Origin of the sequence: Winogradskyella sp. 4-2091 (genome assembly GCF_045765065.1) — a bacterium.
In the GTDB taxonomy this organism is placed as follows: Bacteria; Bacteroidota; Bacteroidia; order Flavobacteriales; family Flavobacteriaceae; genus Winogradskyella.
On record NZ_JBJKOD010000003.1, the window covers coordinates 145,676 to 203,346 of the forward strand.

A 57,671-nucleotide genomic window follows, 5' to 3' on the forward strand; every position below is an offset into this window, starting at 1 on the left:
ATTCAATCTCAAAAAAACGATTTTATAGTACTTATTGCTAAACTGATTACGAATAATTTAGAAACCGTTAAAAGCGCGCAAGTCAATTCTCTAGCTAGGCAAATTTATTTACTGTACGAAAGTGCAGTAGGAGAGAGCCACCTACATCAAGAAGACTGGCCTATTGTGGAGTCTAAAAATTTATGTGAAAAAATAATAACCTAAAAAAATTTACACAAACAAAGACAGACTTGTCTGTCTAATTTTAACACTTAAATAAAAAAATAAAATGAAAGAATTTGAAAACAAAGTTGCCTTAGTTATAGGCGGAACAAGTGGAATAGGTGCAGCAACGACAAATGCACTTTTAGAAGGAGGAGCAACTGTACATATTGTAGGTAGAAATACAGCAAAAGTGGCTGATGCACCAAACCTGGTAAAACATACGGCCAATATTTCTAATACCACAGACGTCGATGCTTTAGTGGCTGAAATAGATGGCTTAGATAATTTAGACTACTTAGTAAACGCATCGGGAATTTTTGGCCCTAAGCCATTCTTAGATCATACGATGGAAGATTACAATTCGTATTTAGATTTAAACAGAGGTTTTTTCTTCTTAACCCAAAGTGCGGCTAAAAAAATGAAAGCCACCAAAGGTGGATCTATCGTTAATGTAGGATCCATGTGGGCAAAACAAGCGGTAAAAGCGACGCCGTCATCTGCATATTCTATGCAAAAAGCAGGTTTACATTCTCTAACACAGCATTTAGCGATGGAGTTGGCCGAGGATAACATTCGTGTTAATGCGGTGTCTCCAGCTTTAGTAAACACACCAGTTTATCATGGCGTTTTTGGTGGTGAAGCAGCAGCTAAAGAAGCTTTAGTTGGCTTTAACGGTTTTCATCCTATAGGTCGTTTTGGAGAGTCTGAGGATATTGCGCATAGCATTGTCTTTTTATTATCAGATAAAGCCGCTTGGGTAACAGGTGCTATTTGGGATACCGATGGTGGTGTTATGGCTGGAAGAAACTAAAAACTAAAAATTATAAGTAAAGAGCCATAACTACAGTTGCTTTGGTTATGGCTTTTCTGTATTACAAGTGTCACAAAATCTTGATGCATTAAATAAAATTTAACTATGAAAAAGTTCTTATTAATAGGGAGTCTATTGTTACTGTTTGTCTCGTGTAATGACCAAGACGTTGTAAAAGAGAATTCTTTGTCTCAAGGTTCAACAACAATAGAAACTAGCAAAACAGCACCTGTAAAATACAAATCATTAGAGGTTAATGGTGTCACTATCGCTTATAGAGAAGCTGGTAATCCTAAAAACCCAACCATTGTGTTATTACATGGTTTTCCGGCATCCTCTTATCAATACCGTAAAGTATTGGCACAACTTTCTGATGCGTATCACTTAATAGCACCGGACTATCCTGGTTTTGGTAATAGTGATTTTCCCGATGCTAATACTTTTAAGTATACTTTTGATCATATAGCTGAAACAATCGATGCCTTTTTGGAGCAGTTACATGTGAATTCTTATGCGATAATGATTCAAGATTATGGCGCGCCAATTGGATTTCGTTTAGCGACTGACCATCCCGAGCGTATTACGGCTATAATTAATCAAAATGGTAATGCTTATGAGGAAGGTTTAGGAGAAGCTTGGGCTGGTATTAGAGCACTTTGGAAAGACAGAACTAAAGCTAATGAAGACGCCCTGTTATCTGCTTTTTCTTTAGAAGGTTTAAAATGGCAATACACACATGGTGTAAGAGATATTGAGACTGTAGATCCTGATGCTTATAACTTAGATTACTTGAGATTGTCTAGACCCAATGCACATGCTGTAAATTTAGATTTGTTTTACGATTATCAGAATAACGTAAAATTGTATCCCAAGTGGCAACAATATTTAAGAGATCACCAACCGCCATTACTAATTGTTTGGGGCAAAAATGATGCGTTTTTTCCTGAAAGTGGTGCTAAAGCCTTTAAGAAAGACGTAGAAGATATTGATTATAATATATATGATACAGGCCATTTTGCATTAGAAGAAGAAGGGGATGCAATTATTGAAAAGATTAGATCTTTTATGAACGCTCAAATGAAATAGAATTTAAGAATGAAACATTTATTAATACTTATTACGGTTTGTTTAAATTTTTATGGTTGTGAGACGACTACTAAAACAACTGAAAAACACTATTTTTTACCACCTGCAACCACCTATAATAATGTAGACATCGATGGCGTAAAATTATTTTATAGAGCGGCAGGCGATAAGAGCAATCCAACCATCGTATTATTACATGGTTATCCGTCCTCGTCGCATTCATATAGAAACCTTATTCCAATGTTAGCAACACATTATTATGTGATTGCACCCGATAATTTGGGTTCGGGTTATAGTACGCATTTAGATCCGACCACAACGACCTATACGTTTGATTTATTAGCCGATTATACCCAAAAATTAATCGACACCTTACAAATTGACACGTACGTAATGTATATGCAAGATTTTGGTGCTCCTGTAGGTTATAGAATGATGATGAAAAATCCCAAACGCATAGAAGCCTTAATTGTACAGAATGCCAATGCCTATTTAGATGGTTTAACACCACAGCGACAGGTTTTTTTTAGAACCGCACAAACCGATAGCTCACAAGTGAAGCACGATTTCTTATACAGTTTAACAGGAAAGGAGGCTATAATTAACAAGCAATACTTATTTGATTTAGACAGTACGAATATCAATATACAAAGTCCGGATGCATGGACACACGATTTGGCATTTCTGAGTTCTGAGAAAGATAGAGAAATTCAGGTGCAGCTGTTTCAGGATTATAATACCAACTTAATCCGTTACCCAAAATGGCAAAAGATGTTGAAAACCCATCAGCCTAAAATCTTAATTGCTTGGGGGAAAAAGGATTTGAAATTCAATTATAAAGGAGCGGAAGCTTATTTAAGAGATGTGCCAGATGCCGAAATACACTTGCTAGATGCCGGTCATTTTGCTGCAGAGGAAAAGACTCGAGATATCGCCAAACTTATTTTAGAATTTTTATCTAAACATGGTATATAATAGTCAATTAATATAGTAGTGTTGTTTTATTTAAAGTCTGTTGGCAACATTTTTTTACATCTGTACATGAATAAAAAAGATACATTGCATTACCCGACTCCTGAAATGAGCCCAAAAGTAAAATAGCTGAATTAGTTTTAATTAAAGTTGAAAAGTATCTATAGATGCTTAGCCTAGATTACTTTGTCGTAATAAAATAATAATTGAACTATTTGGTAAAAGCTAATTCTTGGCAGAATTTGATTAAGTCTTCGGCATTGTTTTTAAAAACTTTGTTATTTACTTTTTTAATCAATTCGGCGTTTCCTTTAGCCAATCTCTCAAGGTTCTTGGTAAAGCTAAAAATATAAGATTTTGATAACGTAGATGTTCCGGTTTCACTATCTGGTAATACAATTACAGGTTCTTCATTATAAAAAAGATATAGATTTATTTTATCAGACTCAACTAATACTTTACAAAGTTTTTCTTGTGTAGTATTGAGAGGATCTTGGTTTCCTGTTGTCTCTTCAAAATTTATATTTTTATAATGTGTACCATCGATAAACAAGACCTCATTTAATTCTTTGGCGCTTCTTATTTCAGTTCCAATTGGTGTGCCATTATCAGCATATCTTACCGTATTAATTTTATAGGCAATATTCTTAATGTCTTTAGTGTCCATTTCTACTAGAGTGGTATCGCTAGTTTTAGTGACGATGTAGGCTTTAATTAATTCTAAGCTTAATGTAGAGCTGTTTTCAGGTTGTTCTACAATTGGTTCTGCCACTATATTACTTAAGTCTTCAGTAAGTACATCAAAGTGTCTTGTATTAGTTTGGTTGGCATTAAATCGTTCTATTAATTCATTTGCTATACGAATTAAATATTTACCATCAGATTTATCGTAGTCATTATCAATTAATTTTTGAGCATACAGTTTGGTATCTTCTGGCATGTCTAAATAGTAATACATTTTAGCAATGTTATAATAACTGGCATATCTCATTTTTACCTCTTTCTTTTTGGTGCCAGTATATTTAGGTACTAAACTATTAAAGTAGTCTATAATAGGTGCTAATTCGTTTTTTAAGTTGTCTACAGATTCGTCAGATCTCATTTTAGAGAAAGCTGCTTTCATCGATTCAAAAGCTTCCATGTGCTTACCATATTCTGGATGTTTCTTTTTGCCTAAAATCCAGAAATGTTCACTTTTTTTATTTATAATTTGATAACCATAAATATTATTTAAATTACTATTAATTGTATTGAGTATAAGTTTTTGGTGTTGAGAATTATGGGTGTTTCTCAAATTACTACGATTGTTATTGTAATAGTTTTGCGCGGCTTTATAGGTTGAAAACTTTTTACTTTGATAATTATCTTTTTCGGAAAAATCATTTTGATAATCATTTTCAATATTTTCTGAATTACTAACAGAAATGCTGGCAGATGAAGTGTAAGTAACGTGTACTTTGTAAGAATAGGTAGTAGAAATAACGTTACCATCATCGTCTTTTTTTTCGTGTTTGGTCTTTTTTATTTCAACTTCTCCAACGTTTGTGCCATTAAAACGGTAGTTGATATCTAATGTTCCGTTTTCATTTACTCTAGAAAAGCCAGATAACGCAATTGCTCTTTTATTCGTTGAGAAAGTTCTTTTGAGATCATCTAAAATAGGATGTGTAGGGAGTTTTACATAAGATACATTGAAGTATTCTCTGTCTAGATTTGCACTTTGAGAAAATGCAAAAGTATAAGTGAAAATAATAAAAATTAGAGTAATTGTGTTTTTCATAAGTAGGTGGTCAATTTGTTTCTTATGCAACAAATATATATAAATATTTGAGTGCTTAAATGAACATTTTCAGGTAGTAATGTGATGGTTACGTTTAAATTGTGAAAATTAATCATCTATCGAGTAGATTTAAAGAATTATACTTGTTGATTACATAAGATGCTTCCTAATTGTTTAATTGACATCTATGATTAAATTTAGAAAGTATGTTTAAATTTGATAAGCCTAGAAAATACATGTATAGTCAAATCCTATACAGCCATTGTAAGGTTTGACAAATATTTTGACTAATTTTGTAGTTCCATTGGTAGAGCAATGGTAAAAAAACGAAGTAGAATATTATAAAAAATAAATATTATGGCATTAGAAATAACAGATGCAAATTTTGAAGAAACAGTTTTAAAAAGTGAGAAGCCAGTAATGGTTGATTTCTGGGCTGCTTGGTGTGGACCATGTCGTATGGTAGGACCAATCATTGATGAGATCAGTACAGAATACGATGGTAAAGCTGTAGTTGGTAAAGTAGATGTAGATGCTAACCAAGAATTTGCAGCAAAATATGGTGTAAGAAACATACCAACGGTTTTAATTTTTCAAAACGGAGAAGTTGTTGGTCGCCAAGTTGGTGTTGCACCTAAAAATGCATATTCAGACGCAATTGACGCATTATTATAGTCTGAAATTAAAATAAGTTTCTAAAAGAAATGATAAAAGGTTTGCCTATATGGTGAACCTTTTTTAGTTTCGGTAACGAATGGATTTACAACAAGAACTCAACAAAACAGGAGGTTTTAAAAACCTAGAATTATTGGCAAAGCAAGTTGTAGAAGGCTTCATTGCTGGTATGCATAAAAGTCCGTTTCATGGATTCTCTGCGGAGTTTGCTGAGCATAAGGTTTACAATCCAGGAGAAAGCACAAAACATATTGATTGGAAATTATACGCAAGAACCGATCGATTATACACCAAACGCTACGATGAGGAAACAAATTTGCGTTGCCACATTATTTTAGATAATAGTAGTTCAATGCACTATCCGGAATCTGCTGGTGCCACAATTGAAAACCTTAATAAAATTGCATTTTCAGCCTTAGCGAGTGCATCGCTAATGCATATTTTAAAAAAACAACGCGATGCAGTTGGCTTAAGTATATATAGTGATAAGTATGATTTTTATTCTCCAGAAAAAGGGAGTGAACGTCATCACCAGATGTTAATGCATAAATTAGACGATGCTGTAAAGTCTAAGCCTGATACAAAAACGACCGAAACATATAGATACTTGCATCAGATTGCTGAAAAAATGCACCGAAGATCGTTGATATTTATATTTACGGATATGTTTCAAACATCCGAGGATGATGAGAAACTGTTTGAAGCCTTAAGGCATTTAAAACATAATAAGCATGAAGTCGTATTATTTCATGTGTATGATAATGAAAAAGAAGTAGCCTTTGATTTTGATAATAGGCCAAAGCGTTTTATTGACGTAGAAACAGGTGATTATATAAATTTATACGCAGATAACGTAAAAATAAATTATGAAAAAGCTGTAAAAGAATACTTTACAGACTTAAAGATTAAGTGTGGACAATACCGCATAAAGTATGTAGAAGCCGATATAAATGCAGGTTTTGATAACATACTTACTACATATATGATAGAACGTCAAAAATTCGTTTAGCTAACCAATTTAGTATTATGATTTATCTCAATTTGCTCACTTATTGTGATATAATACAGAATATGAAAGGAAAATGACTTTTATTAAAGTGCTAATTATTAGTGTTTTAGTTTAAAAGGGGATTATAATGTAGAATCAATTTTTATTTTTTCAGTTTTTTATTTGTCAAATTAAAAATGCAGTGTATATTTGCACTCGCAATTAAGCAACGGTCTGGTAGTTCAGTTGGTTAGAATGTCGCCCTGTCACGGCGAAGGTCGCGGGTTCGAGTCCCGTCCAGACCGCTAAAATTGCAAAATAAAGCTTCAAGAAATTGAGGCTTTTTTTAAGCAATATAACGATGTTGTGTTGTTCTCAGAGGAATCTGAGAAGTAGTTTACCAAAGTAATTTGGTATTCCAATGAGAAGCTTTCCTTTCTTTCTGAATAAGAAGATTGGGATGCTTTTTTGTTTTTTAGCAAGTCTATTTCTGTTAATATGTCTAAAAATCAACAAGTTAGTTCTAAAAATACGTAGTTCTACGTATATCTTTTATGATATTTTGGTTGTAATTTTATCTGGTGTAACCAATTAATTCAAGAATATCATGGCAAGAATAATCGCAGTAGGTAATGTTAAGTCTGATGGAACTATTTATAGTTCAACTCCTGGAATTACAATAAACACTAGAGATGTTTATGATGGTAATATGTATAAGGTGGAATTACCACGAGGTTTGGTTCTACACAATGACTATACCATTCAACTTACACAAGAGTTGGTAGATGATGGCGATCAAGACCATTATTTTACAGCCATTGGTTATCTTTTTAGAACCAAGAGAGATTTTCAAGTAGGAATTATAAGAGGAAATAATGGGCAGTATATTAAAGGAAATTGGAGTTTCACGCTGCTAGATCTTTAACAAACTCTTATCTCTATTCATTTTTTACAATTATTTGGTAGAATTAAGGGGTCTAGTTACTTGTTATGAATTAATTCTAAAAATAATTGTAAAAAATTAAATTTTTAAAACACTGATTTTCAAAATGTTTAATAGAAATTGTATGAATGATTACTTTTTATAACTTATAACATGTGACGCCTTTTATATCTGAGTGTCTTATAAGTGCTATTAATCGTTAGGGAAAATTGGATTACAAGAAATTGTAGTCCTTTTTTATTTTCTATAGTTTTTAGCTTATTTATCTCAATTCGTCTTAATTTTTAAGCATGACTTAATCATCTATTAATCAGCGCTTTGCAGGTTTGTTGTTTGTTTTTTGTCGTTATAAAAACGTTGTTTATCGATGATTTATTAGGATATTATAAAAATACTTCTATCTTTGTCGTCCTTCTTAAGACCTCAAATCGCTTATAAAGGAAAAGTTTAGTCCATTTTACTAGTTAGGCATTAACTTGTCTAGAAAACTTCCCTCGTTTTTAATTTAGTATAGTTTTAGGTATTGCCTAGAGCAGTTAATAATCCATTCCCTTCCCTCTATGTATCGCTTTGCGTTACAAATTTTGAAATTGAATAAACGTTAACCCTAAATTAAATACTTATGAAAACCCTTAAAATTACTTTTGCTTTAGCTGCTGTTTTATTATTAACTGTATCTGGAGTGCAATCTGATGGTGTTGTTGCTACAACTGCTGAGAACGATGAAATTAAGCAACCAACTAAGATTGAATTATTAGCTCACGTAAAAACAAAGCTAAAGAAGCCAAACAATGGTTAATTAGTAAATATAATATGGAATAAAAAGTCCTCATCATTATGATGAGGACTTTTTTTGTTTGTTATTTTTAGTTTAGTAGAAAAAGAAAATATTTTATTTTAACTTTGAGAGACATATTAAAATCCGGATATTGAGATTAAGTGTTTTAATGATTCTACTATTATTGTTTTTCGTTACGTATAGTAGCGCTCAAACAACAGCTAATAAAACCTTATCAGATAGTGTTTTTGAATTAATAAGAAATTCTAAAAACAAAAATATTTCAGAAGAGGGTAGGTTCACTTTTGCGAAAAAGGCTAATTCTCTTGCAAAGAAAATTAGTGATGATTCTCTTTCTTTAATAACAAATAGAAATATTCTTAGTTTCTATTTTGACAATGATCCAAACGCGTACATTCAAACTAACCATAGGATTCTTAAACTATCTAAATCTTTAAACGATTCTCTTTCTCTTGGTAATGCAAATTATGCACTTGGTTATTCATACCATGTACAGCAGTTAAATGATAGTGCCTACTATTATTATTCAACAGCAGTTAAAGTTTTTGATGGGTTAAATGATAATGAACAACTTTCTTATAGTTTAGGTAGCTTATCAGCATTACAATTTGAAAGTAAAGATTACTATGGAGCTGAGGAAAATACGGTTAGAGCGATTAAAGCTTTAGATAATGTAGAGGAAACTAACGATATTCTAGATCAAAAATGGATCTTAAATACTAATTTAGGAAGCATAGCAGGTTCATTAAAAAATTATGATAAATCATTAGAGTATCATGAAGAAGCCTTAGTTACGGCAAATCGTATGGATGAGGATTTTAACAATGGCATATATAGTTTAAATAACATTGCATTCGTCAAAAGAGAACAAGGGTATTTTGAAGAAGCGAAAAATATTTTTGCCGATGTTTTGCAGAGTAAAGACTTACAACAAGAGGATCCTTCTTTTTATGCTCTAATACTAGAGAATTTGGCTTATACAACTTACTTAACAGGTTCTTATACTGAAGAAAATGTAATTGCACTTTTTGAGCAATCCAATAAAATAACCGATAGTATTAATGATAGAATTACAAGAACAGGTGCAGCTGTTAGCATGTCTAAATTTTATAAAGGTATTGGCGACACTAAAAAGGCCAAAATTTATGCAAAAGTGGCGTACGATTTAGCTAAAGAAACAGAGTCTAATGAAATTTATTTAGAGTCAATGAAAATTCTTTCTAAATTAGATAAAGGTGAGGAAGGGAAAAATTACCTATATGAGTATATAAGGGTAAGCGATAGCTTATTGCAAGTAGAACGAAACGTTAGAAACAAATTCGCAAGGATTGAGCTAGAAACAGACCAGTTAGAAGCAGAAAACGAGCAAATTTCACAAGAAAATGTATATCTCATCTTTATATCCTTAGGTTTATTTGTTACCGCTGTTTTAACTTATCTATTTATTTCTCAGCGTGCCAAAAACAGAAAATTAAAACTGATTCAAGTTCAGCAAAAGGCAAATGAAGATATTTATAATTTAATGCTTGGTCAACAAGATAAAGTTGATGAAGCACGTGCTAAAGAAAAAATTAGAGTGTCTAAAGAATTACACGATGGTGTTTTAGGAGGACTTTTTGGCGTAAGACTAAGTTTAGATAGTATAAATTTTAACGAAGGAAAAGAAGCGATGATGACTAGGGCAAAATATATAAGTCAGCTTCAAACTATAGAACAAGATATTAGAAAGATATCTCACGATCTTAGTGTAGATTTTGAATCTGGATCTAGTTTTATGGATATAGTTTCAGAACTTATTGACACCCAGGCACAAGCCTATAATATAGAAAAAGAATTCATTTATACTGACACTATAAGTTGGGAGTTGGTGCCAAATAAAACTAAAATAAATATTTATAGAATTATTCAAGAGTGCATGCAGAACATCTATAAACATGCCAATGCAAATATCATAAAAATTAGTATTTCACTAGAAAAAGAGTTAATTTGCTTAGATATCATTGATGATGGCGAGGGCTTTGATACTACTAAAAGTAAAAAAGGTATCGGATTAAAAAACATGAAGTCTCGAGTTGAGGATTTTAGTGGTGAAATCAATTGGTCTTCCCAATCTGGTAATGGTACAACAGTTAACGTTAAGATTCCCTATTTAAATCAATCAGAATAACTTATGAATCACATCAGCATTTTAATGGTAGACGATCACCCAATCATTATTGAGGGATACCAAAATGTATTAATGGCTACAAAGCATGACGATCAAGAACTACACGTAGAAACTGCAAATAATTGTGATGAAGCTGTTGCAATGATAGAAAGAGCTTCAAAGAAATATCCATATAATGTCTGTTTTTTTGATATAAGTCTTCCTGGATCTAAAGACGGAAAATATGCCTCCGGAGAAGATTTAGCTTTATTGGCAAAAGAATTAATGCCAAGAGCAAAAATTGTAATTCTAACGATGTTTAATGAAACTTTTAGAATACATAATATAATTAAAGAAATAGATCCTGATGGCTTTTTAATTAAAAGCGATCTTACCTCAATGGAATTAGCTGATGGTTTTCAGCAAATCATAAAATCACCTCCTTATTACAGTTCTACAGTTAGTAATTACCTCAAGCAAACTATTTCTAGTGATATATATGTAGACGATATTAACAGAAAAATTTTACATTTATTATCTCAAGGTATAAAAACTAAAAACCTATCTGAGTACATAAGTATTTCAAAAAGTGCTATCGAAAAGCGAAAAAAACACCTCAAATTATTATTTGGAATAGAGGATGGAAAAGACGAATCTTTGTTAAAAGAAGCTCGAGAAAAAGGTTATTTATAGTAATTGTGGTGTTTTTTAGTGAAAAATATAAGCTTGAAACTACTGTAAAATAAAGAAAGTACGGTTTTACCACAACAAGTTTGCGGTTTTACCACAGCAAAAAAAGAATTCACTTACATATATTTACCGCATCAACAAGAATTAATTGATCCCTCATTAAGTATTTGTTGAATTAATAGCAAGAAGATTAAACCTAGTTACAATTATGTAGCTAGGTTTTTTTATTTATTTAATACCAAGCTGTATTATGTTGTGATAACTTCACGATAAAAAAACCTAGGTAAATAATTGCAACAACAAATTTCATAAATGTTGAAGCAATGAATCCTAAAAATGATCCAAAAGCTGCTTTTAATGCTTTATCAATATCGTTCCTATGAATCATTTCACCTATAAGTGCGCCAATAAAAGGACCAATTATAATTCCGAAAGGTATAGGTGATAAGATACCTATAATTAAACCTAGAGTTGTACCAATCATTCCTGCTTTGCTTCCTCCAAAACGTTTAGTGCCAATGGCAGGTATAATATAATCTAGTATATATATAAAGATGGCAAACACTAATGTAGCGATTAAAAAGGTCTGACTCATTTCTACACCATCTGTAAAGTGAAGTACTAATAGGCCAGCCCAACTAGTAAGAGGTCCTGGTAAAATGGGTAAAAAGCTACCAATGATTCCCAAAATGATTAAAAGTAGTGCAACAAGTACCAAAAAAATTTCCATAAAAATGTATTAATAATATTCATTAGTAAGACGCAAAAAGTAGACCAAAGTTACAGTTTTGTAACTAAAAAATTAGTTTGAACTAAATATTTAGTTATATTTGAAAAAAATAAACATCAAAATATGAAGCAGTTAACAAAGGCAGAAGAGGAAATAATGCAAGCCTTATGGCAGTTGCAAATGGCAAATGTTAAAACAATTATTGATACGCTTCCAGAACCAAAACCAGCTTACAATACAGTCTCTACAATTGTAAGAATATTAGAAAGTAAAGGTTTTGTAGATTATGAAAAACGAGGTAAAGGTCATGTGTACTTTCCTTTGGTGGCTAAGGAATCGTATAGTAATCAATCTATAAATAAGTTAGTAGATAATTATTTCCAAGGCTCTTTTCAAAGTATGGTTTCGTTTTTTGTGAAAAAGAATGATGTAGACATAAAAGACATTGAAACTTTATTAAATGAAATTAATAAAAACAATTAATTATGCTACATACTATTCTACAAATTGTCGCTTTTCAGGCGTTGTTTTTATTAGTTTATGATGCTTTTCTTAAGCGAGAAACCTTTTTTAATTACAATAGAGCTTACTTAATTGTAACCTCAATTTTGTCATTGGTTTTACCATTTTTGAAGTTTCCAGAATTAAAAACAATGACCACTAAAGATGTAGTAATACATCTTCCAGAAGTATTTATTGGTGTAAAAACACCAACATCTTATGATATTCAAATTGCAGAACAAGTAGGCATAGTTATAGAGCAACCTCAGACACCAATTTGGCAGATCGTTGTAGTTTCTGGTATCGTAGTTAGCGCTTTTATTTTTCTGATAAAACTCACGAAAATATATTGGTTAAAGCATAAAAACCCAAAACGTTGGAATGGCAACATCCTCATCGTAAACTTAATAAAAAGCAGTGCGGCCTTTTCTTTTTTCAATACCATATTTTTAGGTGATCACATTTCTGAAACCGAAAAACCTACCATTTATCAACACGAGTTGGTACATATTAAAGAATATCATACCATAGATTTATTATTTTTTGAGTTGCTAAGAATCGTTTTTTGGTTTAACCCTTTATTGTATATCTACCAAAATAGAATAAAAGAATTACACGAATATATTGCAGATGCCAAAGCTGTAAAGCAAACGGGAAAATCAGAATATTATACCAGTTTGCTCAATCAAGTATTAGACGTTCATCATGTCTCATTTACCAATACTTTTTTCAACAAATCATTAATCAAAAAACGAATTACCATGTTACAAAAATCAAAATCTAAACAACTTCATTTAATTAAATATGCCGTATTAATTCCTATGGTATTTGCAATGTTGATTTATACCTCTACAGAAGTTAGAGCACAGAAAACTAACTCAATAAATCAAGAGCAGGTTCAAGAATTAACTGATGCAGAATTAATTAAAAAGTATTATGATGAATATGTAGCCATGGAGAAAAAAGGCTCAACATTTTTTGAAATTTCAGATTATGCAGGATTTGGTAGTTATGACAAAATGAAATATTTAAGTTCAAGAACTGAATTCTTAAAGTTGAAGGCTTATTTGGAATATATAGCTGATGGAATATTAAAAAGTAAATCAAATAAAGGCACCTTAACGCAAAAGGACATTGAGACCACTGACCTTATGAGAATGTCAAAATTTGAAACCTATAATGACTATAAGGCTTTCAAAAACACAAAAGAAGCGAAAGAACGTTGGGTAGCTAATGCCGATGATGGTATTTTAAGACTATTTGTAGAAGAAATAGGTAATCACACATCAAAGGAAAAAAAGCTTTTAGATGACTTATTAAAACAATTAGAAAAAGGAGATTATGAAAAAATAGTAATGACTGATGGTCAGTCAACATTTATAATTGAAGATTACCAAAGTCCTATAGCACATAAGGAAGAAATAGAAGAAATGGAAGTGCCTTTTTCAGTCGTAGATGAAACACCAACGACAGTAGATTGTAAAGATTTAGAAAGCAATTCAGATAGAAAAAACTGTATGAATATGTTTGTAAATAAGCACATAGCTAAAAAATTTAATACAAGTATTGGAGATAGTTTAACGGCTGGTAAAAAGCGCATTTTTGTACAGTTTAAAATAGGTAAAGATGGTATTGTAAAGGATATAAAAGCAAGAGGGCCAAGTAAAGCATTAGAAGTAGAGGCAAAACGTGTTATTGCAACGTTGCCACAGTTTATTCCTGGCAAACAAAAAGGGAAAGCGGTTATAGTACCTTTTTCAATACCTATTGTTTTTCAAGTGGAAGGCAATGATAAAATCACTCAAGAAACCAAAACCTATAAAGAGCTTGTTGCCAAGAGAGACCGAATTTTACAAAGCTCAGATGAAAACAATCCGGTTGTAACGCAACTAAATAAACAGATCTCAGAATTAGAGCAAAATTTAGATCGTAACATGGATAGTTTATATCTAGAAATTTTAAGAAAGCGTGAAGAAAAATTGATTGAAAGAAGCTTAAAAGATGGCTCTGTAGATATTCCTTTTAGTGAGGTAGAAATCGCTCCAATGCATCCAGATTGTGATGCTATAGCTTTAGAAGAAGACAAGAAAAGCTGTTTTGCAGCAGCCATCAATAAACATGTTGGACAGAATTTTAATATGCAAATAGCAGATTCTTTGGGTTTATCTGGTGGTAAAAAGCGTATATACACCTACTTTACTATCGGTAGAAATGGAGAGGTTGATCACATAGTAGCTAAAGGTCCACATCCAAAATTAGAAGAAGAAACCGTAAGAGTTTTGAAGTTACTGCCTCAATTTAAGCCAGGAAAACAAGATGGCAATTCGGTTGATGTGCGCTATTCTTTACCAATTGTTTTTCAAATCCATGATACTAAAAAAGATTAATTAAGTTACGTATGAGATTACTTGGGTTTCTATTCAGTCTGGTTATTACGTTTAGTGTTCATGCACAAAACCAAAAAGTCAAAGCCGATCATTTATATGCAAGCGGAAATTTTTCTAAGGCTATTGAGATTTACAAATCGTTAGATAATTTAGATGATGTTTATGATGAAATCGCTAAAGCATACATGGCTATTGGAAACTATGGTGAGGCCTTAAAATATTACGAGAAAGCAAACATAGCTAATAATGATAATTTACTAATTCAGTATGAATACGCTAAACTTTTAACTAAAACTAAAAAGTATGATCTTGCTAATGTGATGTTTTTAAGTTTAATAGAATCAGATAGTGTTAATCCCAATTATTACTATGAATTAGGAGTTGTTTTAGAAAAGCAAAAAGATACAACAGCGCTGCGGCAATTTATAAAAACGTACGACTTAGATGGTACACACCAAAAAGCAATCTTTAAAATTGCTAAGCATCATTTGCGAAAGCGAAATTTCACAGACGTTCATAGTTATGTGGACAGAGGCCTTGATAGTTATGAAAATAATGTAGAACTTATTAGTTTAAAAGCTCAAACGTACTATCATCAAGAGTTTTATACACATGCAATAGTTTGGTTTAAAAAACTGTTAGCATTAGGAGAGAAATCAGAATTTATTCACGAAAAATTAAGTCTTTCTTATAGCCATAATTCCGATTACGAGGATGCTATTTATCATAGAAAACAAGCTTTGAAATATAATCCTTACGATGCCAATGCTATGTATGTCATTGGCACATATTATGAAAGTTTAAAGCAATTTGAAGACGCTGAAGATTACGTTAAAAAATCATTGTTTATCCAAGATCAGCCACTTGATAAAGAATATCAGAAGCTCGGAACACTGCTAAATAGACAGAAGAAATACGAAGACGCTATAAAAGCTTTTCAGAAGTCCTTAAAAGAAGATCCTACTAATCCTATGGTTGAGTTTTATATCTTGAGAACAAAAGATGAGTATTATGCAGATTTAGATAGTAAAATTAAACTCTACGAGCAATTTATAGCTAAGCATAAAAAAAGTTATTTTATAGAATATGCTCAAAATCGATTGCAAGAGTTGAAACGCGAAAAACTCTTAGAGGAAAATTAATTTAGATCTTATTAATTAGGCAAAGATAGTTGTCTAAGTTATTGATTCTAAAAGCGAAGCGATCAAGCACGTTTTAAATAAAATATTCGTACTTTTCGGCTTCAGAATTCTATAAATGAACCGAATAGTTTGTCTTTTAATCTTACTTTTTGCAACCTCTTGCAATTACTTTGAAAAGAAGAAAGTTTATCCTGAAGATTTACTTGAGGAGGAACTACAAACGTTTAATTGGAATGAAGTAGACACTTATCCAACCTTTGAAGGCTGTGACTCTTTAACCGAAAAGGAAGAAAGTAAAGTTTGTTTTCAGCATACTTTAATATCAAGTGTAAATAAGTTTTTGGCAGAACAGAATATTATCGTTGCAAATGATGTTTTTGATACTATAAAGCTTAATATTATTATAGATAAACAAGGCGATTTAGTAATTGAATCGATGAAGATTCATCCAGAAACCGTTATTGAAATTCCAGAAATTGACAGCCTTTTACGTCAAAGCTTAGAAAGTATTCCAAAAATATATCCTGCGATAAAAAGAGGTCAACAAGTTACAACGGCCTTTGAGTTACCTGTAATTGTTCAGATTAATTAATGTAGAGAGCTGTTCTTAAAATCGGATAGCGAATTTTTGCATTAGTCGTAACACTTCAATATACAACCATATTAAAGTTGCTAAAAGTCCCCAAGTTGCAATCCATTCCTTATATTTTGGTGCTTTGTTTTTATAACGTTCTATGTAATCAAAGTCTAATAGTAATGCAAACGAGGCAACGATGGCGGCCAATATATTAAAAGCAATTGCAAACCAAGATGTTCCCCAAATATAATTCTTGATGCTAAAAAAACTGAGGATCCAAGACACTAAATACACCACCATGATGCTTACAGTTGCAGTAATTACTACACTTTTTAGTTTTTTAGTAACAACTATAATTCTAAGCTGATATAAGAGTAACATTACAAAGAAGGTAACTATAGTAACACCAATGGCTTGGTAAGGCAATTCAGGGTAATGACGATGTGCGTATGCAGAAAAACCGCCAAGAAAACAACCTTTAGCTACAACATAAAGCGGCACCAAAAAAGGCGACCAATGTTGTCTTACGGAAATGAGTACACTGATAATTGCAGCTGCTAGCATACCTCCTAAAGTATACCATTGCATAGAAACACCAGTTTCATTTAGTTTCCATAAATAAGTTGTGATACCAGCAATAATTAAAATTCCGAAAATAGATTTAAAAAAAATACCAAAAACGGTCATTTTTTTGGTCGTAGATTTTCTGTCATCCCAGAAATAACGATTAAAAATTGGATTAGAAGTTTTAAAATTGCGTAAAGACATTCATTATAAATTAAACTTATATCCTAATGAAAAATCGGTAGAAAAGTTACCTTGATTTTTTATGAATATACCAAATAATTCACCGTAAGCTAGAGTAATATAGCCATTTTTTCCAACTTTAATATCAGAACCAATTCCAAAAATAAAAGGCGCATCAAATGAGGTTGCACTATTGTCAACGTCATTATTATCAGCATCTTTAAGAGTAGAATCAAAAATATTTACTGTGACTAGTTTTACCTGACCATAAATAGAATAGTTTGACTTATTAATTATTCTATAGCGATAACCTAAAGAAAATTCAGTGGTGCTGTAATCAAATTCATCGGTTTCAAATACTTGGCGTGCTTGTAAAAAGCCAGAATGCCTTGGTAATGAATCAGCTTCAAAAAATTCTAATTCTCCACCTAAGAGAAAACCCATCGCGTTTTCAGAATTTTCAACAAAAGGACTATTTGTTAAGCCACCAAATACACCTAATCTAAAAGCCATTTTAGCTTTTTTCACAGTTGCATTATAAGATTTGTCTTCAGAGACATTATAAGAATCTACATAAGACTTAATGTCGTAAAGTCTAAAATTTAGAGATTCTGTAGTTTTACCATTGGTAAGCTTACTTAAAGTTGTTTTGTATTCTGCACGATAATTTTTGTCATCACCTTTGGTGTTTTTTAGTTCTGTAATAGAATTATTCTTCTTTACAAAGTACCTAAAATTACCATTTTTGCTCGTCCAGAGTAATCCTATTTTACCTTCAATTTCGGTGTTTAACTCCAATGATTCGCCTTTAATTGTGTAGTTGTCTTGGCTGTAGTTAAATTGAAAAGTAAAACACAATAGTATAAATAAGTATAAAGTCTTCATGCGTAATAAGATTTGGTTACGGTAAAACTATATGAAATATTTTATGTGACGTTATTTTTTCGATGTTCTACCTTTCCAACGGTATGATTTAAAGAATGATAGGATGAAAACACCAATATTAAAGACAGGATAAAGTAGGCTAGAAATAATATAAGAAAGTAAAAGAGTTTCTTGTTTAAAGAATCGAGCTGTTTTAAATACTAACAAAAAGTCAATACTAAACTTAATTACAAATAAGGCAAGGGCTACATTTATTGGTATAAGCCCAAACAAAGCAGTAGGTAAAAAAGCTAAACATATTAAATTGCTGAGAATAACAATTGAACCAATGAGTTTGGGTGTCCATTGCTTTAAATGACTCGTTTTAGCAGCCCATCGAATACGTTGGTTTATTAATATTTTGAAGTTTTCTGCAGGACGAGTAGTAACTATAGCTTTCTTACATTTTAAATATTGGACTTTCTTTTTATTGCTTTTTACTAATTTTTCGAGGAGAAAAACATCATCTCCACTGGCTATACTGTCATTACCCTCAAAACCATTAAGATTTTTAAATTCTGCTTTCAGATACGCAAAGTTTGCGCCATTACATAACATTGGTTTACGGATCCCAAAACTACCAATAGTTACGCCTTGTAAGCTTAAAAAATCTAAGGTCTGAAAGCGATTAAAAAATGAGGTTTCTCCCTTATAGATTACTGGCGCAACAATACATTTTGGTTGGTTAAGTTGAATGTATTCATCAAAACTATCTAACCAATATTTTGGTAGAATACAGTCGGCATCTGTAGTTAAAATCCATTCGTTTTTAGCTATGGCAATGCCTGAGGTAATTGCATCTTTTTTTGGTGCATTAGAACTTCTTTGATTATCTATAATTTGAAGATTTAAATCCAAAAATGGTTTTTTAGACATCATTTTCTCAATAATTTCTACTGAATTGTCTTCAGATTGATCGTTAACTAAAATAACCTCAAAATAGGAGCGTGAGTAATTTAATTGATTTAAAGATTTTAATAATACTTCTAGGTTTTTGGCTTCATTTCTAAAGGGAATAATAACAGAAAATCTTGTTTTAGCTGGTAAATCTTGAAGCTTAAATTCATCCACCTTGTCAAATCCTAAAATAAGAACACCAATAACTAGTAAGTAACAAATAGTAATTACAATAAAAAGTAAAGTTAGCATTGTGTAACAGGTTTTGGAAGTTTAAAATTAAGCACAAAATAACTCCCAATAAGACTTGGGAATACAAAATTGAGAAACCACATTAAGGTGGTTATTGATAAAATGGTCAATTCATCAATGCCAAGGTAACTAAACAAATAAACGGCAATACTACCTTTAACAATAACATCAAAAAGGGCTATTGTTGGGATGATTGAAGATAATAAATAGAAACAAGAGATAACAATCATAGCGTCTGTATAGATGATATCTACTCCGAAAATTCGTAATAAAACGAAAAACTGAAATGAGAAAATCGCATAACGAAATAGAGACAATAATAAAGTTATGCTCTTCGTTTTTATAGCAATTGATTTGGTAAATGCTACTATGGTAGCCATTGAAAATCCTTTTATTTTAAAACGTTTTTGCTTTATACCTAAAAAGGTAAACAAAATCACGATTATAAAGACTAGAGCGATTTTAGCGATTTTAAAATAATTAAGGTCAATATTATAGCGATTAGTGAAAAGCAAAAAGCCAATAGAGCCAGCTATCATCGTGATAAACATTTGGGACAAATTACCAATGAGATTTAGTAGTATAATTTTAGTTTTTAAGGGTTTTAGGTAGTACATAGCTTTAGCGCCATAATCGCCAATTCGGTTAGGTGTTATTAATGATGTTGTAAGCGCTGAAAAACTTTGAACAAAAGCAGAATTAAAGGAAATAGAATTTATTGTTTTAACTAAATGTTGCCATTTTAAAATTTCGAAAAACCAATTAAAAGTGCTTAAAATGATTAAAAAAAGTATGTTTTTTATCGAAAAAACACTGCTTTTGTTTAAAAATGAGAGAAAATCAACAAATTTTAAATTCTCATTATCAGTAATTTTAGAATAAATAAAATAAAATGCACCAACTACAATGCTCAATTTAATAAGTACAAAGAAGAATTGTTTAGTTTTGTAATGCATTGTAACATTCATACTGCAAATAAAATCAAAAACTTAGAGATGCAATACAATTTTAAACAATACCTTTTCTTTTTTACGCTTGTAATTATAACCTTTAGTAGTGAGGCACAGTTAAGAGATACGGCAAAGTGGAAAGCACTTTTTGCTGTAGGTATTAATTACCCAACAACAGATGGTTTTGTAACTGGATCTTATGCGCAGTCTGTAAATTTTCCGACAGTAAATTTAGGTGTTCAGCATATGTTTAAATCGGCATATGGTGTAAAGTTAGACTATGGTTTTAATCGTTTTAAAAATCATAAAGACACTCCGGAATTTAAATTAAATTATTCAAGAATTAATGCACAATTTGTATATGATCCTTCAAACTTTATTGGGTTTTTACCATCAAGATTACGAACCGTTTTGCATGCAGGACCAGGAATTACATTTGCAAAGCCTTTAGGGACTTTAAAAGAAAATAAACAGACATTTTTAAATCTACTTGGCGGTCTAGAAATTCATTATGCGATAAACGAAAAGGTTTCACTTTTTACAGATATTGCTTATATCTATGGTGTAACGTCATTAGATGTTTATGATCCTGCTTTAAATGGTCTTGGTGCTTTTAATGGTAGTGTTTTTAACCTTACCTTTGGGTTGGCAGTGTCACTTAGTGGTTGTCAATTTTGCGACTAAGCAATAGAATACATGAGCGAAGAAAAAATAATTTTAGGCATTGATCCTGGTACAACAATTATGGGTTTTGGACTCATAAAAGTGGTGGGCAAAAAAATGGAATTTTTGCAGCTCAATGAGCTTATGCTTAAAAAATATGACGATCATTATCTAAAGCTGAAACTCATTTTTGAACGTACAGTAGAATTAATTGATACGTATCATCCAGATGAAATAGCAATTGAAGCACCATTCTTTGGGAAAAACGTACAAAGTATGCTTAAGTTGGGACGAGCACAAGGTGTTGCTATGGCAGCAGGTTTATCTCGCGAAGTACCAATTACGGAATATGCTCCTAAAAAAATTAAAATGGCAATTACCGGAAACGGAAATGCCAGTAAAGAGCAAGTGGCTAAAATGTTACAAAGCATGTTAGGACTAAAAACCATACCAAAAAATCTAGATTCTATGGATGGTTTGGCTGCTGCGGTTTGTCATTTTTATAATCAAGGTAGAGTAGAAGTTGGTAAAAGTTATTCAGGTTGGGCATCTTTTGTTAAGCAGAATGAAGGACGCGTAAAAAAGTAAACTGATTTGTCATTTCTGCGAACGCAAAAATCTATACTACTAAATGAAATACATAATTATATTATTAGTTTTTAGCTTATCACTCTTGTCCTACAGTCAAGGGCAAGTGGAATTAAATGATATAGCACATGAAGACTGGTATCAATCTCAAAAAATTAAAGATTCCTTAGTAATAGCGTTGTTGCAAGTTAATGAATCAGATTCTACATTTATTTCAGCATTTAAAAACACAGAGAAACTTTGGGATAATTTTGTAGAAGAACAATTTAATCTAAAGTTCCCTGAATACGAATCTTGGGAAACCAGACGAGCAATTTATGGAAGCCAATTTGATATGCTTTATTATCAATTTTTAAAACAGTATTGCGATTTAAGAATTGCTACCTTGTATAATTTGTTTGAAGAATAAAACTAAATGGCAGGCATCTACATTCACATACCATTTTGCAAACAAGCATGTCATTATTGCGATTTTCATTTTTCAACATCATTGAAGAAAAAAGATGAACTCATAAATGCTTTATCTAAAGAAATAGAACTTAGAAAAACCGAGTTTAAAAACACAACCGTTGAAACCATTTATTTTGGAGGCGGAACCCCTTCATTATTAACCAATGAGGAGTTGCAATTTTTAATTGATTCGGTTTATAACAACTATCAAGTTTCAGAAAATCCAGAAATTACACTAGAAGCAAATCCGGATGATTTAACTGTAGATAGAATCATTAAATTATCTAAAAGTAAAATCAATCGTTTATCCATTGGTATTCAATCTTTTTTTGAAGCCGATTTAAAACTGATGAATCGCGCACACAATGCAACCGAAGCAAAAGCCTGTTTAGAAGAAGCTACAAAGTATTTTAACAATATTTCTTTAGACTTAATTTATGGCATTCCTGGTGCGTCAAATGCACAATGGTTACAAAATATAGAAATGGCATTGAGTTTTGGTGTGCCTCATATTTCGAGTTATGCGCTAACCGTTGAGCCTAAAACGGCTTTAGCCTCTTTTATAGAAAAAGGTGTTATAGAAGATGTAAATGATGAGCAAGCACACGAACAATTTCATATTTTAAAAGATAAGTTAGAGGCTTCAGGTTTTGTACATTATGAGTTGTCTAACTTTGGTAAAGATGGATTTTTTAGTAAAAACAATACAGCATATTGGCAAGGGAAATCTTATTTAGGTATTGGTCCTTCGGCACATTCTTTTAATGGCACGCAACGTGGTTGGAATGTGAGAAACAATTCAAAATATATAAGAGCATTAGAATTAAATGTACTTCCAATAGAAATTGAAACCTTAACCCAAACCGACCAATATAACGAGTATATAATGACAGGTTTAAGGACTATTTGGGGCGTTTCAATACAAAAAGTAGAAAATGACTTTGGTTTAGACTACAAAGATTATTTAATTGAGCAGTCTGAAATTTTTATAAATCAACAATTATTGTATATTGATGATGCACATATTCGAGTCACAAAAAAAGGACAATTTTTAAGTGATGGTATTGCATCAGAATTATTTAAAATCAACTAAACGTGTTAACAACCATACAATACAATTCAAGAAAATTAAAAATAGATTTATCGCAACCTTTAGATATATCCATACCACTAAAAGGAGATGTTTCTAATGTAAACGCATGGTATATTGGACCACCTAAGATTGAGCCCGAAGTTATAGATGGCGATACTATTAGTGTAGAAAAAGGTGCTGTGGTCAATTTTAATACCATTAACTTTAATCCACATTCTCATGGCACGCATACAGAAACAGTTGGCCACATAACAGAAAAAGTCTATTCTATAAATAAACATTTAACTCAGTTTTTCTTTCTAGCAGAAGTGATAACGGTTGCGCCAGAAAAATTAGGAGATGACTATGTGATTTCTAAAAAGCAATTGCAATTTGCATTAGGTAATAAAAAACGAGAAGCGGTTGTAATAAGAACGATGCCAAATACACGCGATAAATTATCGCGTCAGTACTCTAACACCAATCCAACCTATTTAAAAGTCGAAGCTGCGGAATATCTTAAATCTAAAGGTGTAAAACATTTACTTATAGATTTACCAAGTGTAGATAAAGAGCAAGATGGAGGCGAGCTATTAGCCCATAATGCGTTTTGGAACACCAGCGGAAAACTGCGTTTAGATGCTACAATAACCGAGTTTATATATGTGTCTAACAAAATAGATGATGGTAACTATATACTAAATCTACAGATCGCACCTTTTGAGAATGATGCAAGCCCAAGTAAACCTATACTGTATAAAGTATTAGATTGATTGAAACTGATATGTGACTATAAAACGCACTGAGGGTCACATTATATAAGTAGAATAAAATAATTTAAATGGAAACTTTTTTTATCATCATCATTAGTATTCTTGTTACTTTAGGTATCGTTACTGTATATAAACAATGGAAAACTAAGAAGGTAGCTAGCGAGCAGTCAATTCTTATTTTAGATAAAATAAAACGCGTTTGTAAATTTATAACTGTAGAAGGCGATTTTGCAGAAATTTACCATTATGAAGACGTAAAAGAAAAATTTCTAAAATTAATTTCTAGTCGCAAAAAGGCACTGGTTGTTATAAATGCTAAAGCGCATGTTGGTTTTGATTTAGGTAAAGTACAAATGGTTTCAAACCCAAAAAATAAAACTGTTAGTTTAACACATTTTCCACAACCAGAAGTACTGTCAATAGAAAGTAATATTAATTATTACGATAAGCAAGATGGTATGTTCAATAGGTTTGAAGCGTCAGACTTAACTGATCTTCATACCAAAGCAAAAACCCATATTATGGATAAAATTCCAGAAAGTGGTTTGTATAACATAGCCAAACAAGAAGCTTTAGAAGCGATTCATCTTATAGAGAATTTGGTAGAAACCATAGGATGGAAGTTAGATTATTCTGCGCTAAAAATTGAAGCTAAAGAAATAAAGAAAATTGAGAAATGATAGAAATATCAACTCTTAAAGATCGATTACAGTTAGATGTTATTCATGGCTTTTTAACACATAGTTATTGGGCAAAAGGGAGAACCATAGAAGACGTAAAAACAACTATTGAGCACTGTCTGTGTTTTGGCGTTTATATAGATAATAAACAAATTGGCTTTGCAAGAGTAGCAACAGACTATGCTGTGTTTGCTTATATCATGGATGTGTTTATTTTACCTGAACATCGAGGAAAGGGATACGCGAAGCAGTTAATGAAGACGATAAATGAAGAATCAAAGTTAAGTCTATGCAAAGTATGGATGCTAAAGACCGCAGATGCACACAATTTGTATAAGCAGTTTGGCTATACTGAATTACAACATCCAGAGAAGGTAATGGAAAGGCTCTTATAATGAATATAGAAGACTACAGAAATTATTGTTTAAATAAAAAAGGGGTTACCGAACATTTTCCATTTGATAATGATACCCTTGTTTTCAAAGTATGTAATAAAATGTTTGCCCTCGCATCTCTAAAGCGATGGGAAAACGGTGAAGCATTTATAAACTTAAAATGCGATCCAGATTACGCGCAAGAACTAAGAGCAGAATTCGATAGTGTTAAGCCAGGTTATCATATGCATAAGAAGCTTTGGAATAGTGTTTACGTGCTTACCGGTGAGCTATCTCCAACACTAATTACAGAACTGATAGATCATTCTTATGAATTGGTAGTTAAAGGTTTACCTAAGAGATTGAGAGAACATATTTAAGCATTAATTTTAAAGACTATTGATTTTGTTCAAAGAAGCTTAGCCTCCATTCGTCTATTCAAAAAGTTGACTTACCGAAAAATGATTTTTTCGCTTAATATAACATTTAGTTTTGTCGTATAATTAATTAATATACCTCAAGACTATGACAACTTTACTAATTTATGGAACATTATTATTAGGACATTTATGCGTTTATTTCTATTTCAGAAATAACTTTAAAAGCTTCTTGAATTCTTCAAGTAAAGAGACTTTAAAAATTGAAAAACCAAAATCTTCTGAGTATTTAAGATCTGAAAATCAGTCAACAAACGCTGTAGACAATACGTTCGTTTTATTAAATAAAAGTCTTAGACAGTTAGAATTTATTTCAGAGTTTGAAATGTACTTAGAAGAAAATACTCTAAAAAATTATTCTTTAGAATTTCTTCAAGAATTTAGTAAGATAAAAATGGAAGCTCAGCTATCTACGCTAAAAACAACTAACCTTATTAACAGTCAAGTGAAAATAGCAGCATAAATTTGCTTTAGGACTAATTACCGTTCGTCGACACTTATTTGCCATCTGCCGACACTTATTTACGACTAAGCGAATGTTAAATATAGATGATGTTTAATGCAGTAATTTAGCCGAATATAAAACACAGTAATTAATGAAAACCCTTAATATTTTATTGATAGAAGATGATATGATTGAAGTAATGAAGCTAAATAGAGCTGTAACATCACTTCAATTAAATCACAAAATTACGGAAGCGAATAACGGAGAAGATGCACTTAAAATATTAGAGCAAAAAGATAATCTTCCAGATATTATTTTATTAGATTTAAACATGCCAAAAATTAATGGAATAGAATTTTTGAAAATTTTAAAATCTGATGATAGGCTAATGTATATACCAACAATTATTCTCACAACATCTAATAATCAGCGTGATTTATTAGAATGTTATAAGGTTGGTGTAGCAGGATATGTGTTAAAGCCCTTAAAATATGAAGAATATGTTTCCAAAATTGAAAAATTATTATCATATTGGAGCATAAATCAATTAATAACCACTTAGAAATGAAAGGAATCGTTTTTACAGAGTTTTTAGAACTCGTTGAAGATAAGTTTGGATTAGAAATGGTAGATAGAATCATTTCAAGCTCAGATTTAGATTCTGATGGTGTTTATACTTCGGTAGGTACTTATAGTTTTTCTGAAATGCTACAATTATTACAGCGTTTAAGTGAAAACACAGGTATTTCAATTGATAATTTATTATTAGTCTATGCAGAACATTTTTTCAGCGTTATTGAAAAGAGTTATCCAGGACTTTTAGCAACATATAAAGATCCAATTGAAATGATATCTTCTATAGAAAATCATATACATGTTGAGGTTAGAAAAATTTATCCAGATGCTGAATTGCCAACTTTTGAAGTTATAGAAAAAGCAGAGAATCATTTAGTTTTAGATTATACTTCTAGCAGAGCAATGCATCATTTTGGACTTGGATTAATGAATAAAACATTTGAACATTTTAATTCTACGGCCACAATAGAATTAGAAAAAATAAAAGAAGACGGAACAAAAGTGAGGTTTGTGATTAATAAAAATTAATGGACCAAAGCGTTGAGATATTAAACCGTGCTCTCAAAAGAGAAAAAGAAGCTCGAAAAGCAGCTGAAAGAATCCTTGAAGAAAAATCTAGGGAGCTCTACTTCACATCTCAAAAACTCGAAAACTTATTAGATGAAAAATCATCAGAATTACAAGGTGTCTTTGAAAATATCATTGATGCTTACGTAGTTATGGATTTTAATGGCAATATTTTAAAATTTAATGAAGCCGCAACAAAATTATTTGGATATGATATTGATAATGAGGAAATAAAAGTCGCGAGCCTCATCTATAAAGAAGATTTTCAATATGCAATAGATTGTTTTGCCCAACTAACTGAAAAAGGCTTTTTTAAAGATTACGAAACTAGAGTTTATACCAAGTCAAAAGAAGTAAAATGGGTGCATGTAAATGGAAGTATTATTTTTGATAGGCACCAAAAACCCATTGCAGCGCAAGGAATAGTAAGAGATATTACAGCCGAAAAAGCTTCAGAAGAAAAGTTAAAAGCATCAGAAAATAGGTTATCTACGCTTATATTAAACCTTGATAGTGGTGTTGTCTTAGAAGACGAAAACAGAAAAATAGTACTTACCAATAATAAATTTTGCGAACTTTTTAATATTAAATCAAATCCGTCTGATTTGTATGGCTTAGATTGTACATATTCCTCAGAGAAGAACAAAGTTTTATTTAAAAATCCCGAGGACTTCATTGAGAGAATGCGATCTATTGATGCAGCTAAAGAAACTGTACTAGGTGACGAATTAGAAATGTTAGACGGTAAAATTTTAGAGCGAAATTATATACCCATACAAGAAGGTGGTTTTAATAAGGGCTATTTATGGACCTTTAAAGATGTAACCTTAAATAGAACTTATAGAAAATCACTAGAAATCCAAAAAGAAAAATATTACAGCATAATTGCCAACATGCATTTAGGGTTAATTGAAGTGAACCTTGAAGACGAAATATTAATGGTTAACCAGAGTTTTATAGAGATGTCTGGTTACTCCGAAGAAGAATTATTAGGTAAAAGTGATCAGATGTTATTTCCTGTTGAAGGCGGTTTAGATATAATTAAAGCGGAAAATGAAAAAAGGATAAAAGGGATATCAAATTCTTACGAAGTTAAAGTAAAAACAAAAGAAAATGATATTAGATACTGTTTAATTAGTGGTGCACCTAACTATGATTTAAATGGTAATATAGTTGGATCAATAGGTGTTTATTTAGATATAACAGATTTAAAAAGCCTGCAAATACAGAAAGAAAGTCTATTATCTAAATTAGAGCGAAGTAATAATGAATTACAAGAATATGCACATATTGTTTCACACGATTTAAAATCGCCTCTACGAAGTATAGATGCCTTAGTTAGTTGGCTAAAAGAAGATAATAAAGGTAAGTTAGATGAGATGAGTTTAAAGAATTTTGAACTTATTGAATCGACTTTAGAGAAGATGGAGCAATTAATTTCAGATGTTTTAGATTATTCTAGTGTTGGTACGGATAGTAATGATAAAGCAGATGTTAATTTAGATCAAATGTTAACTGACCTTACAACTATTCTTTACATTCCAGAACATATAGCAATAAATTCATTAAATCCATTACCTACAATACAGGGAGATCCTACTAAATTACAGCAATTGTTTCAAAATTTAATAAGCAATGCAGTTAAGTTTATTGATAAAGAAAAAGGATTAATAACTATAGACGTAGAAGATTTAAAAAGCCACTACAAATTCTCAATAGAAGATAATGGAATTGGTATAGATAAGCAATTTCATGATAAGATTTTTAAAATTTTCCATGCTCTAAATAAAAGTAAAGATTCTACAGGAATAGGATTGTCAATAGTTAAAAAAATTGTTGATTTACACGAAGGTCAAATCTGGTTAGAAAGCCAAGTAAATGTAGGAACTACATTTTATTTCACACTTAAAAAATAAACATGAAAATAGTACAGCTTGTAAAACAGAACAATAAAGATTGGACTTATATTGGCGAAAATCAAGAACTAAAAGAGCCTTTAGTTGTCGTTTTTGGAAATCGATTACTTTTAGAAGATACTTCTGTTTATGATGAAATTAGAACGATATTTCCAGATGGTCATATTGTATTTGGTTCAGCATGTGCGGAAATTTCATCGAGAACTGTAAATGAAAATAGCATAACTATAACTGCTATGGAGTTTGAAAGGAGTCAGTTTGTTATAAAAACTAGTAATGTTTTAAATCGAGATTTAGATAGTTACAAAACAGGAAATGATCTTATAAAACAGTTTCCAGAAGAGGGTTTAAAATATGTTTTTGTAGTATCAGAAGGTAGTTTTATAAATGGTAGTCAACTTACACAAGGCATGAGTACTATAAATAGTGGAAACCTTCTAATTACAGGTGGTCTATGTGGTGATGATACGCGATTTGAAAAAACACTAGCATCATATAATGAAAATCCAAAGGAAGGAGAAATTGTTGCAATTGGTTTTTACGGTGACTCATTAGAAATTACCTTTTCAATTCATGGTGGTTGGACACCTTTTGGACCTGAGCGAATCGTAACGAAGTCTAAAGGCAATACACTTTATGAGTTAGACGGTTTACCAGCATTAGACTTATACAAAACTTACTTAGGAGATAAAGCTAAAGATTTGCCAGGAGCGGCATTATTATACCCGTTAAATGTAAAATCTGAAGATGAAGAGCAATCTATAGTAAGGTCTATTCTCAACATTAATGAAGAAGAAAATGCCGTTATATTGGCTGGTGATATTAAGCAAAATTCAAAAGTTCAATTGATGATGACAAACGTTGACAATATTGCTAATGCATCAGAACGTGCCGCAACGCAGGCATTAGAGTTTAGGAAAAATAAACCAGAATTAGCCATGTTAGTAAGTTGTATTGGTCGAAAATTGGTTTTAGACCAACGTGTAGAAGAAGAAATTGACGAGGTTATAGAAATTTTAGGAGAAGGAACTGCTGTGAGTGGTTTTTATTCCTATGGAGAGATTGCGCCATTCCACGGAGAAATGGCATGTCAATTACACAACCAAACAATGACCATAACGTTAATCAGTGAATAATGAATTCATTACTTAGTCGCCAGTTGCGTAAATACTTAAGTGAAGAATTAAAGTCAAATGGAGAATTATCAACATTTCTTGACGCTGTAGACAGTTCCTATAATAATTTTGATGAGCAATCTGCAATGATTCAAAGAGCTATGGCAATCAGCTCAGATGAATTATATACTGCTAATAGAAAATTGCAACAAGAAGCAAAGGAGCAGCAAGAGTTAATAGATAAGTTAAAAGATGTTATAAATACTCTAAAATTTTATAATCTCAATGAAGAAGATAAGGCAGATGCTGTAGAATTAAAAAGTACAGATTTAGTTGATTTTATTGATAATCAAACCAAGGAGATTATTGAAATGAATAAACAGCGAGAGTCTTTATTAAATGAACTTGCCTATCAAAATCAAGAATTGAGTGATTACGCGCACATGGTGTCTCACGACTTAAAGTCGCCTCTTAGAAGTATAGATACATTAACAGCGTGGCTAAAAGAAGATTATAAAGAAGCTTTTGATGCTAATGGAGAAAAAACTTTAGACCTTATTAGGACTAATGTAGAAAAAATGGATGCCTTAATTAATGGTATTTTAGAGTATTCTACTATCGGTAAAAATCAAATTGAAATATATGACGTAGATTTAAATAACCTTGTTAATAATATTGTAAGTATCTTAAGGATACCTCAAAATATCAGTATCAATAAAGCAAAATTACCAACAATAAGAGGTGATAAGTATAGATTACAACAGTTGTTTCAGAACCTTATTGGTAACGCTATTGCTTATAATGATAAAGAAGAAGGTAAAATTAATATTTCCTTTAAAGAGAAAAATAATTTCTGGGAATTTTCAATTGAAGATAATGGAATGGGTATTGACGAGGCCTATTTTGATAAGATCTTTAAAACTTTTGAGAAGTTAGAAAACAATGGAGAATCCACAGGCATAGGCTTAGCTATAGTTAAAAAAATAGTAGATTTGTACGGAGGAGAAATTTGGTTAACATCAAAACTTAATCAAGGTACAACCTTTTATTTCACATTAAAAAAACAGCCTAATGGAACAGCCTAATGGAACAGCCTAATCTTTCTTATATTACCAGCATGTCCGGAGGAGATAAAGCCTTTGAGCAAAAGTTAATTAACATAATAAAACTTGAGTTTCCAGAGGAGAAAAATGTATATTTTAAAAACTTCGAAGCTGAAAACTACAAACTTACTGCTGAGAACGTTCATAAACTTAAACATAAAATTAGTATTTTAGGCCTTGAGAAAAGTTATGATGTTGCTGTAGATTACGAGAATAGTCTCATAGACGGCAAAACTGAAGGAAGAATAGAGTTTGAATCTATTCTGCAAACCATGACAGATTTTTTAGAGACCTTATAAAGTTATTTTATGAATTGCATTATTATAGATGATGAAGCCACAGCAAGAGCTATTATTGGCCAATTATGTACAAATATACCTAGCTTGAAAGTGTTAGAGGATTTTCCCAACGCAATGCAAGCCATAAAATATTTAAACTCTAATGAAATTGATTTAATATTTCTAGATATACACATGCCAGATTTTACTGGTTTCGATTTCATAGATACTATTAAAAATCCACCTAAAATTATTCTTACGACATCAGATCCAAATTTTGCTATCCAGGCTTTTGGTTATGATTGTATTGTAGATTATTTAGTGAAACCGATTTCTCCAGAACGGTTTAAAAAAGCTATTGATAAGGCAGAAGCGATCAAGCCTAAACCAGTTGAGTCTAAAAGTAAGCAGTCAGGGCAAGTAGAAACGAGCTCTGGTAATGATCTATATGTAAATATTGATAGACGATTAATTAAAATAGATATTCCAAGTATTTATTTAGTTGAAGCAAAAGGTGATTATATTCAGGTGAAAACAGAGGATAAAAACTATACTGTTCACTCTACATTAAAAAAAATCGAAGAGAAGCTTCCAAATGATTTATTCTTAAAAATCCACCGTTCTTATATTATTAATGTAGATAAGATAATTGATATTGAGGACAATAGTGTGTTAATTAAGAAAGATGTAATTCCTGTAAGTCGTTCCAATAGACCAGAGTTAATGAAGCGTCTTAACTTGCTCTAATCTTTAGGTTAAAACATAAGCAAACATTCCGCAACGCTATTTGACTTCATTTTGTAATTGTTTAAATTCATTAGTCGATACGTAATATCTTTTCGTCGAGCCAAAAGTGGCATCGAACGAAATAAAAAAATACAACTAATTAGTACTATTATCTTTGTACTATAATTACATAATAATGATATAGGTTTATTGGTTAGGCTTATGGGCAAAAGAGAAATCTTTTGCCCTTTTTTTTGTTATAAAAACACAGCTAATCTGCTTAACCTTATATGGTTACCGTTCGTCTATACTTTGGTTTGATTTAATCGAAATATCCAAAAACGGAGTGTTATTCCCAATATTTTTGTCATGTAATAAACAACAAAATCATGAAAAATTTATTCCTCACATTTACTGTATTAGTATTTAATCTACTACTTTTTTCTTGTTCAGTAGAAGAAGATTATTCCATTTCTGAAGCCTATAATTCAGACAATTTTAACGTAGTATACGAACCTATAGATTATGAAATTTTAGAATTTATAAATATTCATAGAGCTATGTTAAACCTACAGCCATTAGAGCTTTTAAATGAGGCATCAAAAGAAGCTATTTCTCATAATTACTATATGATAGATGAAGGCACTGTTAGTCATGACTTTTTCTTTTTAAGATCTCAGAACCTGATTGATGCTGTTGACGCAAAAAAGGTGTTAGAAAATGTAGGGTTCGGCTTTTACAATGCACAATCTGTTGTAGATGCTTGGTTAGATAGCGATGGTCACAGACAAAATATAGAAAATCCAAATGTTACAAATATTGGAATTTCATCAACTCATGATGAAAATGGCAAATATTATTTTACAAACATTTTTGTTAAACTGTAGAGAACTATTAATAATCGTAGTAATCATTAAATTTTATCCCTAAAATTGATTACTTCCTAACCCTTAATTATCATCTATAGTGTGAGGCAAAAGAGAAATCTTTTGCCTTTTTTTTTACGTTAAAATAAAAATCTTACATATTAATACCATTCGTCGATACTTAGCCGTTAATCAAGGGTGTTTTTTGCATATTTAACCGAAAATATCAGCTTACAGTCTGATATTCAGATATATTTGTTTCGAAATTAAATTTAAAATAAACATGAATTACTTTACCCAAATCAAAAATCAATTCATAATTATTGTTTTTACAATAATGAGTATTGGAGCTCAAGCTCAGAATAATCCTTTTAATTGCGATTATAATGCCTACTTATTTCAGTACAACGATGTGTATGCTATTGATTTAGCCTCAGGAAATTCTTACCAAGTAGCGGCTGATGTAACGCCAGGTAGTATTAATGCCACAGCATATAATCCTGCAGATGGTTTTATTTGGGGCTCTTTAAGTACACCAGCAAAATCTATTGTAAAAATAGGAACAGATTTTACAACCACCACTTACTATATAGATGAGTTACCAGATAGTGGTCGTTATGTGGGTGATGTCAGTGCAGATGGTATTTATTATTTAAAAGGTGGAGGAACAACTTTTTATAAAATAAACCTAAATCCAGAGTCTGAAAATTATACACAATTCGAGGCGACTGGGACTTTGTCTCAAAATATAAGTATTCATGATTGGGCATTTAATGCAGTAGATGGTCAGATATATGCAGTAGCTAAGAGTTCAAATATTTTATACCGTATTAATCCTACAAACGGACAAGTATCTGCCCTAGGAGAAGTGCCAATTTTATCGGGTTTAAGCTACACCTATGGAGCCGTTTATTTTGATAATGAAGGTCGTTTTTACATTTCTGCAAACCAAACAGGTACTATATATGTGATTCAAGCAGTACAAACTATACAAACAGTAGCAGATATTGAATCTAACTTATTTGCTTTTGGACCATCGAGCGCAAGTAATGACGGTGCACGTTGCCCAACAGCACCAGTATTACAAGAAATTTGTGATAATGGAATTGATGATGATGGTGATGGACTTATAGATTGTGAAGATCCTTCTTGTTCTGGTTTTGGGTCTTGTGAAGTAATTGCAGCACCAACATCAAGTTCTAATAATGGAGGTTTAGAAAGTAATAACAGGTTAGCAGAGCAAATTAACGCACGTAATTTTAAGAGAGCAAAAACTGGTTATAAGTTTGATCCTACAACAGCACCAAGAGCGGTAAAAAGACCTAGCTATGCAACTAAAAATGCGAATTCAAACTTTACATTAGAAGATTTTATACCATTAACTACTATTAATGAAGATGAAGCGGTTGAGGCTTCACCTTCAGACTTAATAGGCATTACCAATGCAACAGAAATTTATGCAATAGATTACATAAAAGACAATAGTCCTATTGCTTCTGTATTAGCATTAAAAACGGAAAATGGTGTTTACGAGCATACTAAATATATCTGTGATCGTCTATTGGGTGGAGAGTTAGTTAATGTTTCTACAATGGATATTAACGAACAACAATTTATAAAATCTATTATAAAGAACGAAGATGGAACTTTTGAGTTTGTCTTAAGTTTATCTGCGAAAGTGGTAAACAGTGATGCTAATTTTGCGATAGAAAGCCACTGGAATTTAGATCAGTATGAAGCTAACGTAACGTTTTATAACTTTCAAATATGGTCTAATTCTATTGATGATTTGTATTTGTTAGGACAAGAACTGTTAAACTTATTAGAAGTAGAAAAGCCAATTTCATCTTATGAACTTTCTACACCACCAACAGTATTTGTAAAAAGTGGAGGTTACTCAGATGGTGGATTAGATTTACAGATTGTAAATACTAATGGTACACAAAGTATTACGCTAGATGCAGGTTATAGAACAACAGAAACGGAAGCATTTCAAAATCTTAATTCTACAATTAACTTAAACGGAAATTACATTACAAATCTTAGAGTAGAAACAGGTAATTTATTTGATATAGGATTTAGAATTGGTGATGGTGTTGCAACACCAGATGACTTATTTATGTCTGATGGTCCTTGGGGAGTTGATGATTCTCAATCTGGTACTAATGTAAGTCTTTACGAAGTGTCTACAAACACAAATACGTTTGCAGAAGAAGATTTTCCGATAGAAAGAAATGTAACTTTAAATGCAACTACAGATTCTTACGTTGCAGCTTATAGAGCTTTAACGCCTAGATTTCAAGCTGTAGATGTATCAGATTTCGCAAGTTTTCAATTTAGCGCACAAGGAACAGGTAATTTAGAAATTACTTTTGTAAAAGAAAGTATAGAAAACTGGGCAGAACAGTTTAAAACTAATGTGGCTTTAACAAACGAAATACAAGATTTTACTATACAAATAGAAGACTTAGAAAATAATTCTTTTGATACTGCTGAATTAAATGATGTAGTGACTATAGTATTTACTATGGTAGCAGAAAATGGAACAATGACTTCAAAATCGTTAAATATTAACGATCTAAGATTTACAGCGCCATCGTCATTATCTATTAATGATTATACTAAGGATTTAGAAACCTTAACTGTTTTTCCTAATCCTATGAGTTCAAAAGCTACAATTAACTTCTCAGTAAATCAAAGTGAAACTGTACGATTTGAAATGTACAACCAACTAGGCAAGCAAGTATATAGCACAATATATACAACAATACCAGGAAGTAATAGCATAGAAATTAACAGAGAAAACTTGAGCTCTGGTCTTTACTTCTGTAAAATTGTTAGTAATCAATACAATTTTACACCAATAAAACTTATCATAAAATAACCCTTAATTAATAGCTATAAGAAAAGGCAAAAGCGAAAGCTTTTGCCTTTTCTTTTTTATGTTAGTTTGGGTTTTAATGCTATCTTTATGAGATGTTTAGCTTCTTTTTAAGAAGATAAATACTTAATTTTATATTTCAATAATATGTTATCGATGACGATGTGCGTAAGTTTTAATTAGAAATGTTTTAAACCCTTTAAATGGCGAGAATATATGGAACCATAGAATCATTAAATTCTCTAAAAACTGAATTAGAGGATAAAGGAATAACAAGATTTAATTCTATAGGGCAGATAAAGGACTTTATAAAAAATTACAATTATGAAAGAGAAAATATTTATAATGATATTAAGATTAAACTGGATAAAGAATATTCTGAAAAGTGTTTTGATAATGAACAAAGAATTCAGAATAGAGCTGAAATAATCAATTTAGAAACAGAAAATAAGGATAATAAGATTTCTGATTTACTGAAGAAAATTGCTCTAATTCAAAATGATAAAAGCAAAAATGTTCTAAAAAAACTATTTTTAAATGTAAGGCTCTACCCTCTTAAATATAGATCTAAACGCTTAATAAAAAGTAAAGCAGAGCATATCAGAGCAATTGTAAAAGACATCTCAAGAAAGATTGAAATTGATGGAGTTTTTATAAATAGATATGAAAATAAAAGGCAGCAACTCATTGAACAAAGAGCAAAGGCTAAAATTGAAAAGTTAGAGTATACACGTGAGGTTGTTGAGAATTCAAAGAATCTAATTTCAGGGGCAATAGGAGAAAATTTAGTGGTTAAAGAAATAAAGAAGTTATCAGATGATTATGTTTTAATTAATGATTTTAATTTAAACTTTTCTGATCCAATTTATTTTAAAAAATATAATCAAAGAATTAAATCTATTCAGATTGATCATCTCTTAATTACAAAGGCTGGTATTTTTATTATAGAAACTAAAAACTGGAGTAAATCCTCAGTTAATTCCCGTAATTTAAGATCACCAATAGAGCAAATTGAAAGGTCAAATTTTGCGCTTTATATACATGTTTCAGAAAGCATAATTTTAAATGAACATCATTGGGGAGAACAAAAAATTCCTATACGAAATCTAATAGTGATGATTAACCATAGACCAGCAGAGAATTTTAAATATGTCAGTGTAAAATTATTGAAAGAATTGAATAATTACATCAAATATTTTGATCCTATTTTAACGGAAGACCAAGTGAATAGAATAACAACTCAGTTGATTTAATATATAGTTGTGGCATTAAATGAATGTCTGTAATTAAGAAGTTAGATAATCTAATGGGTTTTTATGCAGATTAGTTACCTATATACCTAAGCTAGGTTACAATTTTTTGTTTATCTATTAAAAACCGCTTTCTTCAAGAATTGCCACTTAAAACGCAACCCAATTTCAGTAAATGTAAAACCAACAGCTGTTGCTGATGCTATATTACTGCGTGTTCCATAAACATTTAATAAACTGCGCTCAGAGAATCTATACCCAAACGCACCTTGTATTCTATAAGCTGTTATTTTAGGATCGTCTTCAATGTATTGGTAACCAAACGCACCTGTTAAATTATAAAACCATTCTTTTGGTTTTGCTGCAGCTTCATCTTTTATAAGGTTTACAAATATTTCGTAGGCATTGAACTTTTCTGGGCTAAAATAAACCGTTGGTACTTGGTCTTTAAACGTAATATATTGGTAGTTAAAACCAACCTTTACAGATGGTTTTGGTAATAGGTTATAATATAATGAAGTAAATAATAGATTTCTACTATTACCATCATTTTGGGAGGTATGCATTAATTGTGTAAACCAACCTAAATTGAAGTTTGTACCTAAATTATAATTTGCGTAATAATTGTTTTGAACTAATTCTCTATCTAATAAATCGGCATTAAAACTTTCGATTTGCCTTTTATAACCAATATCTAATGTTTGAAGTTTAAAGGATTTAATATTAAATGAAAGATCTGTTAAGAGTTGTGTATAATCAATAGTTTCTGCTTGTGCTGATGTCATACCTGCAGTACCTTTAAAAGTAATACTAGGTATAAATTTGTAAGATAACCCTAAAGATAGGTTATTTGAGGTTGCACTATTATTAGTTATTGTATTGTTTGTTGTTCGGTAGTTATAGTTTCCTAATATTGCAAATTTTGTAGATAATGGAAATATAACATTGTTATTAAAGGCAAAGGCTTTGTTGTCTCCGTTATCAAAGGTATGCGATGCTTTAGACTCTAAAGTGGGTGCAAAGCTATTGTTTAATTGATTAATAAAATTGGTAGCATCTTTTTGTTGATCGTAAAATTTTAAAGTGTTTTCAGCAGAAGTATAAGCTTCGTCTGTATAACCTAAAGCCTTTAATACGTTTGCTTTTCCGAGGTTTCCATCAAAGGAGGTGCTATCGTTTACTAATATTTGATTGTAATCGGTTAAACTCTTTTTAAAATTACTCTTGTATATATTTAAAGTAGCGCGTAATGCCAAAACCCAATTTTCATTTGGGTTGTCAGTAATTAAAGTGTTAATTAAGTTTGTGGCAGTTTTAAATTTTTTGTTCCAGATTAGTGCTTGTGCATAGCGTTCTGTTGTTTGCTTAGCAATGTTTTTATCTGTTGTTTTATTTATACTATTAAAGGCTTCTGTACTTATACTTAAAGCTTTTTTTTCTTTTCCGTTTAAGTGTTCTACTAAAGCCAATCCGTTGAGAGCAATAATTTTATGTTCTGGTTGCTCTGCTAACCTATTATACATAGTTTTTGCACTGTCTAGTTTGTTCCAAATTAAATAGAGATTAGCTAAGTTTAATAGCGTATCCTTATCATCACCGTAAAGCTCTAAGTTTTTGGTTAATAATGCTTCAGCTTTGTCATAATTTTGTGCTTGTTGGTTTTGGTATGCGTAGCCTAAATAAATATATTTTTTAGAAACCATAGCGTTAGGATTTCCTGGTGATACCTCTAAAGCTTTATTAACCATAGCTAATGCATCTTCGTATTCCTTTAAATTAGAAAGCGTATTGGCAAAACCAAGAAGCGCTGCGAAACTTTGAGGGTCTTCAGTTACCAAGCTATTATAGTAGACTTTAGCGTCTGTAAAATTACTATTCCATAATAGAGACTCACCATAATTTAATTTTACTTCAAAATCATCAGGATAATCAGCGAGTAAATCTGTAAACAATGTATTTGCTTCGGCAGCTTTTCCGTTAAGCCCTATAGCACGTCCGTAACATAAGCGTGCCGTTTTGTTATCTGGAAAATCATTAAGAATATCATTAAAGAAAGTTTCTGCTTGTGCATATTTTCCAGTCTCTAAATACGTGAATCCTTCTTTCATATCTTGAGCAAAAATCCACTGTATGATAAATAAGGATATTAAGAATAATAATTTTTTACGTGACATAATATATTTAATTAATTACAAGTGCAAGTTAGCTTTAAGTGTTATTTTATTAATCTGTAGTAACTAACCATTCATCTACACAAAAAGCCCATTGGTACTTTATATAGAGTTTAGGGCTCTTAATTATTAAATATTTCTATCTATAGTGTATTGCAATTTGACCAAGTTGCCCTACAATTTTTACAGAATCTTTCATAGACAATTTAGAACCATCTGCATGTATCCATCGTTTTAGTGGTTGTTCGCAGATGTATGAAATTGCTTTATTCTTGCCATAATGTTTTCGCATTCTTATAAAGATTTCGACATCAAAAATCCATCGTGTAATAAACTTATCTTTAAACATAAGATTAACTATGTCTTTATCCATAATTTTTGCGCCACATTGGGTATCGTTAAAAGGCATACCTAATATAGTACGGATAATAAGGTTTATAGTTTTACTTATAATTTTACGTGCAGATTCTTTAGTGATATCTGCACCCATTCTGCTCATTCTAGAACCACTTACAATTTTAAAGTCTGAATCTTCAATAGTTTTTACTAAATCATCAAAATCTCTAAAATCGGTTGATAAGTCCGCATCTAAATATCCAATATAATCTAATTGAGGATCTTCAGCTAAGTGCAATACACCTTGTCTTACAGCTTCAGCTTTACCACCATTTTTTTCACAATCGTATACAAGAATATTGTTTTCTCTTCCTTTTTTCAATGAATTTAAAACCTCTAATGTTTTATCGGTACTACCGTCATTTACAAAACATAATTGGTAACCTAAATTACTATCAATAAAATTGAGAAATTCTTTACTAGAAAGTCTGTCTTCTTCATTGTAGCAAGGTATAACAACACCAACACAACGCTCTTGTAGTATTTGATCTTTAGTAGTTTTATTTTGTGCTTTATTGGTTTTAATACCAAAAAGTCTATTAATTCTCACAGTTACCTCATTCAGTGATACGGGTTTTTTCATGTAGTCATCTATACCTAAGTCAAAACCATCAATAACAGTATCTTCATTAGTGTTTCCAGAAAGTACTAAGATTTTAGTATCAGATTGCTTTTCGTTTCTAATATTCTTTACGACCTCTAACCCAGACATGCCGTCCATATTAATATCTACAATTACAATATCTGGATTAAAACTGTCAAACAAGGCGAGTCCTTCTTCGCCAGATTGAGCACATTGTATTTCAAATCCTAAATCGCCTAAGTGTTTTTCTAATGATAACAATATTAATTGTTGATCATCAATGGCAAGTATTTTAATCATAATAGTAGGTTTTTGGGGTTGTTTTTTAGTTAAACAAACTCTTTTTCAGTCGTTTAAAGGCGTAAATGTAAACTATTTTTGAAAGAAAACTATGATAAACCTTAATTTTTTACCGATTAAATGCTATATTTGCCTGCTTAAGTGCGTTAAAATTACTTTGTTACACTGAGAAAATGGTGTTAAATGCTAGTAAAATGGACTATTAATTTATAACAATTAATAAAACGACACTAATAGTACATTCGTCTTATGCAAAGCGTATCTGAACGAAATTTAATCTCCCTCCACTGTTTCAAATTAGATATTTGTATTATAAATTATACAAATACATTATTATAGAATCATGCAAATATTAGCAATTTTAAAATCTAGAAAAATTACACCAGAGCAACTTTTTATGCTGAGTGTGTTAGCCGTAAATGGTGGGAACTATTTATACAATTTAATTCTAGGTCGTGTTTTAGGGCCAGCTCAATTTGCAGATGCCGCCGTATTAATTACATTTTTATTGGTACTAAGTTTTGCTGCAATGACATTTCAACTTGTAACTGCTAAATTCTCTGTGCTTTTTGAAAATGAGGTTTTCGAGAGCTTTGTTTCTAAAATTTATAAAAATTCGCTTGCGGTTAGTGTAATAATGGGATTATTGATAATCGTTTTTGCAGACCAACTGCAAAGCGTGTTTAACACATCATCATCTAATATGTTTGTTGTTTTTGGTTTTGGTGTTCCTCTATATTTCTTAATGAGTGTAAATCGAGGAGTTTTTCAAGGAAAAAAGTCTTTTAAGTCTTTATCTATTACTTATCAAAGTGAAATGTTAAGCCGTTTAATAATTACTTTAGGACTAATTTTAATTTTTAATATACAATCATCTGTTGTTATTGCTGTTGGTATACTAGCTTCATTTGTATTTGGATTATTTCCGTTTAAGTTTCCAAAGCTAATTTCAAAGAAAGCTTTAGTATTAAGTAAAACGCATTCAAAAGAAATTAAAAGCTTTTTTGTGATAACTGCTTTTTATGAGTTAACTCAAATTATTATAAATAATAGTGATATACTTTTAGTTAAACATTACTTTGAGTCATACGAAGCTGGTTTATATGCCTCTTTGGCCTTAATAGGTAGAATAGTATACTTCATAGCTTGGATGTTTGTAATGTTGCTATTGCCTACAGTGGTTCAACTTAAAAAAGAGGGCAAAGAAACTGCATCAACTCTTTTTAAGTACATTGGGTATATAGCCGCTATATCAATTACAATTATAATAGGTTGTTTAATTTTCCCAGAAACCATAATCACATTACTATTTGGAGAGAGTTATATAGCTATGGCACCATTACTATGGAAATATGCAATAGCAACCTCAATGTTTGCCATTTCTAATATTTTCGCTTACTACTACCTGTCTTTAGACAAATATATTCCAGTTGTTATTTCTGGAGTATTTGGCATGCTTCAAATGGGTTTGGTAATTTTCTATCACGAGAGTTTAGAACAAGTAGTACATATGCAAATAATAGCTATGCTATTGTTGTTAACAATTCAATTAGCCTTTTTTAAATACGATCAAATAAAAATTAAAAACTTGTCCCAATACTAAAACCACAGAAATTATGAAATTAGTAATCGTAACGGCATATCCGCCTAGTAAAGTTACTTTAAATGAATATGCATATCATTTAGTCAAGCAATTTAGAAAAAATGAAAAAGTAACAGAACTTATATTGTTAACCGATAAAACAGAAGGCGCAAAGGATATTGAGTTTAACGAATCTGGTTGTAAGATAACAGTAAAGGAGTGCTGGTCTTTTAATAGTTATAAGAATATTTTTTCAGTAACTAAAGCGATTAACCAAACTAAGCCAGATTCAGTTTTGTTTAACCTACAATTTATGAAATTTGGCGATAAAAAAATTGCCGCTGCTTTAGGATTAATGTTACCTTTAGTATGCAAGTTGAAAAAAATTCCTAATATAGTATTACTACACAATATACTTGAAGAAGTTGATTTAGGCAGTGCTGGTTTTACATCCAATAAATTAATGCAAAAAATTTATGGATTTATAGGTACATCGTTAACTAAACTAATTCTTCAAGCTGATACAGTAGCGGTTACTATGCAGAAATATGTGAATATATTACAAGATAAATATGGTGCCAATAATGTAAAATTGATTCCACATGGTACTTTCGAAATTCCTGCTGAACCAGATTATAAATTACCAGAAGGTCCATTGCAAGTAATGACTTTTGGAAAATTTGGAACCTACAAAAAAGTAGAAGGAATGATTGAAGCTGTTGAGTTAGTGCGTGCATCAACAGGATTAAATTTAGAAGTTGTTGTTGCTGGTACAGACAACCCAAATGTTCCAGGTTATTTGTCAAAAGTTAAAGAAGATTATAAACATGTACCACAAGTACGTTTTACAGGTTATGTTGAAGAATACGAAGTGCCAATTTTATTTAATGAGAGTGCAGTTGTCGTTTTTCCTTATAAATCTACAACAGGTAGCTCAGGAGTTTTACACCAAGCTGGAAGTTACGGAAAAGCAGTGGTAATGCCAGATTTAGGAGACTTAGCTTTATTGGTACAAGATGAAGGTTATAGAGGCGAATTTTTTGAACCCACAAGCGTTGAGAGTTTAGCAAAGGCTATCGAAGCAATTGTTACTAATGATGCTTATAGATTAGAACTTGCAAAAACAAATTATAAAGCCGCTACAGCTCATCCTATGTCTCAGATTGCAGAATTATATTTGCATACTTTTAGTACTATTATCGAAAAAAAATCTACAGGAATAGCAACGGCTTCTGTATAATAGAAAAATATAATGATTCAAAATAGTTTACCTATTGTAGGTCTCTGTTTTATTAGTAACACCCAAAAACTCAATTGCAATTTATTATGTGCAATTGAGTTTTTGAGTTTTTTGTTCGCACCCTATTAATACATATGTTACATAGATTGTATTTTGAAGATGTTCTAGCTTATTCTTCAATTCAGTAGATCAGTATTCTTACTATCCAGATCAAAATAATTAGGTGTTGGTAGATCCGGATTTTAATTGATTTTTAGCAATAATACTAAAACTGAAAAACCTTTGTCTTAAGATTTATTCCATTCGTCTACAGTAAAAGTTAACCTATCGAAACTTTCAAAAAACAGTGATTTTAAATGCCAAATTTGTAGTGTAATTAATTAAAACATTTATAAAATCCATTATCATGAAACTAGCAATAGTAACTGCATTCCCTCCAAGTAAAGTAACATTGAACGAGTATGCATACCATTTAGTTAAACAATTTAGACAAAATGAAAATATAACTGAACTAGTTCTGCTAACAGACAAAACAGAAGGTAAAAAGGACATTACATTCACAGAAGCTGGTTGTAAAATTACCATAAAAGAGTGCTGGTCTTTTAATAGCTACAAAAATTTGTTTTCAGTAACAAAGGCTATTAATAATACTAAACCAGATGCTGTATTATTCAATTTACAATTTATGAAATTCGGAGATAAGAAAATTGCGGCAGCATTAGGTTTAATGTTACCATTGGTTTGCAAATTAAAGAATATTCCTAACATCGTCTTGTTGCACAATATTTTAGAGGAAGTTGATTTAGAAAGCGCAGGATTTACCTCGAATAAGCTAATGCAAAAAATCTACGGTGTAATAGGAACTATTTTAACTAAGCTTATTTTACAAGCGGATATAGTTGCTGTTACAATTCAAAAATACGTTCATTCTTTAGAGTATAAATATTATGCGCCAAATGTTGAGTTAATTCCTCACGGTACGTTTGAGATTCCGGCAGAACCAGATTATACGTTGCCAAAAGGTCCATTACAAATAATGACTTTTGGGAAGTTTGGCACCTATAAAAAGGTAGAGGGTATGATTGAAGCTGTAGAATTAGTTAGAGAAAGAACAGGGCTAGACTTAGAAATTGTAATCGCAGGAACAGATAACCCAAATGTACCTGGTTATTTGGCTAGAGTAAAGGAAGATTATAAACATGTTTCACAGATACGTTTTACGGGTTATGTAGAAGAGGAGGTAGTTCCAAAAATCTTCAAAGAAAGTGCAGTTGTTATATTTCCTTACACATCTACAACGGGAAGCTCAGGTGTATTACATCAAGCAGGAAGTTACGGTAAAGCAGTAGTTATGCCAGACCTAGGGGATTTAGCGTTACTCGTAAAAGACGAAGGCTATAAAGGAGAGTTCTTTGAGCCTACTAATACAGAAAGTTTAGCAAATGCAATAGAGGCTATTGTTACAAATGAAGAGTATAGATTAGATTTAGCAGAAACTAACTTTAAAGCAGCGACGGCTTATCCAATGTCAGAAATTGCAAATATGTACATAGAACATTTTTATAAAATTATGGATAAAAAATCTATTAAACCCGCTGTTTGGTCAGTATAAATAAAAGCTAAACAGTAGTAATCTGCCTACTCAGATTGAACCTACACTACTGTTTAGTTAAATAATTGAATCACCTTTTTTGCCCCAAAAAGTAGAAGCCTACAACTAATTAGAAACCCCTAAGTTCTAATTTATAAGAATGCAGACCCGAAGAATCTTAAAGATTGAGTTAGGACATGAACTTAGATTCTTCGCTGTGTTCTATATAATTTTAAAGCATTAATTAGAAATATATTTAAAAGCAGCCTTTTTTGCCCCATTTTTATCTATAAACCCAAAACGTTTTTGAGTATTACGACGCCAAGGACGACTACCTACTACATCTGTTGGTACATCTGTAAAATCATATAAAGTCCAAGACATAAATTGTAAGTTATTAGCTGCAATTTGTTCTTGGATTTTTTTGTGATAGTTGGCTTGGTCTTCATCAGAGGAACCAAAAGGTTTCCAGAAGCCAGAATAAGAAGATAATCCAAATTCTTGTAACACGAGAGGTTTGTCTGGTATTTCGGTTTTCAGAGCTGCTACTGCAGCATCTAAATTTTCTAAATCTTCATAATAATGAAACGACACAAAATCAACCTTGTCTTTTAATATGGAAGCACTTTGTGTATTAGACCAACCAATGGTTACGGGATGAATGCTGTCTGTTGACTTTACCAAATCAATCATATTATCTAACCAGGCAATAACATTGTCTTTTCCTCGAGACTCAAAATCTAAATTAGGCTCATTTTTAATATCCCAAGCCAATAAAGCATTGTGGTCTTTTACAGCATTAACAACCGCTTCTGCGTGACGTTGATTTAGCGTCCAATTCATTATAGAATAATCACCAAAGAAATCAAATAATGTTAAAACAACCTTCAAGTTATTAGACTCTGCTAAATCTAAGGTTTGTTTTAATTTTTCAATTTTTTTGGCATCAATATGTTCTTTTCCAAAGTCTTCATATTGCACAAAAAGACGTACCGAATTTAAACCAGCATCTTTAATAATTTTAAAGTCTTTTGCAATAGTATCAGTAGAGAATTCATCACCAAACATATTCCAAGGATTGGCTTGTGGATAGTAGTTAATTCCTTTAATATTTAGGCTGTCAACATTTATTTGTTGAGGTTCACTGTTATAAATATCTGCACTATCTTTAACTAAATGTCTAATGCGCCAAAAGCCATCTTCTAATAAAAATACCATTTGGTAAGTAGACGTTTCTGTCGTTTCTAAGATGAGTTCTTTAGCTTTAAAAACACGTTTGTATTCTATAACATTACGGTCTGTAACTACGGCCAATTGTCCGTCTTGACTAAAATATTCTAGTGTAGGATTGTGGCTTAAGGTTGTGGCTTCAATACTAATATCTTGTGCTTTATTTAAATCTATAAAGGCAAATAAATTTTTTCTAGCACTGTCTGTATAGTAATCTTTAATTCCGGCTGTTTTATTACTCTTGTAGGCAATTTGTTTTACGTACCAAGCATCTAAATAATCATGCTGAATAGCATTTAAGGTTTGGTCGTCCATGGGTCTGCCTTCATTTTGTAAAGGTTCCCAATCTATTTTTGGGGCATATTGGTCTACCTTTTTTATTTCGGTATGTAGCATTGTGCTTCGGTCGGCTCCTGTATTTAAATAACTAAATAGTGCGCTAACACCAGAAATAATTAAGGCTACAATCATAATATATGTGGCTAATAATATGGTACGTAATATGTTTTTGTTAATACTTACCATAGCTTAATTGATTTAAACTCTTTGGATAAGCCAGCAGTTTCAATACTAAAATTATAGTCGCCATTTTGATAAATAGCGGGTTTTAGTTTAAAACTGGTATAACCATTAAACGAGGTTTTAGTTAACGTATTAATAAGCGTATTATTTTGGTAAATCTTTAATTTAATATGTAAACCATCTGGTATCATTTGTTCCATAAAACTTTGTAAAGGACCTATTTCTATGCGTCGATTATGCTCAGAGAATTCAACGTCAAAATCTTTAATCACTTGTTTGTAGCTAATGGAAATGCTATTACTCTCAGACATACCATCTACGTAAGCTTTAACGCTCCATTTATCTGCAAAATCTGGATGAATAATTTTAGAATTTGCAATACCATCAATCGTGGTTCCTGTTGTTTTAAGCATATGGCCTTTACTGTTTTTAATAAAAAAGGTTACAAAAGTACCATCACTAACTACATTGTTATATTCGTCTTTTATAATGGTGGTCCAAAACGTTGTGACCTGATTTCCGTCTGCATAATCATGTGGTCGTGTTGCAGAAATTTTAAAATCTGTTGGTATTGATGGCATAACGTTTATAGTATATTCTTTAGAATTGATACCAATACTTTCTGAAGACACCAACATTCTTCCACTTGGTCTTTTAGAATATATATTTCTATAAGCAATTAAGTTTTTAGTGAAAATATTAAAACCTTCCTCTGAATCTAAAAACTGAAATTTGGCATCAACCAAAGTATTTGTTGGCACAGGATTGTCTAAAGAATCCGTTGGAATAACAACCAATGTGGTATAATCTTTTCCGCCTGCTTCAATACTTGGTGGACCAATATAAGTTTCCATTGTGGCTACTTCTGGTTTTGGTAAAATATGTAGTTTTCCTGAAAGTGATTTGTTGTCATCTAGCAAAGTCCAGTTTATAGCACCAATTTTTTTAGTGATATTTTCAGGAATAACAAATTCTAAGGTGTTGTTTTTTAAGCTTGAAGAAATAATCGTAGAACCATAACTATTAGAACAATATAAATCAAATGGTACATCACCTGACGTTGAAAATCTTAGTACAATAGGTTGGCCGACTTCAAATTCAGTTTGTGTAGAAATTAAAGTTATTTCAGTCGAAGCAACTTTAGTGTGTTGCACAACAGCAAAGGATGATAATAACATCAACCCTAAAAGTAATAAGTATGTGCGTTTTATTTGCATCAATTAGGACTTCCTATATACGTGTTAATTTCAATTTTAATACCACTAAAATCGAGATGGTCAATGGGTTGTAATTCCGCATTGGTATGATTTTTAATTCTATTTGGAACAATTTTATCTGAGATATCTTCGTTTGGTAAACCGTTTACAAAGATGTTTTTCATGTCATCGTTTATAATCTTCACATCGCCATCAATTATAATCGGATATTCAAAATGTTGCTTACGTTGTTGTCTCACACCAGCTTTCACAAACATATGGTCTACCCAAACCATATTTTGGTCATTGTCGTAATAGGTAATCAATAATTGAGGAATCGTTATTTCTTGAATACCACTATTAAATAAGTTCCCATTAAGCATACAGTCTTTAATATTCACATCACTTAAAACAACGTTTTTATACAAATCTGAACCCGAAACATTTCCGGCGACTTGTAAGTTGAATTTTGTGGGTTGTTCTTCAAACTCAACAGGTGTAAATTCATCCGGATTAAATGTATCTGGAATGGAATCTTGGGTTTTAGACCAGGCAATACCTTCAAAATTAATTCTAAAACTACTCGATTCCTTCGGCATCAATTTATGTTTCACATGGTATTTGGCGTTGTACGTAGCTAATTGCTTATTGTCATCGTTGTAAAGCGTCCCTTTTAAAATAACATCTGCAGGTACATTATCTATGTTCTGAACTTCGCCAATAATGGCATAACTACCATCAAACTGAACTAGTTTTGCCTGAATAACTTCTAAGACAGGTTGTTTCAAAATATCTTCATGGTGAGTGGCTTCAGTGGTAATTCTACGTCGACCTTGATTGAAATATTTAGTCACATTATCAGAATACAACTGGTCTGGTGGTAAATCGTTGTTTAAATCATCGGGTTGTAAAAACCATTTGCCTTTTATTTTTGAAAGGGATTTGTAATCTACTTTTTCAATTTTTTCTAAAGGTGTAATCCATTGACTGGTCACTTTTGCCGAAACTGTACTATCGTTAAGTGCTGTGATTTCGGTTTCAATGGCATCCATTTTTGCATAACTACTCAACAAACCATCGGTTACCGAAATCTCTAGCATGTATTGCGCAATAGGTATGTTACTATTTGGGTCTATTAAGCTGTGGGCTTTTTCAAATTCTTTAAAATCTAAAGCGTCATAATACGCTACAATAGCGTTTTCTGGACTAATTTGAGATTCGTTTTTTAGATAGAATAAGTATATGCCATAAAACACAACTATAGCTAAAATTAAGGACCAAAGATGTGTTATTCGCAATACATTTCTATTAAACTTGGTATATGCAATTGGGAATTTTAGAAAATCTGGTTTTGGTTTTACGCGTGTTTTTAAAGCCAATACAAATAGCATTTGTATGTTTAAAACAAAGGCGATTAAAACGGTTAAAAATGGCATAATTCCCCAATGAATTTTCAGCCATTTTGCAACATCTTCTTTTGGTAAAATAGCAGAAACAGGCGGAATATTGAGGCGTTCCCAAACCATAATACCGTTTTCTAATTGTCGTAAGCGTTGCCAACCACAGAAATAGAGAATTGGGTCGTAAAATTTATCGTTAGAGAAAATGTATTTAAGATTGTATTTTTCTGGTGTGGTTAAAAACTGTTGTAACGAGCCAATACCAGCTACACCTTTAAATTTTGAGTTTTCTAAACGCTCAATAGGTCTTGTGGTTAACTCAGGCAATCGCCTTGCAGAATGGTAATTGCCATCTACAGTCATAGCGTCGGTTTGCGCACTAAGCCAAGCCATTTGGTCGCCAAAACCAAGGGTTAAAAATCGCCATTTGTCGTGGTCATCTTGGTTTAAGAAATTCACAATGGGCAACATTTTTATTTTCTGTGGCTGCGATGGTCTAAAGTAATTTAAACTCATGGTAAAAATGACCATAAATACAGCCAAGCCAGCAAGTATACCACCAATAATTCTATGGTAAACGGCACCTAATTTGGTTTGAATAAGTGTTTTTAAATCGCCTTCTACAAAACGATAGGCAAACTCACCCATTAAAGGTATAGATAAAATTGAAGCCCAAAGTGTAAAACGGTCTAAGGTTAAAATATTAAAAGCCGTTTCGCCTAACATTTTTAAAGGGATAGGTGTGGTGCCACCAGTTCCTAGGATGGTACATATAGTTACTGATAAACCAAAGAACAAGTAACGTTTGCTGTAATATCTGTAAAATATATAAGGCAATAATATGAGTAAAATACCCCAAGGAATTAAAAAGAACACTAAGCCAGAAGACGTGATTTCTAAAAAATTATCGCGAGAACCATGCGGAATTGGGACTTGGGTTATTGGGTTAGCTTTAGAGTTTAACCAATATGGGAAAATACAACCTATAATTAATACTAAAGACAACATCCCAAAACTCACAATACGTTTAAAGAGCTTAAAAAAGGTGTTCAAAAATATTTTGAAAGTGACTTCTTTCATGGTGTTTACCTGCTCTCGTGAAACATCCATTATAACCATACCTATTAACGGAAATATGAAAAAGACCATTCCAAAAATAGGTGTAACGTGATGCGAAGTTACGGTAACCGCAATGAGCGATAAGCTGGTGGCTAAGTACCATTTCTTTCCTGTTTTTAACCATAAATAGATTTCTGGCAAAGCATGCATTAACACCGAAACACCGACAATACTAGGTAGTTGTCCAAAAATGTGCAGTGTTTCTACAAATGAGGATGAAAATACAGCCAAAAGACAAGCGTAACCAGAAACAGTTTTATTCCCAGTCATTAATAAAGAGAATCGATACGTACCCGTTATAAATAGTACAATGGCAATAAGCGCCACACTAAACATACCAAACTTTAATCCGCCAACCATAGAAAGTAAACCAATGGACTGATGCACCAAAGGTGGATAACTCTGTACTGTAAAGCCAGTGTACCACTCGTAGTTCCAAGGCTCAAACCAACTGTTGGCATAATGGTCTGCAAAAAACAAATGGATTAAGGCATCGTAGGTGGTTTCCAAAGTAAAGAATATGGAACTTCCATGAAATGCTAATCCTAAGAGAAGTGCAGAAATTAAATATTTGTTAGAGGTTTCTTTCAATTATTAATTTTCAATATTAGATTTTAGGTCAGTTGTTTTAAGCCTATTTACAATCATAAAAATAATTAAAGCCTAAGTTATAACAACTTGTCAAATATATATAATTTAAACAGTGCTTCATTTTTTAATTATCTACAGCAAACTACCATTCGTCTACACTAAATATAAGGTTCAGCTAAATTTAAAATTTACAAGCGTCTTACCTGGTAATTTTGTACTGTAATTAAGAATCAAAATATCAATTATTATGAAAATATTAGCCATAGACGATCAACAATTAGTTTTACTTCCTTTAGAAAAAAGATTATTAGAATTAGGATATAAGGTAAAGATAGAAACTGATGGTTCAAAAGGATTAGAGTCGTATAAAACTTTTAACCCAGACTTAGTTATTGTAGATATAAATATGCCTGGTGTCTCTGGATTAGATGTTGTAAAATATATTAGAAATATAGATGAATCTAATACGCCAATAATGATATTGTCTGGTAACACACAAGATGATACAATTACTCAAGCTTTTGAATTAGGAATTAACGACTACATGAAAAAGCCATTAAGTCTTAATGAAATTAGTGCACGTGTAAAAAACTTGGTTGGTGCACCACAAGTAAAAAACCCTGTTACCACAAGAAATGTAATGATCCAAGAACGTTGTGTCGGTGTAGTAATACCGTGTTACAATGAGGAAGAGCGTTTATTAAGTAATGAATTTTTAAGCTATATAGATAAGAATTCTGGTTATCACTTATGTTTTGTAAATGATGGCAGTAAGGACAATACTTTAGAAGTTTTAAGAGATTTACAAAAAGGAAGAGAGGACTTTATTACAGTTTACGATTGTGAGAAAAACGGAGGAAAAGCTGAAGCTGTGCGATTAGGAATGTTGCATATGGCTAAAAAAGAAGATTTAGATTACATAGGGTTTTTAGATGCAGATTTAAGTACGGACTTAGCAGATTTTGATGACTTAGTTAAGACTATTGAAACTTCGGAATTTACAATTGTTAGCGGATCGCGTATTGCTAGAATGGGAGCAAACATTACCAAAGAATCTGCCAGAAAGATTATTAGTTTAACCATAAACTTTATAATAAGAAAGATTTTAAAAATGGATTTTAAAGACACGCAATGTGGTGCTAAAATCTTTCACAAGGACGTTATAAAAATTGCCTTTGGTAAAAAGTTTGTAACGCAGTGGATTTTCGATGTAGAAATTTTTAAAAGAATGAGTATTCACTTTGGATTAAAAAAAGCAAAAACTATGTTGTGCGAACAACCTCTTAAACGATGGATTCATGCTGATGGTTCTAAGTTATCTATGAAAGATTCTGTGAAAATAGTATTTCAATTAGGACAGATAGCATGGGTATACAATAGAAAGAAACCTACTGTACAGGAAAACTCAATGAATATAAAAATAGCATAATTAAATATTTAATAATTTTTGTAGAATGAAAATTGGCATCATCATAATATTTCATAATAATGAAAATGAAATAGACACTGAGTTACTTATAGAACAAATGAAACAAATCATAAATATAGAACTCTGTTTGGTCAATAATAATAGTCGAGATAATACCTATGATTTACTGAATGATGTTAAAGAGGAATGTCCTAATGTATCTGTAGTAAATGTAAGAAAATTTAAATCTGACATGTCAGCAGTGAAGGCTGGTGCAAGATTTATGTTTAACGAGTTTGATCTAAAATTTTTAGGTTATGCCTCAACTAATATGATGAACTTAAAGCAACATGGTGTTAATGGATTAATTAAAGTAATTACTGATAACCAAGATGCTATTTTAAACTATAAAACTAAATCAATTAAAAAGCAACAAACCTTATTTCAGAGTTTATTTTCATTGTTAGATTATTTAAAAAAATTAAATCAACATAACAATTTTATTAAACTTCAATTTCAAACAAATCTTTAAAAATTAAAAAGCATGCAATCATATCCAATTAAATTCGCACCTATATTGAAAGAGAAAATCTGGGGAGGAAATAAACTTTCAGAAATTCTAAACAAAAAAACAGATTTAAAAAATGTTGGAGAAAGCTGGGAAATATCTGGAGTTACGGATAATATATCGGTTGTTTCTAATGGATTATATAAAGGTAAATCTTTAAATGATTTAATAAAAACGCATACAACTGAATTCTTAGGGAAAGAGAATATTGAAGTTTTTGGAGAGAATTTCCCTTTACTAATCAAATTCTTAGATGCTAAAACTAATTTGTCTGTACAAGTACATCCAGATGATAAAATGGCAAAGGCGCAACACAATTCTTTTGGTAAAACAGAGATGTGGTATATTATGAATAGCGACGATAACGCTGAAATTGTTTTAGGATTAAAAGATAATACTGTAGATAAAAATGTATTAGGTGCAATTAATGCTTCTAATGTAGATGACATATTTAATACCGAAAAAGTAAAGCAAGGCGATAGTTACTTTATTCCTGCTGGAAAAATACATGCTATTGGAGCTGGTGTTTTAGCAGCAGAAATTCAGCAGACAAGTGATGTTACTTACCGTGTTTACGATTGGGACAGAACTGATGATAATGGTAACTATAGAGCGTTACATACCGATTCTGCAATAAAAGCCACAAAAACGTTTCTTACAAACGGAAAAAGCAAGTATCAATTAGAACAAGAAAAAACGAGTAACCTTGTAAATTGTGATTTTTTTACAACCAATATATTTGAAGTAAAAGGGCCTCAAAAAAGATCTTATAAAGATTTAGATGCCTTTGTTATTTTTATGTGTGTAGAAGGTAAAGCAGAAATCATTATAGACAATTATTCAGAGTTTGTTTCAATGGGAGAAACTATTTTGATTCCTGCAAATTGCAAAGATGTTGTATTTAATTCTCAAGGTTCTAAATTCCTCGAAGTCTATATTGATCCAAAAAAATCTAATCTTAAAAAAATAGCTTCTTAAACGAAAATTAATGAAATAACAATACATTTGCTCATATATAAAATTTTATGAGTTTAGAAAGAGAATTACAACAAAGAAGTGGCTCTAAGTGTGAGCTAAGTGGAAGCGAAGAAAACCTATCAGTATATATCATTCCAGATATAAAAGAAAATGGATTAAAAACAGCGTTGTATGCATCTAAAACTTGTATAGAACAGATGAACGATGCAGACGCTATTGATGCTAATCATTGGCGTTGTCTTAATGATAGTATGTGGAGTGAGCATGATGCTGTAAAAATTATGGCATGGCGAATGCTAAACCGAATTAAAGCAGATTGGACACAAGATTTGTTAGGAATGATGTATATGGAAGAAGATACATTAGAGTTGGCAAAAGCATCTGGTGATGGTGAAGAAGAAGGTGATAAGTTAATTCACAGAGATGTTAATGGTGTTGTTTTAAACCATGGCGATTCTGTTGTGTTAATTAAAGATTTAAAAATAAAAGGATCTAGTTTGGTTGCCAAACAAGGTGTTGCGGTAAGAAACATAAGATTAGATCGTGATAATGCAGAATATATTGAAGGTAAAGTAGGACCAACCTTAACGGTTATCATTACCAAATATGTAAAGAAAATTTAATCAGATTTATTTTTATTGAAAAAATCGAAGCTTAACGGAATTAAAAATACCATAAACAAGTATTTTCCTGAAGCTAAACCATAAAGGGTAATACCTGCTAATATTACCATTATTACTACTTTATACTTATATTTCATTTAAATGTATTGTTACTTAGTCTTGTGATACAATTATAAAATGTAAAAATATAGATTTTCAATAATGGTACAAATACGACCAACTTGCGAAAATTGTAATAAAAAATTACCTTTTGATTCTACAGAAGTAATGATTTGTACTTTTGAATGCACCTTTTGCATGGATTGTGTTAGTCTACTTCAGCACGTTTGTCCTAATTGTGGTGGTGGATTTGAAAAGCGACCTATTAGACCAGAACATCACTTAAAAAAATATCCGGTTTCTAAAACCGTAATTCACAAGCCAGTGGATTTTAAAAAGCATTTGCAAGAGCTTAATAATAAATAGTTTAGATTTTATTTTTCTTACACCACTAAATAATATTGTGATGTTGTTTGTCGAATTAATATACAATCCATTTCAAATAAACTAGTCATTCTACGGTTTGTCGATATTTTAAGATAGACCCAAATAATAGGTCGATATTGTGATCATCCCTCTAACTAATAATACCAGATTACTGATTAATAGCCCTGAATTAGTATGAACATTTTTAACATTATTTATTATGGATTTAGAAATTACAAATTACAATAACCGCTATCAAATTGAAGGAACCTTAAACAAGTTCAATTTAAAAACTTTCAATGCTTATTTTGCTAATATCTTTGATAAACTAGATGATGTTTTATTAGATATAGAGCGTGTAAAAAGTATAGATAGAGCAGGTGTAATGGCTTTAGCGAGATTGCATAACGAGTCTATTACCAAGTCTAAACGATTATCTATTATTGGTTTAGGTTGTAAAGAATTATACCAACATTTTAAAGCGGCAGAGCCACAAGAAGCACCACAAGACAAGAATAGTATTGTAACAGGTAATATTGTTGCGGCATAATTATGTGCTTTATTAGATTAGATATTTAAAAGTGTTTCCCAGGCATTTGTGGTGATAGATAGATGTTTCGGTAACACTTTATTTTTTTGTTGGAATTTTAAGCTTAATTAGTTTTTCAACTTAATTCATTTTTAAGATTAACAAGACATATCGGCAACAATTTTCCAATTACCATTAATCTTTTTGAATAGGATTAAAAATATGCCATCTGCGTTTCCAACCTCACGCTTTAAATGATACTCTCCCATAACCCAATAGCTATTGCCTTCAATTTTAGAAACATCGTTTACTACAAAATTTAGTGTTCCACTTTCTGCTTTTGTAGGATATCCTTTTTTATAATTAGCCAATGTTTGTTCCCAACCTTTGGTAAGCCCATTGCTTCCATAAAATTTTAAAGAGTCACTCTTCCAATACCCTTGCATAAAACTTTCTATGTCATGGTTATTCCAAGCAATTTCTTGGTCGTTCATTACTTTAGCTATTTCTGTTTTGGCAGTTTCTACAGAATCAGTTTGTGTTTTTTGGGTATTACAACTTATTAAAAGAATTACAAATACTAAGTATATAGATTTCATTAAAATTAGGTTTTAGAGTCCTAAAAGTAACGACTTAATTTTAAAACCAAAAGAGCACCATAATTTTATAAGGCATTCTTTTGATTATTAAAAAAGGCATCTGCCTGAAACTGCATTAATTCCCTTGCTTTTTTACGTTTGTAATTAATTACAGCTTCTTCATCAGCAATTTCGGTATATACTTTATTGTTAATGTCATTATCCGTTTTTAAAAGCAGTTGTCGTTCAGCAACTTTTTGCATGGTCCAAGTTTGTATGGTAGTTTCTTGGTCTTGTAACCTAAAATCAAATTCGCCTTTAGAAGCTAAAAGTTTTGCAATTATTGGTGATGTTTCAATAGCTAAAAACAACAAGAATATAAAAAAAGAGGGTAGCCACGGTAATTTGTCCAAAGCCGTTACTCTTGCCATTAAGCCATCAAAATTATCAATTATAGGTTGTGATGTGGTTACATTGTTTGTGTAATCATTTTGAAGACTTGTAATTTGTACTTCAATAGCTTCAATTTTACTAGTATTATCAGCCTTTAATTGTTGTAACTCTGCTAATGCTGCATCATGCTTATCTCTTTTTTCTTTATAAACAGGTCCTTTTCCTAATAAATTAGTGCCAGCTGTACCTTCTGCCTCAGAAATATAAATGTTGTACAAGGCATTTACCTCAGTTTCTTTTGTTTCAACTTGAGACTGTAAGTTTACAATCTGCTGTTCTAATTCAGCAATCTTAGGATTAAATTGTTCTGCAATTTGATTTTGATTGGCTAAGGTTAAATCATTTTTTTGCTCTAATAAAACTTGATTGATTTCTTTTTCAAAAATCTTTAGTTCTAAAGGTTTAGAGATTACAACAGCGATAATTACCGCTAAGAAAAGTCTTGGTGTTGCTTGAAGAATTTCGTCTATAATATGATCTCTTTTTTTAATTGTAGACACAATATAACGGTCTAAATTAAAAATGAGTAAACCCCAAATTAGTCCAAAGAATATGGATGTGTAGAGGTTATCAAAAACAGTGTAAAGTGCATAACTTGCTGCAATGGTAGCCATAACAGCGGTGAAGAAAACTGTGGCACCTATACCAGCATATTTATTTTGTTCGCCAACGGAACAGTCGTTTAAAATATCCGTATCTGCACCAGAGCAGAGGATAAAGAATTGTTTTAACATAAAGCGTTCGATTTTTTGATTGTACTTAAATTATGCTCAGTATCTGATAATAATAAAAGTGATTGATTATTAATAAGAACGCTAAATGTTTGGTTTTGTTACACTTTTGGGTGAAAATAAAAGCCTCAATGCTGTTTTATAACATTGAGGCTTATGATATGTATTCTTAAGAACTATCTATTCTACAATTTCTATAGCGAGTGGTGAAAATTTTGAGCTGTTATCGTCTTTAATATCAAAGATTGTTATATAATCACCTAGTTTAGCGGATTCTAAATTTTTTAAAGTGATTTGGGTAATTTTATTACCGTTTATTTGCTCCGTTTTAATGCCAGGAATTTTAAGTTTAAAAGCCGTTATTTCTCCTTCTGGTAAAGTTAGAGTTAACTTTTTTAGTTCTGTAAATGTCATGGCCATTTCTCCAGATTTTATGGTTTTTCCATTTACAATAGG

General features: G+C 31.3%; 56 protein-coding genes, 1 tRNA gene and 1 pseudogene (1 of these 58 cut by a window edge). 43 read left to right on the forward strand and 15 right to left on the reverse strand.

Going from position 1 to position 57,671, the window contains the following annotated elements:
- The 4 genes and pseudogenes from ACJBCC_RS05235 to ACJBCC_RS05250 all read left to right on the forward strand — a co-directional run.
- Positions 1–204, forward strand: a pseudogene (locus ACJBCC_RS05235) (TetR/AcrR family transcriptional regulator); the annotation flags it as partial.
- A gap of 64 nt (positions 205–268) precedes the next feature.
- Entirely contained in the window at positions 269–1,015 is a 747-nt protein-coding gene (locus tag ACJBCC_RS05240; protein ID WP_299102239.1) for an SDR family NAD(P)-dependent oxidoreductase, read from the forward strand.
- Positions 1,016–1,120: 105 nt separating this feature from the next.
- The gene (locus tag ACJBCC_RS05245) at positions 1,121–2,101 is read left to right on the forward strand and encodes an alpha/beta fold hydrolase (protein ID WP_299102238.1); all 981 of its coding nucleotides are present in this window, start codon (positions 1,121–1,123) and stop codon (positions 2,099–2,101) included.
- Between the two features lie 9 nt (positions 2,102–2,110).
- Positions 2,111–3,076: an alpha/beta fold hydrolase gene (locus ACJBCC_RS05250; protein ID WP_299102237.1), complete on the forward strand. Its 966-nt coding sequence runs from the start codon at positions 2,111–2,113 to the stop codon at positions 3,074–3,076.
- A gap of 208 nt (positions 3,077–3,284) precedes the next feature.
- On the opposite strand, the gene ACJBCC_RS05255 is transcribed toward ACJBCC_RS05250, so the two are convergent.
- On the reverse strand, positions 3,285–4,853 hold the full coding sequence (locus ACJBCC_RS05255; RefSeq protein ID WP_299102236.1) for a hypothetical protein: 1,569 nt from the start codon (positions 4,851–4,853) through the stop codon (positions 3,285–3,287).
- A gap of 357 nt (positions 4,854–5,210) precedes the next feature.
- On the opposite strand from ACJBCC_RS05255, the gene trxA reads away from it, so the two are divergent.
- The 7 genes from trxA (at position 5,211) to ACJBCC_RS05290 (ending at position 11,097) form a co-directional block, all read left to right on the forward strand.
- Entirely contained in the window at positions 5,211–5,528 is a 318-nt protein-coding gene (trxA, locus tag ACJBCC_RS05260; protein ID WP_179004445.1) for a thioredoxin, read from the forward strand.
- 79 nt (positions 5,529–5,607) lie between these two features.
- Positions 5,608–6,537, forward strand: coding sequence for a DUF58 domain-containing protein (locus tag ACJBCC_RS05265; RefSeq protein WP_299102235.1), 930 nt, complete (start codon positions 5,608–5,610; stop codon positions 6,535–6,537).
- A 210-nt stretch (positions 6,538–6,747) separates the two neighbouring features.
- Positions 6,748–6,821, forward strand: a tRNA-Asp gene (locus ACJBCC_RS05270).
- Between the two features lie 302 nt (positions 6,822–7,123).
- On the forward strand, positions 7,124–7,441 hold the full coding sequence (locus ACJBCC_RS05275; protein ID WP_299102234.1) for a hypothetical protein: 318 nt from the start codon (positions 7,124–7,126) through the stop codon (positions 7,439–7,441).
- A gap of 640 nt (positions 7,442–8,081) precedes the next feature.
- Positions 8,082–8,258 carry a hypothetical protein gene (locus tag ACJBCC_RS05280; RefSeq protein WP_299102233.1) on the forward strand — a complete coding sequence of 59 codons (177 nt, stop codon included), beginning with the start codon at positions 8,082–8,084 and terminating at the stop codon, positions 8,256–8,258.
- 148 nt (positions 8,259–8,406) lie between these two features.
- Positions 8,407–10,425: a tetratricopeptide repeat-containing sensor histidine kinase gene (locus tag ACJBCC_RS05285; protein WP_299102232.1), complete on the forward strand. Its 2,019-nt coding sequence runs from the start codon at positions 8,407–8,409 to the stop codon at positions 10,423–10,425.
- Positions 10,426–10,428: 3 nt separating this feature from the next.
- Positions 10,429–11,097 carry a response regulator gene (locus ACJBCC_RS05290; RefSeq protein ID WP_299102231.1) on the forward strand — a complete coding sequence of 223 codons (669 nt, stop codon included), beginning with the start codon at positions 10,429–10,431 and terminating at the stop codon, positions 11,095–11,097.
- A gap of 229 nt (positions 11,098–11,326) precedes the next feature.
- Here the strand turns inward: ACJBCC_RS05290 and ACJBCC_RS05295 are convergent, their stop codons facing one another.
- Entirely contained in the window at positions 11,327–11,824 is a 498-nt protein-coding gene (locus ACJBCC_RS05295) for a DUF456 domain-containing protein (protein ID WP_407556571.1), read from the reverse strand.
- Between the two features lie 123 nt (positions 11,825–11,947).
- Between ACJBCC_RS05295 and ACJBCC_RS05300 the strand changes: the two genes are divergently transcribed.
- The 4 genes from ACJBCC_RS05300 (at position 11,948) to ACJBCC_RS05315 (ending at position 16,446) form a co-directional block, all read left to right on the forward strand.
- On the forward strand, positions 11,948–12,307 hold the full coding sequence (locus ACJBCC_RS05300) for a BlaI/MecI/CopY family transcriptional regulator (protein ID WP_407556572.1): 360 nt from the start codon (positions 11,948–11,950) through the stop codon (positions 12,305–12,307).
- Between the two features lie 2 nt (positions 12,308–12,309).
- Complete coding sequence (locus ACJBCC_RS05305) at positions 12,310–14,712, forward strand: energy transducer TonB (protein WP_407556573.1); 2,403 nt, start codon at positions 12,310–12,312, stop codon at positions 14,710–14,712.
- Between the two features lie 11 nt (positions 14,713–14,723).
- Positions 14,724–15,854 carry a tetratricopeptide repeat protein gene (locus ACJBCC_RS05310; protein ID WP_407556574.1) on the forward strand — a complete coding sequence of 377 codons (1,131 nt, stop codon included), beginning with the start codon at positions 14,724–14,726 and terminating at the stop codon, positions 15,852–15,854.
- Between the two features lie 115 nt (positions 15,855–15,969).
- Positions 15,970–16,446, forward strand: coding sequence for a hypothetical protein (locus ACJBCC_RS05315; protein ID WP_407556575.1), 477 nt, complete (start codon positions 15,970–15,972; stop codon positions 16,444–16,446).
- 15 nt (positions 16,447–16,461) lie between these two features.
- Here the strand turns inward: ACJBCC_RS05315 and ACJBCC_RS05320 are convergent, their stop codons facing one another.
- From ACJBCC_RS05320 to ACJBCC_RS05335, 4 genes are read right to left on the reverse strand one after another with little or no spacing between them, the layout of a single operon-like run.
- The gene (locus ACJBCC_RS05320) at positions 16,462–17,199 is read right to left on the reverse strand and encodes a Bax inhibitor-1/YccA family protein (protein ID WP_299102225.1); all 738 of its coding nucleotides are present in this window, start codon (positions 17,197–17,199) and stop codon (positions 16,462–16,464) included.
- A gap of 3 nt (positions 17,200–17,202) precedes the next feature.
- Entirely contained in the window at positions 17,203–18,063 is an 861-nt protein-coding gene (locus ACJBCC_RS05325; RefSeq protein WP_299102224.1) for a hypothetical protein, read from the reverse strand.
- A 51-nt stretch (positions 18,064–18,114) separates the two neighbouring features.
- Complete coding sequence (locus ACJBCC_RS05330) at positions 18,115–19,251, reverse strand: glycosyltransferase (RefSeq protein WP_407556576.1); 1,137 nt, start codon at positions 19,249–19,251, stop codon at positions 18,115–18,117.
- Positions 19,245–20,207, reverse strand: a complete 963-nt coding sequence (locus ACJBCC_RS05335; protein WP_407556577.1) for a lysylphosphatidylglycerol synthase domain-containing protein — start codon at positions 20,205–20,207, stop codon at positions 19,245–19,247. The genes ACJBCC_RS05330 and ACJBCC_RS05335 overlap by 7 nt, the downstream gene beginning before the upstream one ends.
- Positions 20,208–20,246: 39 nt before the next feature.
- Between ACJBCC_RS05335 and ACJBCC_RS05340 the strand changes: the two genes are divergently transcribed.
- From ACJBCC_RS05340 to ACJBCC_RS05430, 19 genes are all read left to right on the forward strand, one after another.
- The gene (locus ACJBCC_RS05340; RefSeq protein WP_407556578.1) at positions 20,247–20,885 is read left to right on the forward strand and encodes a cell envelope biogenesis protein OmpA; all 639 of its coding nucleotides are present in this window, start codon (positions 20,247–20,249) and stop codon (positions 20,883–20,885) included.
- 12 nt (positions 20,886–20,897) lie between these two features.
- Positions 20,898–21,452 (forward strand): crossover junction endodeoxyribonuclease RuvC, encoded by a 555-nt coding sequence (ruvC, locus tag ACJBCC_RS05345; RefSeq protein ID WP_299102220.1) that lies wholly within the window; start codon positions 20,898–20,900, stop codon positions 21,450–21,452.
- Between the two features lie 43 nt (positions 21,453–21,495).
- Positions 21,496–21,861 carry a hypothetical protein gene (locus ACJBCC_RS05350; RefSeq protein WP_299102219.1) on the forward strand — a complete coding sequence of 122 codons (366 nt, stop codon included), beginning with the start codon at positions 21,496–21,498 and terminating at the stop codon, positions 21,859–21,861.
- A gap of 6 nt (positions 21,862–21,867) precedes the next feature.
- Positions 21,868–22,995, forward strand: a complete 1,128-nt coding sequence (gene hemW, locus ACJBCC_RS05355) for a radical SAM family heme chaperone HemW (RefSeq protein WP_407556579.1) — start codon at positions 21,868–21,870, stop codon at positions 22,993–22,995.
- 2 nt (positions 22,996–22,997) lie between these two features.
- Positions 22,998–23,747 carry a cyclase family protein gene (locus ACJBCC_RS05360; RefSeq protein WP_407556580.1) on the forward strand — a complete coding sequence of 250 codons (750 nt, stop codon included), beginning with the start codon at positions 22,998–23,000 and terminating at the stop codon, positions 23,745–23,747.
- Between the two features lie 68 nt (positions 23,748–23,815).
- A complete protein-coding gene (locus ACJBCC_RS05365) occupies positions 23,816–24,427 on the forward strand; it encodes a DUF4230 domain-containing protein (protein ID WP_299102216.1) in 612 nt (203 codons plus the stop codon).
- On the forward strand, positions 24,424–24,822 hold the full coding sequence (locus tag ACJBCC_RS05370; RefSeq protein ID WP_299102215.1) for a GNAT family N-acetyltransferase: 399 nt from the start codon (positions 24,424–24,426) through the stop codon (positions 24,820–24,822). Before ACJBCC_RS05365 ends, ACJBCC_RS05370 begins: the two co-directional genes overlap by 4 nt.
- Positions 24,822–25,181 (forward strand): MmcQ/YjbR family DNA-binding protein, encoded by a 360-nt coding sequence (locus tag ACJBCC_RS05375; RefSeq protein ID WP_407556581.1) that lies wholly within the window; start codon positions 24,822–24,824, stop codon positions 25,179–25,181. The genes ACJBCC_RS05370 and ACJBCC_RS05375 overlap by 1 nt, the downstream gene beginning before the upstream one ends.
- Before the next feature lie 145 nt (positions 25,182–25,326).
- Positions 25,327–25,701: a hypothetical protein gene (locus ACJBCC_RS05380; protein WP_407556582.1), complete on the forward strand. Its 375-nt coding sequence runs from the start codon at positions 25,327–25,329 to the stop codon at positions 25,699–25,701.
- Positions 25,702–25,834: 133 nt separating this feature from the next.
- Entirely contained in the window at positions 25,835–26,245 is a 411-nt protein-coding gene (locus tag ACJBCC_RS05385; RefSeq protein WP_299102212.1) for a response regulator, read from the forward strand.
- Positions 26,246–26,247: 2 nt separating this feature from the next.
- Complete coding sequence (locus ACJBCC_RS05390) at positions 26,248–26,787, forward strand: heme NO-binding domain-containing protein (protein WP_407556583.1); 540 nt, start codon at positions 26,248–26,250, stop codon at positions 26,785–26,787.
- Entirely contained in the window at positions 26,787–28,742 is a 1,956-nt protein-coding gene (locus ACJBCC_RS05395) for a PAS domain S-box protein (protein ID WP_407556584.1), read from the forward strand. Before ACJBCC_RS05390 ends, ACJBCC_RS05395 begins: the two co-directional genes overlap by 1 nt.
- A gap of 2 nt (positions 28,743–28,744) precedes the next feature.
- Positions 28,745–29,878, forward strand: coding sequence for an FIST signal transduction protein (locus ACJBCC_RS05400; RefSeq protein WP_299102209.1), 1,134 nt, complete (start codon positions 28,745–28,747; stop codon positions 29,876–29,878).
- The gene (locus ACJBCC_RS05405; protein WP_407556585.1) at positions 29,878–30,942 is read left to right on the forward strand and encodes a sensor histidine kinase; all 1,065 of its coding nucleotides are present in this window, start codon (positions 29,878–29,880) and stop codon (positions 30,940–30,942) included. The genes ACJBCC_RS05400 and ACJBCC_RS05405 overlap by 1 nt, the downstream gene beginning before the upstream one ends.
- Positions 30,942–31,259 (forward strand): Hpt domain-containing protein, encoded by a 318-nt coding sequence (locus ACJBCC_RS05410; protein WP_299102206.1) that lies wholly within the window; start codon positions 30,942–30,944, stop codon positions 31,257–31,259. Before ACJBCC_RS05405 ends, ACJBCC_RS05410 begins: the two co-directional genes overlap by 1 nt.
- Positions 31,260–31,268: 9 nt before the next feature.
- Positions 31,269–31,985, forward strand: a complete 717-nt coding sequence (locus tag ACJBCC_RS05415) for a LytTR family DNA-binding domain-containing protein (RefSeq protein ID WP_299102205.1) — start codon at positions 31,269–31,271, stop codon at positions 31,983–31,985.
- A 368-nt stretch (positions 31,986–32,353) separates the two neighbouring features.
- On the forward strand, positions 32,354–32,851 hold the full coding sequence (locus tag ACJBCC_RS05420; protein WP_407556587.1) for a CAP domain-containing protein: 498 nt from the start codon (positions 32,354–32,356) through the stop codon (positions 32,849–32,851).
- Positions 32,852–33,113: 262 nt separating this feature from the next.
- Complete coding sequence (locus tag ACJBCC_RS05425; RefSeq protein ID WP_407556588.1) at positions 33,114–35,714, forward strand: DUF6923 family protein; 2,601 nt, start codon at positions 33,114–33,116, stop codon at positions 35,712–35,714.
- 200 nt (positions 35,715–35,914) lie between these two features.
- Positions 35,915–36,964 (forward strand): nuclease-related domain-containing protein, encoded by a 1,050-nt coding sequence (locus ACJBCC_RS05430; RefSeq protein WP_407556589.1) that lies wholly within the window; start codon positions 35,915–35,917, stop codon positions 36,962–36,964.
- A 110-nt stretch (positions 36,965–37,074) separates the two neighbouring features.
- On the opposite strand, the gene ACJBCC_RS05435 is transcribed toward ACJBCC_RS05430, so the two are convergent.
- Positions 37,075–39,135 (reverse strand): tetratricopeptide repeat protein, encoded by a 2,061-nt coding sequence (locus tag ACJBCC_RS05435; RefSeq protein ID WP_407556590.1) that lies wholly within the window; start codon positions 39,133–39,135, stop codon positions 37,075–37,077.
- Between the two features lie 136 nt (positions 39,136–39,271).
- Positions 39,272–40,408, reverse strand: a complete 1,137-nt coding sequence (locus ACJBCC_RS05440) for a response regulator (RefSeq protein WP_407556677.1) — start codon at positions 40,406–40,408, stop codon at positions 39,272–39,274.
- 346 nt (positions 40,409–40,754) lie between these two features.
- Here ACJBCC_RS05440 and ACJBCC_RS05445 point away from each other — a divergent pair, with 346 nt between their 5' ends.
- The 3 genes from ACJBCC_RS05445 to ACJBCC_RS05455 all read left to right on the forward strand — a co-directional run bounded on the left by ACJBCC_RS05445 (position 40,755) and on the right by ACJBCC_RS05455 (position 44,845).
- Complete coding sequence (locus tag ACJBCC_RS05445; protein ID WP_407556591.1) at positions 40,755–42,014, forward strand: oligosaccharide flippase family protein; 1,260 nt, start codon at positions 40,755–40,757, stop codon at positions 42,012–42,014.
- 13 nt (positions 42,015–42,027) lie between these two features.
- Positions 42,028–43,233, forward strand: a complete 1,206-nt coding sequence (locus tag ACJBCC_RS05450; protein WP_407556592.1) for a glycosyltransferase — start codon at positions 42,028–42,030, stop codon at positions 43,231–43,233.
- Between the two features lie 406 nt (positions 43,234–43,639).
- Positions 43,640–44,845, forward strand: a complete 1,206-nt coding sequence (locus tag ACJBCC_RS05455) for a glycosyltransferase (RefSeq protein ID WP_407556593.1) — start codon at positions 43,640–43,642, stop codon at positions 44,843–44,845.
- A 219-nt stretch (positions 44,846–45,064) separates the two neighbouring features.
- On the opposite strand, the gene ACJBCC_RS05460 is transcribed toward ACJBCC_RS05455, so the two are convergent.
- The 3 genes from ACJBCC_RS05460 to ACJBCC_RS05470 are packed head-to-tail and all read right to left on the reverse strand — an operon-like array spanning position 45,065 to position 50,882.
- Entirely contained in the window at positions 45,065–46,579 is a 1,515-nt protein-coding gene (locus ACJBCC_RS05460) for a cellulase family glycosylhydrolase (protein WP_407556594.1), read from the reverse strand.
- Entirely contained in the window at positions 46,573–47,793 is a 1,221-nt protein-coding gene (locus ACJBCC_RS05465) for a hypothetical protein (protein ID WP_407556595.1), read from the reverse strand. The genes ACJBCC_RS05460 and ACJBCC_RS05465 overlap by 7 nt, the downstream gene beginning before the upstream one ends.
- A complete protein-coding gene (locus ACJBCC_RS05470) occupies positions 47,793–50,882 on the reverse strand; it encodes a hypothetical protein (protein WP_407556596.1) in 3,090 nt (1,029 codons plus the stop codon). The genes ACJBCC_RS05465 and ACJBCC_RS05470 overlap by 1 nt, the downstream gene beginning before the upstream one ends.
- 247 nt (positions 50,883–51,129) lie before the next feature.
- Between ACJBCC_RS05470 and ACJBCC_RS05475 the strand changes: the two genes are divergently transcribed.
- The 4 genes from ACJBCC_RS05475 to ACJBCC_RS05490 are packed head-to-tail and all read left to right on the forward strand — an operon-like array spanning position 51,130 to position 54,459.
- Entirely contained in the window at positions 51,130–52,311 is a 1,182-nt protein-coding gene (locus ACJBCC_RS05475; protein WP_407556597.1) for a response regulator, read from the forward strand.
- Between the two features lie 25 nt (positions 52,312–52,336).
- Positions 52,337–52,822 carry a glycosyltransferase gene (locus ACJBCC_RS05480; protein ID WP_299102180.1) on the forward strand — a complete coding sequence of 162 codons (486 nt, stop codon included), beginning with the start codon at positions 52,337–52,339 and terminating at the stop codon, positions 52,820–52,822.
- 12 nt (positions 52,823–52,834) lie between these two features.
- Positions 52,835–53,836, forward strand: coding sequence for a type I phosphomannose isomerase catalytic subunit (locus ACJBCC_RS05485; RefSeq protein WP_407556598.1), 1,002 nt, complete (start codon positions 52,835–52,837; stop codon positions 53,834–53,836).
- Between the two features lie 47 nt (positions 53,837–53,883).
- Positions 53,884–54,459, forward strand: coding sequence for an alkylphosphonate utilization protein (locus ACJBCC_RS05490; RefSeq protein ID WP_299102178.1), 576 nt, complete (start codon positions 53,884–53,886; stop codon positions 54,457–54,459).
- Here the strand turns inward: ACJBCC_RS05490 and ACJBCC_RS05495 are convergent.
- Complete coding sequence (locus ACJBCC_RS05495; RefSeq protein WP_299102177.1) at positions 54,456–54,596, reverse strand: hypothetical protein; 141 nt, start codon at positions 54,594–54,596, stop codon at positions 54,456–54,458. The two genes, ACJBCC_RS05490 and ACJBCC_RS05495, sit on opposite strands and share 4 nt — an antisense overlap.
- Positions 54,597–54,660: 64 nt before the next feature.
- On the opposite strand from ACJBCC_RS05495, the gene ACJBCC_RS05500 reads away from it, so the two are divergent.
- Positions 54,661–54,924, forward strand: coding sequence for a DUF1272 domain-containing protein (locus tag ACJBCC_RS05500; RefSeq protein WP_407556599.1), 264 nt, complete (start codon positions 54,661–54,663; stop codon positions 54,922–54,924).
- Between the two features lie 220 nt (positions 54,925–55,144).
- Positions 55,145–55,474 carry a hypothetical protein gene (locus ACJBCC_RS05505; RefSeq protein WP_299102175.1) on the forward strand — a complete coding sequence of 110 codons (330 nt, stop codon included), beginning with the start codon at positions 55,145–55,147 and terminating at the stop codon, positions 55,472–55,474.
- 137 nt (positions 55,475–55,611) lie between these two features.
- On the opposite strand, the gene ACJBCC_RS05510 is transcribed toward ACJBCC_RS05505, so the two are convergent.
- The 3 genes from ACJBCC_RS05510 to ACJBCC_RS05520 form a co-directional block, all read right to left on the reverse strand.
- Complete coding sequence (locus ACJBCC_RS05510; protein ID WP_299102174.1) at positions 55,612–56,052, reverse strand: nuclear transport factor 2 family protein; 441 nt, start codon at positions 56,050–56,052, stop codon at positions 55,612–55,614.
- 65 nt (positions 56,053–56,117) lie between these two features.
- On the reverse strand, positions 56,118–57,218 hold the full coding sequence (locus ACJBCC_RS05515) for a DUF4407 domain-containing protein (protein ID WP_299102173.1): 1,101 nt from the start codon (positions 57,216–57,218) through the stop codon (positions 56,118–56,120).
- Positions 57,219–57,395: 177 nt separating this feature from the next.
- A protein-coding gene (locus ACJBCC_RS05520; RefSeq protein WP_299102171.1) for a M56 family metallopeptidase crosses the window boundary here: on the reverse strand, positions 57,396–57,671 show its end. Its footprint extends 2,097 nt past the window's final position; the window shows 276 of its 2,373 coding nt (coding positions 2,098–2,373); its start codon lies beyond the right edge, outside the window; the stop codon is at positions 57,396–57,398.

Coding starts and splice junctions, on each gene's coding strand:
- ACJBCC_RS05240 (WP_299102239.1), top strand. CDS start 269: ATGAAAGAATTTGAAAACAAAGTTGCCTTAGTTATAGGCGGAACAAGT.
- ACJBCC_RS05245 (WP_299102238.1), top strand. CDS start 1,121: ATGAAAAAGTTCTTATTAATAGGGAGTCTATTGTTACTGTTTGTCTCG.
- ACJBCC_RS05250 (WP_299102237.1), top strand. CDS start 2,111: ATGAAACATTTATTAATACTTATTACGGTTTGTTTAAATTTTTATGGT.
- ACJBCC_RS05255 (WP_299102236.1), bottom strand. CDS start 4,853: ATGAAAAACACAATTACTCTAATTTTTATTATTTTCACTTATACTTTT.
- trxA (WP_179004445.1), top strand. CDS start 5,211: ATGGCATTAGAAATAACAGATGCAAATTTTGAAGAAACAGTTTTAAAA.
- ACJBCC_RS05265 (WP_299102235.1), top strand. CDS start 5,608: ATGGATTTACAACAAGAACTCAACAAAACAGGAGGTTTTAAAAACCTA.
- ACJBCC_RS05275 (WP_299102234.1), top strand. CDS start 7,124: ATGGCAAGAATAATCGCAGTAGGTAATGTTAAGTCTGATGGAACTATT.
- ACJBCC_RS05280 (WP_299102233.1), top strand. CDS start 8,082: ATGAAAACCCTTAAAATTACTTTTGCTTTAGCTGCTGTTTTATTATTA.
- ACJBCC_RS05285 (WP_299102232.1), top strand. CDS start 8,407: ATGATTCTACTATTATTGTTTTTCGTTACGTATAGTAGCGCTCAAACA.
- ACJBCC_RS05290 (WP_299102231.1), top strand. CDS start 10,429: ATGAATCACATCAGCATTTTAATGGTAGACGATCACCCAATCATTATT.
- ACJBCC_RS05295 (WP_407556571.1), bottom strand. CDS start 11,824: ATGGAAATTTTTTTGGTACTTGTTGCACTACTTTTAATCATTTTGGGA.
- ACJBCC_RS05300 (WP_407556572.1), top strand. CDS start 11,948: ATGAAGCAGTTAACAAAGGCAGAAGAGGAAATAATGCAAGCCTTATGG.
- ACJBCC_RS05305 (WP_407556573.1), top strand. CDS start 12,310: ATGCTACATACTATTCTACAAATTGTCGCTTTTCAGGCGTTGTTTTTA.
- ACJBCC_RS05310 (WP_407556574.1), top strand. CDS start 14,724: ATGAGATTACTTGGGTTTCTATTCAGTCTGGTTATTACGTTTAGTGTT.
- ACJBCC_RS05315 (WP_407556575.1), top strand. CDS start 15,970: ATGAACCGAATAGTTTGTCTTTTAATCTTACTTTTTGCAACCTCTTGC.
- ACJBCC_RS05320 (WP_299102225.1), bottom strand. CDS start 17,199: ATGTCTTTACGCAATTTTAAAACTTCTAATCCAATTTTTAATCGTTAT.
- ACJBCC_RS05325 (WP_299102224.1), bottom strand. CDS start 18,063: ATGAAGACTTTATACTTATTTATACTATTGTGTTTTACTTTTCAATTT.
- ACJBCC_RS05330 (WP_407556576.1), bottom strand. CDS start 19,251: ATGCTAACTTTACTTTTTATTGTAATTACTATTTGTTACTTACTAGTT.
- ACJBCC_RS05335 (WP_407556577.1), bottom strand. CDS start 20,207: ATGCATTACAAAACTAAACAATTCTTCTTTGTACTTATTAAATTGAGC.
- ACJBCC_RS05340 (WP_407556578.1), top strand. CDS start 20,247: ATGCAATACAATTTTAAACAATACCTTTTCTTTTTTACGCTTGTAATT.
- ruvC (WP_299102220.1), top strand. CDS start 20,898: ATGAGCGAAGAAAAAATAATTTTAGGCATTGATCCTGGTACAACAATT.
- ACJBCC_RS05350 (WP_299102219.1), top strand. CDS start 21,496: ATGAAATACATAATTATATTATTAGTTTTTAGCTTATCACTCTTGTCC.
- hemW (WP_407556579.1), top strand. CDS start 21,868: ATGGCAGGCATCTACATTCACATACCATTTTGCAAACAAGCATGTCAT.
- ACJBCC_RS05365 (WP_299102216.1), top strand. CDS start 23,816: ATGGAAACTTTTTTTATCATCATCATTAGTATTCTTGTTACTTTAGGT.
- ACJBCC_RS05370 (WP_299102215.1), top strand. CDS start 24,424: ATGATAGAAATATCAACTCTTAAAGATCGATTACAGTTAGATGTTATT.
- ACJBCC_RS05375 (WP_407556581.1), top strand. CDS start 24,822: ATGAATATAGAAGACTACAGAAATTATTGTTTAAATAAAAAAGGGGTT.
- ACJBCC_RS05380 (WP_407556582.1), top strand. CDS start 25,327: ATGACAACTTTACTAATTTATGGAACATTATTATTAGGACATTTATGC.
- ACJBCC_RS05385 (WP_299102212.1), top strand. CDS start 25,835: ATGAAAACCCTTAATATTTTATTGATAGAAGATGATATGATTGAAGTA.
- ACJBCC_RS05390 (WP_407556583.1), top strand. CDS start 26,248: ATGAAAGGAATCGTTTTTACAGAGTTTTTAGAACTCGTTGAAGATAAG.
- ACJBCC_RS05395 (WP_407556584.1), top strand. CDS start 26,787: ATGGACCAAAGCGTTGAGATATTAAACCGTGCTCTCAAAAGAGAAAAA.
- ACJBCC_RS05400 (WP_299102209.1), top strand. CDS start 28,745: ATGAAAATAGTACAGCTTGTAAAACAGAACAATAAAGATTGGACTTAT.
- ACJBCC_RS05405 (WP_407556585.1), top strand. CDS start 29,878: ATGAATTCATTACTTAGTCGCCAGTTGCGTAAATACTTAAGTGAAGAA.
- ACJBCC_RS05410 (WP_299102206.1), top strand. CDS start 30,942: ATGGAACAGCCTAATCTTTCTTATATTACCAGCATGTCCGGAGGAGAT.
- ACJBCC_RS05415 (WP_299102205.1), top strand. CDS start 31,269: ATGAATTGCATTATTATAGATGATGAAGCCACAGCAAGAGCTATTATT.
- ACJBCC_RS05420 (WP_407556587.1), top strand. CDS start 32,354: ATGAAAAATTTATTCCTCACATTTACTGTATTAGTATTTAATCTACTA.
- ACJBCC_RS05425 (WP_407556588.1), top strand. CDS start 33,114: ATGAATTACTTTACCCAAATCAAAAATCAATTCATAATTATTGTTTTT.
- ACJBCC_RS05430 (WP_407556589.1), top strand. CDS start 35,915: ATGGCGAGAATATATGGAACCATAGAATCATTAAATTCTCTAAAAACT.
- ACJBCC_RS05435 (WP_407556590.1), bottom strand. CDS start 39,135: ATGTCACGTAAAAAATTATTATTCTTAATATCCTTATTTATCATACAG.
- ACJBCC_RS05445 (WP_407556591.1), top strand. CDS start 40,755: ATGCAAATATTAGCAATTTTAAAATCTAGAAAAATTACACCAGAGCAA.
- ACJBCC_RS05450 (WP_407556592.1), top strand. CDS start 42,028: ATGAAATTAGTAATCGTAACGGCATATCCGCCTAGTAAAGTTACTTTA.
- ACJBCC_RS05455 (WP_407556593.1), top strand. CDS start 43,640: ATGAAACTAGCAATAGTAACTGCATTCCCTCCAAGTAAAGTAACATTG.
- ACJBCC_RS05460 (WP_407556594.1), bottom strand. CDS start 46,579: ATGGTAAGTATTAACAAAAACATATTACGTACCATATTATTAGCCACA.
- ACJBCC_RS05465 (WP_407556595.1), bottom strand. CDS start 47,793: ATGCAAATAAAACGCACATACTTATTACTTTTAGGGTTGATGTTATTA.
- ACJBCC_RS05475 (WP_407556597.1), top strand. CDS start 51,130: ATGAAAATATTAGCCATAGACGATCAACAATTAGTTTTACTTCCTTTA.
- ACJBCC_RS05480 (WP_299102180.1), top strand. CDS start 52,337: ATGAAAATTGGCATCATCATAATATTTCATAATAATGAAAATGAAATA.
- ACJBCC_RS05485 (WP_407556598.1), top strand. CDS start 52,835: ATGCAATCATATCCAATTAAATTCGCACCTATATTGAAAGAGAAAATC.
- ACJBCC_RS05490 (WP_299102178.1), top strand. CDS start 53,884: ATGAGTTTAGAAAGAGAATTACAACAAAGAAGTGGCTCTAAGTGTGAG.
- ACJBCC_RS05495 (WP_299102177.1), bottom strand. CDS start 54,596: ATGAAATATAAGTATAAAGTAGTAATAATGGTAATATTAGCAGGTATT.
- ACJBCC_RS05500 (WP_407556599.1), top strand. CDS start 54,661: ATGGTACAAATACGACCAACTTGCGAAAATTGTAATAAAAAATTACCT.
- ACJBCC_RS05505 (WP_299102175.1), top strand. CDS start 55,145: ATGGATTTAGAAATTACAAATTACAATAACCGCTATCAAATTGAAGGA.
- ACJBCC_RS05510 (WP_299102174.1), bottom strand. CDS start 56,052: ATGAAATCTATATACTTAGTATTTGTAATTCTTTTAATAAGTTGTAAT.
- ACJBCC_RS05515 (WP_299102173.1), bottom strand. CDS start 57,218: ATGTTAAAACAATTCTTTATCCTCTGCTCTGGTGCAGATACGGATATT.